Source organism: Ectopseudomonas guguanensis (assembly GCF_900104265.1).
In the GTDB taxonomy this organism is placed as follows: Bacteria; Pseudomonadota; Gammaproteobacteria; order Pseudomonadales; family Pseudomonadaceae; genus Aquipseudomonas; species Aquipseudomonas guguanensis.
In genome coordinates, this window is record NZ_FNJJ01000015.1 from 111939 (window position 1) to 166859 (window position 54921).

Consider the following 54921-nt stretch of genomic DNA (forward strand, 5'->3'; position numbering starts at 1 on the left):
CCCGGCATCAGGTCACCTCCGAATCCGAGGCACGGGTGCTCAAGCAGCCGCACGAGATCAACCTGCGCCTGGATAACGTGATCACCGCCGTCGAGGCCGCCCTGCTCGACCTACTTGGCCAGCATCTGGACGTTCCGGTGGCCGAACTGCTCGGCAGCGGCCAGCAGCGCGATCATGTGCCGATGCTCGCCTACCTCTTCTATATAGGTGATCGTCAGCGCACCGACCTGCCCTACCTCGCCGGCAATGGCGCGGCGGATGACTGGTATCACCTGCGCCATCAGGCCGCGCTGACGCCGCAGGCCATCGCCCGCCTGGCCGAAGCGGCCCATGCGCGCTACGGCTTCGCCGACTTCAAGCTCAAGGGCGGGGTGATGCGTGGCGCCGAGGAGATGGAGGCGATCCGCGCGATCAAGGCACGCTTCCCCGACGCGCGTGTCACTCTCGACCCCAATGGTGCCTGGTCCCTGGACGAAGCCATCGCCCTGTGCAAGGGCCAGGGTCACGTGCTGGCCTACGCCGAAGACCCTTGCGGCCCGGAAAACGGCTACTCTGGGCGCGAGGTGATGGCCGAGTTCAAACGCGCCACCGGCATTCCCACCGCCACCAACATGGTCGCCACCGACTGGCGGCAGATGGGCCACTCGCTGCGCCTCGAGGCAGTCGACATTCCGTTGGCCGACCCGCACTTCTGGACCATGCAGGGTGCCGTGCGTCTCGGTCAGGCATGCGAGGAGTTCGGCCTGACCTGGGGCTCGCATTCCAACAACCACTTCGACATTTCCCTGGCCATGTTCACCCATGCCGCGGCAGCCGTACCGGGCCGCATCACAGCCATCGACACGCACTGGATCTGGCAGGAGGGCGAGGAGCGCCTGACCCATGAACCGCTGCGCATCGTCGGCGGTCAGGTACAGGTAGCGGACAGGCCCGGCCTCGGCATCGAGCCGGACATGCAGCGGATCATGGCCGCTCACGAGCTGTACAAGAAGGTGGCCAGCGGCGCGCGCGACGACGCCATGGCCATGCAGTACCTGGTTCCGGGTTGGCAATACCACCCGAAACGTCCCAGCCTCGGCCGCGACTGACTCGCGCGGCTTCTATCCCACCCGGAGTATTCCAATGAAAAAAACATTCCGCGCCTCCCTCCTTTCTGCCCTGGTCGGCATGGGTGCCCTGGTCAGCCACGCCGCCACCTTCGCCGATGACGTGAAATGGCCGACGCGGCCCGTACAGGTGGTGGTGATCGCCAACCCCGGCGGCGACACCGACTTCAACGCGCGCATGATGGCCAAGTACTTCAACGAGATCACCGGCAAGACCATGGTGGTGACCAACGTCGCCGGCGGCGGGGGCACACTGGCCGCCGAGCAGGTCAAGGGCGCTGCGGCCGACGGCAACACCATCCTCTTCACCCACCCGGGTCAGCTGATCGTCAACGAAGTGGCCGGCCTGACCGAAGACAGCTTTGAAGTCTTCGATATCGCCTGCATCGCCGGCGTCGACAAGAGCACCGTGTTCGTAGCCTCCAAGCAGTCCGGCGTGACCAGCATGCAGGACCTGGTCGACAAGTCGAAAGCCAACCCCGGCAGCATCACCTACGGCACCGAGATGGGCAGCTTCTCGCACATCCAGGGCCTGATGCTGGAAAAACTCACCGGCGCCAAACTGAAGATGGTCGACGGCGGCACCGTATCCGACCGCGTGGTCGGCATGCTCGGCGGTCGCCTGGACATGGGCGCCATTACCTACGGCTCGGTGCAGGACTATGTGCAGGGTGGGCAGATGGTCGCGCTGGGCCAGCCCAACGAGGAACGCAACGCCATGCTAGGCGATGTGCCGACCCTCAAGGAGCAGGGCCTCGACATCACCATGGACAAGCCGTACGTGGTGGCTTTCCCGAAAGGCACCGACCCGGCGATCGTGAAGAAGATGTCCGACATCATGCAGCAGATCACCCAGAAGCCCGCCTACGCCGAAGACCTGAAGAAATTCAAGCAGCCGGTCGCGTTCTACGACACCGAAGAGGCCAAGCAGATCCTGGCCAAGACCCGCGACGACTTCATGCAGTTCAAGGATGAGCTGCGCAAGGCCAAGTAAGCCCTGACGCAGCGCCGCCGCCCGCGATGACTGGCGGCGCTGCACCTCAGAACATCGAGGTACGCGATGAACACCCCGAACAAGAAAGAACTGATCATCGGCATCGCCATGCTCGCTGCCAGCCTCGCCTACCTGGTGATGGCGCAACAGCTGCCCGGGCATGCCGGCATCGACGCGGCCACCGTGCCGAAACTGCTGGCCGGATTCCTCTCTCTGCTTGGCCTGATGCAAGTGATCAGCGCCTTTGCCAGACCCAAGGCCGCCGCCGAGCCCGCCAGCCCGGTGCCGACAGAGGCCGAAGAGCCGGCCACTGAAATCGTCGAACCGAAGACGGTGATCAAGACCCTCGGCCTGATCCTCGGCTACATGGCCCTGCTAGGCCCCGTGGGCTTCCCGATCATGACCGTGGTTTACCTGTATCTGCAGTTCCTGGTGCTGACCCCGGTGAACCAGAAGGCCAGACACCTGACCTACCTGCTGATCGCCGTCATCTGTTCTGCGCTCATCTTCCTGCTGTTCCGCGAGGCCTTCGACCTGTTGCTGCCCGCTGGCCTGCTGAACGACTACATCTGAGGATCGACCATGCTCGAATTACTGCAGCAAGGCTTCGGTGCCGTCTTCTCGCTCAACATCCTCATGCTGATGGCCGTCGGTGTCGCCCTGGGCATCGTCTTCGGTGCCGTGCCCGGCCTGTCAGCCACCATGGCCGTGGCGCTGTGCCTGCCGCTGACCTTCACCATGGGCCCGCAGGCCGGGCTGTCGCTGCTGGTGGCACTGTTCATCGGCGCCACGTCCGGAGGCCTGATCTCGGCGATCCTGCTGAAGATCCCGGGAACGCCTTCATCGATCGCCACGGTGTTCGATGGTGGCCCGCTGATGGAACAGGGCCAGGGGGTCAAGGCGCTGGGCGTCGGTATCGTGTTCTCCTTCCTCGGCACCATCTTCAGCATCGTCGCGCTGATGTTCATCGCCCCACAGCTGGCCAAGGTCGCCCTGAGTTTCGGTCCGCACGAATACTTCGCCATCGCCGTGTTTTCCCTGACGCTGATCGCCACCCTGTCGGCCGGCTCCATGGTCAAGGGGCTGTTCGCCGGTACCCTGGGCATCGCCGTGTCCACCGTCGGTATCGCGCCGGTGGAGGCGGTGCGCCGCTTCACCTTCGGTTTCAGCGAGCTCAATGGCGGCTTCTCCATGCTCACGGTGATGATCGGCATGTTCGCCGTGGCCGAGATCATCAAGCTGGCCGAAAGCGGCCGCCATGCCGTGCAGGGCAAGGCCAGGTCGGTGAGCATGAAGAACATCAGGGGCTTCGGGTTCTCGCTCAAGGAGTTTCGCGAGCAACTGCCAAATGCCGGGCGCTCCGGCATCATCGGCCTGGGCATCGGCATCCTGCCGGGCATCGGTGCCGGGACGTCCAACCTGGTCTCCTACATCATCGCCAAGAAGCGCGCGAAGGATGGCCATACCTACGGCAAGGGCAATATCGGCGGGGTGGTGGCCAGCGAGACGGCCAACAACGCCGGCGTCGGCGGCGCCATGATGCCGCTGATGACCTTGGGCATTCCCGGCGACACCGTCACCGCGATCATGCTCGGCGGCTTCCTGATTCATGGCATCCAGCCCGGCCCGCTGCTGTTCATCAGCCAGGGCCCGCTGGTGTACACCATCTTCGCCGCGCTGATCGTCGCCACCTGCATGATGCTGTTCATGGAGTTCTACGGCCTGCGCCTGTTCATCAAGCTGCTCGACGTGCCCAAGCACATTCTGCTGCCGATCATTCTGGTGCTCTGCGTGGTGGGCGCCTTCGGTCTGTCCAGCCGCCTGTTCGACGTTTGGTCGATCCTGCTGTTCGGCCTGCTTGGCTACGCCTTCGTCAAAGCCGGGATGCCGGCGGCGCCCTTCATCATCGGCTTCATCCTCGGGCCGATGGCGGAAACCAACCTGCGCCGCGGCCTGATGCTGTCGGACAATAGCTTCGCCGCCTTCTTCACCAACCCCATCGCCGGCACCTTCCTCGGCCTGGCGCTGGCGTTCGTGCTCTGGCAGGTGTTCAGCGCACTGCGTCCCAAACCCAGCGCGATCAACCAGATCCTGCGCACCTGAGACAGAGCACTTCAAAAGAGGCCGTCAACACGGCTAATGCTGTTCACTTAAGAAACGGTCGAGCTCGATCAGTCCCCTCGCCCCTCTGGGGAGAGGGTTAGGGCGGGCCGCGTTCGGAGAGGGGGAAATGGCAGTTTTGTGGTGTCTTCTGCCCTCTCCCCCAGCCCCTCTCCCATAAATGGGAGAGGGGAGCCAAACGTGTGCAACCTTAAGGGAACAGCATTACGTCAACACGGCCTCTTTTGGGTTCTTCGCATATTTTGGGGAAAGTGCGGGTGGACGCCGGACTGGCAATAACGTGTTAGCTGTCGATGACTTGGCACTATCCGTTAGCGTGTCGCCTTACCTGACGGATTTCGCCCCTTACGGGCGAATCAAGGTGTGGCGCCCGAAAGGGGCGAAGCTTAACGCCCTATCGGGGTGTCCAGAATCATTGAGCCACAACACTCTCGAGCACGTTCAACCAGGAGGAACGCATAAGCGTTGGCGTTCCTCCTGTCCCGCCATGATCAGCCGCGTTTGCCAACCTCCGCCTGCTGCACCGTCCAGCCGGCCACCTGCTCGCTCAGGCTCAGGCCAAGGCCCGGACGGGTCGGCACCAGCATGCGCCCGTCGCGAATCTCCAGGCGCTCGTTGAACAGCGGCTCCAGCCATTCGAAATGCTCGACCCAGGGCTCACGCGTATGGTTGGCGGCCAGGTGCACGTGCAGCTCCATGGCGAAGTGCGGCGCCAGGGTCATGCCGGCCTGCTCGGCCAGCGCCTGCACGCGCAGGTATGGGGTGATGCCGCCGACGCGCGGCGCATCGGGCATAAGGAAGTCGGCGCCGCGCTGGCGAATGAACTCCCAGTGCTCGGCCGGGCTGGTGAGCATCTCGCCGGTGGCGATCGGCGTATCGAACTGACGCACCAGCTCGGCATGGCCTTCGGCGTCGTAGCAGTCCAGCGGCTCCTCGATCCAGATCAGGTCGAAGGACTCCAGGCGCCGGCACATGCGCCGCGCGGTCGGGCGATCCCATTGCTGGTTGGCATCAACCATCAGCGGGAAGCTCTCGCCCAGATGCTCACGCACGGTGCTGACACGGTGGATATCCAGCGCCCAGTCGGGCTGGCCGACCTTGAGTTTGATGCCGCCGATGCCCTTCTCGCGGGACAGGTCGGTGTTCTTCAGCAACTGATCGAGCGGTGTATGCAGGAAGCCACCCGAAGTGTTGTAGCAACGCACCGAATCGCGGTGACTGCCGAGCAGGCGCGCCAGCGACAGACCGGCGCGGCGCGCCTTGAGGTCCCAAAGGGCGACGTCGAAGGCGCCGATGGCCTGGGTCGCCAGACCGCTGCGGCCGACCGAGGCGCTGGCCCAACACAGCTTGTCCCAGAGCCTGGCGATATCGCTGGGGTTCTCGCCGATCAGGTTCGGCGCGACTTCCAGGGCATGGGCGAACTGGCCGGCACCGCCGGCGCGCTTGGAGTAGCTGAAACCCAGGCCGCGGTGACCGTCCCGGGTCTCGATCTCGGCGATCAGGATGGCGATCTCGGTCATCGGCTTCTGCCGGCCAGTGAGCACCTTGGCATCGCTGATCGGATTGGCCAGCGGCAGCGCTACCGAGCGCAGGCTCAGCCAGGCAATGCGGTCGTCGTCGGCACATGGGGTGGCGTTATCGGTCATGGCGTCTTCCTCGAAGTGAAGTTCGGCGCCCCCGATGGGCTGCCGAACGCTGGACAACCCGAGCCAGACTATGATGATTGCGCAATCATTCAAGCCGCAGAATCTGTAAAGGCTGGTCTGGTGCTAGCCATATGGCACCACTCGTCTAGACATTTCACAAATCTGCAATATTCACCGTCTACGCTGAAGTGTGTCCCGCCACGCCTGGCTTTCGAGGCCTCCCATCATGTTCCTGCAAAAATCCCTGCGCGCGCAGATTCTCGCCCTGCTCGGCGGCAGTCTGGCGCTGATTCTGATCACCGCCCTGGCCTGTTTCAGCTTTCTTTCCAGCGGCATCCAGTCCTATCGTGGCCTGCTCGACGGGCCATTGGAGTCCTCACGGCTGATCGACGCAGCCAACGTCGAATTCAAGATTCAGGTGCAGGAATGGAAGAACGTCCTGCTGCGCGGCCAGGACAGCGCCAACCTGCAACGCTACTGGAGCCAGTTCGAGGCGCAGGAGCGCAAGGTACAGGACATCCTCGGTCAGCTGACTCAGGTGGCCGCAGCCGACCCGGCCCTTAGGACTCAGGTCGAGCGCCTGCGCAGCGAGCATCAGGCGCTTGGCGGCAACTACCGCAAGGGCCGCGATGCCTTCGTCGCTGCGGGCGCCGATGCCCAGGCTGGCGACGCTGCGGTCAAGGGCATCGACCGCGCCACCAGCGAGCAGATGAGCGCGCTGGTCGAACAGTTGCGCCAGAACAGCCTGAACCAGGCCGAAGAGATCAATGCCAGCGCCGCACGCACCATTCTTCTCGGCACCATCGTGATGCTGTCCGCGGCGCTGGTCATCGCCGTGTTCAGCCTGTGGCTGGTCAATCGCAACCTGATCATCCCCATCCGCCACCTTATCGGCCATGTCGATCAGCTCAGCCATGGTCGCTTCGGCCAGCGGGTGGAAAGCAACCGCCAGGATGAGCTGGGCCTGCTGGCACGTGCAGCGAACACCCTGCGCGACTTTCTTGCCAGTACCAGCGAGCGCCTGCACCAGAGCACGCAGAACCTCGACAGTGCCAGCAACGAGCTCAACGCCATCGCCTCGCGCATGACCGAGGGGGTCAGCGAGCAGTTCGAGCGCACCGACCAGGTCGCCACGGCGATGCACGAGATGTCCGCCACGGCGCAGGAGGTGGCGCGCCATGCCGCCGACGCCGCGCATGCGGCCAACGATGCCGACGACTCGGCTCGCCAGGGCAGCACGGTGATGCAGTCGACCATCGCCACCATCACCGACATCCGCGGCGAGATTGCCAACACGGCAGAAGTGATCCGTCGCCTGGAAAGCGACAGCGGGCGCATCGGCAAGGTGCTGGAGGTAATTCGCGGCATCGCCGAACAGACCAACCTGCTGGCGCTCAATGCTGCCATCGAGGCGGCGCGAGCCGGCGAGCAGGGCCGCGGCTTCGCCGTGGTGGCCGACGAGGTGCGCACCCTGGCGCAGCGCACTGCCGAGTCCACCGCCGAAATCAACCAGATCATCGACACCGTGCAGACCGGCGCGCTGAATGCCGTGCGCGCCATCGAGAGCGGCCAGCAGCGCAGCGAGCAGGGCGTCACCCAGGTCACCGAGGCCGGCGCCATGCTGCAGCGCATCACCGAGGCGGTGGAAGCCATACGCGATATGAACCAGCAGATCGCCACCGCCGCCGAGGAGCAGACCTCGGTGGCCGAGGACATATCGCGCAACCTCACCGAGCTGACCGCCATCGCCAGCGCCAACCAGGACAACGTTGAGCGCACGCAAAAGGCCAGCCGCAACCTGCACGACATGTCCGGGCAACTGGGCGAAGTGACCCGTCGCCTGGGCGCCTGACCCCGGCAGAACACCGGCACAGGGAAGTGCCATCACAGTGCGATCATCGATAAAACGGCGCTTTGACAGCAGCGAAAACTGGCACTAAGGTGCCTCTCTTGCCTATTCCCAGGCCCCTCCCCGCTTGCCAAGGAAACGGAATATGTTGCTCCGTCGCATGCTCATCATGCTCGGCGTGGTGCTCGTTGTGGTGCTCGCCCTCGCCGCCTACAAAGGCTTCTCCATTTACCAGCAGATCCAGATGTTCTCGGCGCCGCAGCCGGCCATCAGCGTGTCCGCCGCCCTGGCCGAAGAGCAGCCCTGGCAGGGCCGCCTGCCGGCCATCGGCACGCTCAAGGCCTATCAGGGCGTGGACCTGGCCGCCGAAGTGGACGGCATCGTCAGCGAGGTGCTGTTCGAATCCGGTCAGAAGGTGCGCCTCGGCCAGCCGCTGATCCAGCTCGACAGCGAGGTGGAACGCGCCAACCTGGCCACTGCCGAAGCCGTACTCAGCCTGGCGCGCGTCGAGTTCGAGCGTGGCCGCAGCCTGGTCAGCCGGCAGAATATTTCCAAGAGCGAGTTCGACCGCCTCAATGCCGAGCTGCTCAAGGCCCAGGCGACGGTATCGCAACTCAGGGCTCAACTCGGCAAGAAGCGCGTCCTCGCGCCGTTCTCCGGCACCATCGGCATTCGTCAGGTGGACACCGGCGACTACCTCTCGCCGGGCGCCGCCATCGCCACCCTGCAGGACCTGTCGCGCCTGCACGTCGACTTCTTCCTGCCCGAGCAGCGTTCACCGCAGCTGCAGGTCGGTCAGCCGGTACGGCTGAGCGTCGCCGCCTACCCGGGCGAGCAGTTCGCAGGTCGTATCGCCGCGATCAACCCCAAGGTGGAGAACGAAACCCGCAACCTGCAGGTGCGCGCCACCCTGGACAACCCGGACGAGAAGCTGCTGCCAGGCATGTTCGCCAATCTGGAAGTGCTGCTGCCGGGCGACGAGACGAAGATCGTGGTGCCGGAAACCGCCATTACCTACACCCTGTATGGCAACTCGGTGTACGTGGTGAAGGAGAAGCAGGATAACGACGGCAAGGCGCTCAAGGATGCAGACGGCAACACCCAGCTGACCGTCGAGCGGCGCTTCGTCGAGACCGGCGAGCGGCGTGCCGGCCGCGTGGTGATCGTCAAGGGCCTGCAGGCTGGCGAGCAGGTGGTCACCTCCGGCCAGCTCAAGCTGGATAACGGCGCCCACGTCGAGGTAGTCGAGGATCCGGCGCTGGCGATCCAGGCTGGCGCAACCGGGCAATAACGCCCGCGTCCAGTTGTAAAGGTTCAACCCAGCATCGGCCGAACGCGATCAGTCCCCTCTCCCCTCTGGGGAGAGGGTTAGGGAGAAGGGAAACGGGCAGTCAAACCGCCCTCTCCTCCAGCCCCACAAAGAAGTGGGGCGCAAAACGCGCACAACTGCTGATAGACAGGCCGCCGCAGGGCGGCCAAGGAAATTTCCATGGCATTTACCGATCCCTTCATCCGCCGCCCGGTGCTGGCCACCGTGGTCAGCCTACTGATCGTCCTGCTCGGTTTCCAGGCGTTCAGCAAGCTCAGCATCCGCCAGTATCCGCAGATGGAGAACGCCCTGATCACGGTGACCACCGCCTACCCCGGTGCCAACGCCGAAACCATTCAGGGCTATATCACCCAACCGCTGCAGCAGAGCCTGGCCAGCGCCGAAGGCATCGACTACATGACCTCGTCGAGCCAGCAGAACCTGTCGACCATCTCCATCTATGCACGCATCGGCGCCAACAGTGACCGCCTGTTCACCGAGCTGCTGGCCAAGGCCAACGAGGTGAAGAACCAGCTGCCGCAGGACGCCGAGGACCCGGTGCTGTCCAAGGAAGCGGCCGACGCCTCGGCGCTGATGTACGTCAGCTTCTACAGCGACGAGCTGTCCAACCCGCAGATTACCGACTATCTCTCCAGGGTGATCCAGCCCAAGCTGGCCACCCTGCCCGGCATGGCCGAGGCGCAGATTCTCGGCAACCAGGTGTTCGCCATGCGCCTGTGGCTGGACCCGGTGAAAATGGCTGCCTACGGCGTCACCGCCGGCGATCTCAACGAGGCAGTGCGCAAGTACAACTTCCTCTCCGCCGCTGGCGAGGTGAAGGGGCAGTACGTGGTCACCAGCATCAACGCCAGCACCGACCTGAAATCGGTCGAGGCCTTCGGCGCCATTCCGGTGAAGACGGTGGGTGACACCCGCGTGCTGGTGCGCGACATCGCCCGGGTGGAAATGGGCGCGGCCAACTACGACTCGATCAGCTCCTTCGATGGCATTCCGTCGGTGTACATCGCCATCAAGGGCACGCCGAGCGCCAACCCGCTGGACGTGATCAAGGAAGTGCGCGCGGCCATGCCCGAGCTGGAGGCGCAACTGCCGCCGAACCTCAAGGTGGCCATCGCCTACGACGCCACCCTGTTCATCCAGGCCTCCATCGACGAAGTGGTCAAGACCCTGGCCGAGGCGGTGCTGATCGTCATCGTCGTGGTGTTCCTGTTCCTCGGCGCGTTCCGCTCGGTGCTGATCCCGGTGATCACCATCCCGCTGTCGATGATCGGCGTCTTGTTCTTCATGCAGCTGATGGGCTACTCGATCAACCTGCTGACCCTGCTGGCGATGGTATTGGCCATCGGCCTGGTGGTGGACGACGCCATCGTCGTCGTAGAGAACATCCACCGCCATATCGAGGAGGGCAAGACGCCGTTCGATGCCGCCATCGAAGGCGCGCGCGAGATCGCCGTGCCGGTGGTGTCGATGACCATCACCCTGGCCGCGGTGTACGCCCCCATCGGCTTCCTCGAAGGCCTGACCGGCGCGCTGTTCAAGGAGTTCGCCCTGACCCTGGCCGGCGCGGTGATCATCTCCGGCATCGTTGCCCTGACCCTGTCGCCGATGATGTGCGCCAAGCTGCTGCGCCATGACGAGAATCCCTCGGGCCTGGCCCACCGCCTGGACATGATCTTCGACCGGCTCAAGCAGCGTTACCAGAAGATGCTCCACGGCACCCTCGATACCCGCCCGGTGGTGGTGGTGTTCGGTGTGATCGTCATGGCGCTGATTCCGCTGCTGCTGTCCTTCACCCAGAGCGAGCTGGCGCCCGAGGAAGACCAGGGCATCGTGTTCCTCTTCGCCAACGCGCCGCAGCCGACCAACCTCGACTACGTCAACGCCTACACCGACCAGTTCGTGGAGATATTCAAGAGCTTCCCCGAGTACTACTCCTCGTTCCAGATCAACGGCTTCGACGGTGTGCAGTCGGGTATCGGCGGCTTTCTGCTGACACCGTGGAACGAGCGCGAGCGCACGCAGATGGAGATACTTCCCGAGGTGCAGGCCAAGCTCAACCACATTCCCGGCCTGCAGATCTTCGGCTTCAACCTGCCCTCGCTGCCGGGCACCGGCGAGGGCCTGCCGTTCCAGTTCGTGATCAATACGCCGAACGACTACGAGTCGCTGCTGCAGGTGGCCGAACGGGTCAAGGCACGCGCGCAGGAGTCGGGCAAGTTCGCCTTCCTCAATATCGACCTGGCCTTCGACAAGCCGGAAATCGTGGTCGACATCGACCGCGAGAAAGCCGCGCAGATGGGCGTATCCATGGAAGACCTGGGCGTCACCCTGGCCAGCCTGCTCGGCGAAGGCGAGATCAACCGCTTCACCATCGACGGGCGCAGCTACAAGGTGATCGCCCAGGTCGAGCGCGCCTATCGCGACAATCCGGGCTGGCTGGACAACTACCACGTGCGCAGCGAAAGCGGTGCCATGGTGCCGCTGGGCACCCTGATCAGCCTCAGCGACCGCGCGCGGCCGACCAAGCTCAAGCAGTTCCAGCAGCTCAACTCGGCGATCATCGAGGGCGTGGCCATCGTCAGCCAGGGCGAGGCGATCGACACCATCACCGCCATCGCCCGCGAGGAAGCGCCGCGCGGCTACAGCTTCGACTACGCCGGCGCCTCGCGGCAGTACATCCAGGAAGGCAGCGCGCTGTTCGTCACCTTCGCCCTGGCCCTGGCGATCATCTTCCTGGTGCTGGCCGCGCAGTTCGAGAGCTTCCGCGACCCGCTGGTGATCCTGGTCACCGTGCCGCTGTCGATCTGCGGCGCGCTGGTGCCGATCTTCCTCGGTTTCTCCACCATGAACATCTACACCCAGGTGGGCCTGGTGACGCTGATCGGCCTGATCAGCAAGCACGGCATCCTCATCGTCGAATTCGCCAACCAGCTGCGCCACGAAAAGGGCCTGCCGCTGCGCGAGGCCATCGAGGAAGCGGCGGCCATTCGCCTGCGCCCGGTGCTGATGACCACCGCGGCGATGGTGTTCGGCATGGTGCCGCTGATCCTCGCCAGCGGCGCCGGTGCGGTGAGCCGCTTCGACATCGGCCTGGTGATCGCCACCGGCATGAGCGTCGGCACGCTGTTCACCCTGTTCGTCCTGCCCTGCGTCTACAGCCTGCTGGCCAAGCCGGATGCCGAACCGCGGGAACAAGCGCAGACCGTGCCCGCCCATTGAGCAGTGCTCGCTCGTAGGGTGCGCCGCGCGCACCGCCTCTCCGACATATCGGAAGCGGTGCGCACAACCCCGGCGCCTCCACGACATCCCGCGGCAAAACCTCCCCGGACAGGCAAACGACAGAAGGTCGCAATTAACCCTTGCTATTTATGTAATAGGAATTATTCTCAGTTACGTAACGACGGCCAAGGAGACCTGCCATGACCTACCTGATCGATGCCTGGCTGGACCGCCCGCATCCCTATCTGCGCATCCTCAACCGCGAAACCGGCGAGGTCTGCGCCATGCTCGAAGAAGAAGCCCTGGACGAGTTGCGTGACCAGGGCGACCTTGACCTGCACGAGCTCAGCTCCAGCGAACCCATCGTGCTCAAGGAGCTGGTGCGCAGCCTGTTCCTGTACTGCTACGCACGTGCCTTGCGGCCCTGAACAGAACCGCAGCAGACGGGTAGCCAGAGTATTGCCCGGTGCGCGCGGCGCACCCTACCCGTAACAACGCAAACGGGGCGCCCTGTCAAAAAGGGCGCCCCGTTTTCAAAGGCTATGCGTGGCATCGTAGGGTGCGCCGTGCGCACCGATACCGCGACCTCTTACAGGATGTCGAGCAGCTCGACATCGAACACCAGCACGCTGTGCGGCGGGATGCTGCCGACGCCCTGAGCGCCGTAGGCCAGCTCGCTCGGCACGTGCAGGCGCCACTTGCTGCCGGTACCCATCAGTTGCAGCGCCTCGACCCAGCCCGGAATCACGCCGCCGACCGGAAACTCAGCCGGCTGGCCACGCTCGTAGGAGCTGTCGAATACGGTGCCGTCGATCAGGGTGCCGTGGTAGTGGGTACGCACCTGGTCGTCGGCCGACGGCTTGGCGCCCTCGCCTGCCACCAGCACCTCGTACTGCAGGCCGGACGGCAACACGGTCACGCCTTCGCGCTTGGCGTTCTCGGCCAGGTAGGCACGGCCTTCGCCGGCAGCGGCTTCGGCCTTGGCAGCCGCTTCGGCCTGCATGATTTCGCGGATGACCTTGAAGCTGGCGCCCAGCTCGGCCTCGGATACGCGGCTGGCCTGGCCGGTGAAGGCGTCGGTCAGACCGGCGAGGATGGCGCTCAGGTCGACGCCGGGCGGCGGGTTGTCACGCAACTGACCACCGAGTTGACGACCGATGCCGTAGCTGACGCGGCCCTCATCGGAGGACAGATCGGGGCTGAAGTTGAATTCGGACATGAAAGGCTCCGCTGGGGGCTGTGAAAAAGGTCGGCCAGCCTAGCACAGAAGCCAGGCGCAGGGTCACGGCAACGTGCCAAGCCTGTCGCGGCTCAAGCCCCTCCCACAGCAGCAGGAAATGCGCATTCCGTGGGAGGCGCTTCAGCGGCGACAACCCGTATCTACAGGGTATTGCGCCCGCGCCGACAGCGCTCGGAGCAGTAGCGCACTTCGTCCCAGCAGCGCGCCCACTTCTTGCGCCAGGTGAACGGCAGGCCACAGACGGCGCAGGTCTTCACCGGCAAATCGCTCTTTTTCACAGCATCTCTCCGGCATCGAGCCTGGCCAGCAGACGCTCGCCCCAGTCCCATAGCGCCTGCTGCCTGGCCTCGTTCATCCGCGCCAGGTTGCGGTAGACCATGCCCATGCGCGGGTTTCGCTCGAGCGGCTCGCGGTGGCGCATGAGAAAGTGCCAGTACAGCGCGTTGAACGGGCAAGCCGACTCGCCGGTGCTCTCGCTCACCTTGTAGCTGCAGCCCTGGCAATGGTTGGACATGCGCTTGATGTACTGGCCACTGGCGCAATAGGGCTTGGAACCGAGATAGCCACCGTCGGCGTGCATCACCATGCCCAAGGTGTTGGGCAGCTCCACCCAGTCGAAGGCGTCCATGTACACGGCCAGGTACCAGTCGCAGGTGGCCTTGGGCGCAATGCCGGCCAGCAGGGCGAAGTTGCCGGTCACCATCAGCCGCTGGATATGGTGGGCGTAGGCATGCTCCAGAGTCTGGCCGATGGTCTGGCGCATGCAGTTCATGCGCGTCCGGCCGGTCCAGTAGAACTCGGGCAGCGCCCGTGAATTGCCGAAACGGTTGCCTTCGGCATATTCCGGCATGCGCAACCAGTAGATGCCACGCACGTACTCGCGCCAGCCGATCAACTGGCGGATGAAACCTTCGGCGGCGTTCAGCGGCACCTTGCCTGTGCGATAGGCCGCCTCGACCTCGGCGCAGATCCGCCGCAGATCGAGCAGGCCGATATTCAGCGCGGCGCTGATGCGTGAATGAAAGAGAAACGGCTCGTCATCGGCCATGGCGTCCTGGTAATCGCCAAAATCCGCCAGGCCGTTGGCGAGAAAATGCTGCCAAAGACGCTCGGCCTGCTCGGCTGTGACCGGGTAATCGAAACCGTCCAGGCTGCCGTAGTGATGGGCAAAACGCCGCGATACCAGCTCCAGCACCTCGGTCGTGATGGCATCCGGCTCGATACGCAGCGGCGCAGGCGGGTGCACGCCCTTGGGCAAGGCCTTGCGGTTGTCGGCGTCGAAGTTCCAGGCGCCGCCCTCGGGCGTGCCATCCGGGTTGAGCAGCAAGCCACTGGTGCGGCGCATCTCGCGGTAGAAGAACTCCATGCGCAGTTGCTTGCGCCCCTGCGCCCAGGCGGCGAAGGCCTCGCGCGTGCAGAGAAAACGGCTGTCCTGATGCCAGTGAATCGGCACGCCACAGTGACGCAGGGACTGCTCCAGACGCCAGTCGCCACACTCGGTCAGATGCACTTCGGCGGGGTTGAGCTGTTGCGTCCAGCGCTGCAGCTCACCGGGCAAGGATCCGCTGTTGTGCGGATCATCCAGCGTCACGTAGTGCACCTGCATGCCCTGAGCGCGCAAGATCTCGGCGAAATGGCGCATGGCGCTGAAGATCAGGGCGATCTTCTTCGGATGATGCGGCACATGACTGGCCTCCTCCATCACCTCGGCCAGCAGCGCATGATCCCGCTGCGGGTCGATATCCGCCAGTGCACCGAGGCCGGCAGTGAGCTGGTCGCCAAGAATCAGGATCAGGCGGCGCACGCCGCCCTCGATATCAAAGGTCATCTGCAGTGCTGTCACCAGCCGGAGCGAAACGCGATGGGCACGCGCAAACTGTTGTCGGCAGATGGCATACCGCACATCTCGTCATGTACCGAGCTGTGCACCAGGAAGAACGGCAGCGTTGGCATTTCCTGCAGCACGTCGCGCGCATGCTCTACAGACCGCAGGTTCAGGGTGCTGCCATGCTCGTTGAGAATTGGATGCGCACGGCCGTCCATGCGCGCTTCGAGCAGATAGATACCGCCCTCAAGCGAGATCAGATTGAGTTCGTCGATGCGACCGGCTTGGGCGTGATTGGATAGATCATGCAGATTCATCTGGGCTTTCCTCCTGCTTTAATTATACAAGAACCTATGCAAATACAATTCTTGTACAACAAAGAAAAAGCTCAAGCCCAGAAAGCAAAACGCCCGTCTGTTCGGACGGGCGGTCTTGAAGCCTCTTGGATCAATCGTGCTTGGTCAGTTTGTCCAAGTAGCCCATTGCGAACGCCGAGGCCACGAAGGTCATGTGGATGATCACGTACCACATGAGGTGGTCCGTTTCGTAGTTGCGAGCGTCCATGAATACCCGCAGCAGATGAATCGAGGAAATGGCCACGATCGAAGCGGCCACCTTCATCTTCAACGAGCTGGAGTCCATCTTGCCCAACCAGTTGAGCTTCTCCTTGCTCTCGTCGATATCCAGTTGCGAAACGAAGTTCTCGTAGCCGGAAATCATCACCATCACCAGCAAGCCGCCCACCAGAGCCATGTCGATCAGCGACAGCAGGACCAGAATCAGGTCGGACTCTGCCATGGCGAAGACATTCGGCAGGATATGGAAGACTTCCTGGAAGAATTTCAGCGCCAGCGCCAGCAAACCCAGAGAAAGACCAAAGTAGATCGGCGCCAGCAGCCAACGCGATGCGTACATGGCGTTTTCGATAAAGCGTTCCATGGAAGACTCACTGAAGGGAAGGGAAAAATCGCGGCGAGTATACCCATCGCCCTGCATCAGCAGAAGCGGCCCGCGTATTGTGGATAACCCTGCCCCTGCGAGTACGCCCGAATGCCACGAAGCGCTTTGTTTGGGGAGTTTCAGTTGTGCCCGTCAGTCTCGGGGCGGCGCTGGAGCAAGCCGAGCGGACTGCTGCGTTCGCCATTGACGCGGCGTAACTCGGCCTGCATGTGCAAACGCCAGATGGGGGGTTCGCTGCATTCGACATAGCCCTGCAAAGCCAGGCTTTCGGCAATCGACTCGAGAACCCCTTCCGCGACGCAAGGCCCATAGAACGGGCCTTGAGCCTTGATTGCAGAGGGTTGCGCGCCTGACATGCCAGCAGCGCAGAGCAGTATCCAGCGACCGCTGTTACCGGCCATCGGCCGGATCACGCATTCGATGCGGGTGACCAGGCCCAGGCATTGACGGGTGAGGCAGAGGCTGCGCGACATGGCGGCTACCCTCGCGGAATCCAGGCTCCAGCCTACACCCCGAGCGCCCAAGCTGTGAAGCCAAAGTTATCCACGCAATCTGTGGATAACTCTGTGCATGAGGCGTTAGCAATAAGGCCGATGCGCCTGTCCCGGGCAATCCGGGACAATCGCGCAAGATCTGATCAGCTCGCGGCGTCTCCCTCGCCTTTCTTGCGTCGCGGCGTCTTGGCTGGCTTGGCGGCTGCAGGCTCGGCCTCGGCTTTCGCCTTCTCCTCGGCCGGTTTGCCTTCCTCTTCCAGGCCGATCTCGGCGATATCGCGCAGGCGCTCGACCACCCGGGCGTTGACGCTGCCCTTGGGGAAACGTCCTTTCTCGTCCGGGTGTCCGGCCGCCTCGCCGACCAGCAGGCTCAGCGCCTCGTCGACATGGCGCACGGCATAGACGTTGAACTGCCCGTCGCGCACCGCCTGCAACACGCGCTCATCGAGCATCAGGTTGGCGACGTTGGAGTGCGGGATGATTACCCCCTGCTCGCCGGTCAGGCCACGCGCTTCGCACAGCCGGAAGAAGCCTTCGATCTTCTCGTTGACGCCACCGACCGCCTGCACCTCACCGAACTGGTTGATCGAGCCGGTGATGGCGAAGCACTGCTTGAGTGGGGTGCGCGACAGCGCCGAAATCAGTGTGCAGACCTCGCCGAGCGAGGCGCTGTCGCCGTCGACGTAACCGTAGGACTGCTCCAGGGCGATGCTCGCGGAAATCTCCAGCGGGAATTCCTGGGCGTAGCGGCTGCCGAGGAAGCCGGTGAGGATCATCACACCCTTGGAGTGGATCGGCTGACCGAGGCTGACCTCGCGCTCGATGTCGACGATGCCGCTGCCTCCCGGATACACCGTGGCGGAAATCCGCGCCGGCACACCGAAGGCCGAGTCGCCGACTTCCAGCACGGTCAGGCCGTTGCACTTGCCGACGGCGGCGCCGCTGGTATCGATAAGGATGATGCCGGCCAGCATGTCGTCGATGATCCGCGCCGACACACGCCCGGTGCGCGTGGCCTTGGCCTTGAGCGCGCGCTCGATATGACCGACGTCGGTGATCTTCTCGCCGGCCAGTTGGCGAATGAAATCGGCCTCGCTGACCAGCTGGAACAGGTCACCGATACGCGCCGACAGACGCCCCTGATGTTCGGCCAGGCGCGCGCTGTAGGTGGCCAGGCGCGCCACCGCAGCGCCGGTCATGGGCGCCATGCCCTCCTCCGAGGTACGCGTCTTCATCAACTGGGCGAACTGCTCCAGGCTGTCTTCGGCGAGCGGGATGTCCTCGTCGAAGTCGACCAGAACGCGGAACATCTCCTGGAAGTCCGGATCGTGATCCTGCAGCGCGTAATACAGCTGCCGCGAGCCGATGATGATGACCTTCAGCTGCAGCGGGATGACCTGCGGGTTGAGCGTGACGGTAGCGATGCGGCCGAGATCGCCCAGCGGCGACTCCATCTTCAGCTGGCGCGAATGCAGGGCGCGCTTGAGCGCCTCCCAGACGAAGGGCTCGCCGAGCAGCTTTTCCGCCTCGACCACCAGGTAACCGCCGTTGGCGCGGTGCAGCGCACCCGGGCGCAGCTGGCGGTAGCTGGTGTACAGCGCGCCCTGATCGGAGCTGTACTCGATGCGGCCGAACAGGTTGTCGTAGGTCGGGTGCGACTCGAACACCACCGGCGCACCGCCATGGGCATGGTGACCGACCACCAGGCTCGGGCAGTACATTTCTTCCAGCAGCTTGCGCAGCTGCGGATCAGCCTTGTCGACATCCACCAGCTGCTCGACGGCGGTTTTCAGCAGATTGATCTGCATCGCCTGCAAATAGGCGCAGACGCCAGCGTTCTCGGCGTACTTCTCCGACAGCGGCGCCAGCAGCGGCTGCAAGGCGACGGTGATGGTCTCTTCGTTGAGCTGACGCAGCAGGTTGCTCGACTCGCGCTTCCACTGCGGCAGGCTGGCCAGCTCCTCGTTGAGGCGCTCCTCCAGCGCGGCGATATCGGCATGGAAGCGCTCACGGTCGGCTTCCGGCAACTGGGCGAACTCGGCCTCGTCCAGCGCCTTGCCATCGGCCATCGGGGTGAAGGCGATGTTGGTGCTGTCGCGGTACAGGGCCACGCCCTTCTCCAGCGACAGACGCTCGATCACGTCCAGCGCCTGGTCGTAGCGCTTGTTGAAGCCGCGGTCGATGGCGCTCTTCTTCTGCTGGTAGGTCGGCGTTTCGAACACCGCCGGGAAGGTGGCCAGCAGGTTGTCGATCAACTGGTTGATGTCGGCTATGAAGTCGCTCGCCGTGCCGGCAGGCAGCTCCAGCGCACGCGGCTCGCGCGGTTCGTCGAAATGGTTGACGTAAACCCGGTCGGCCGGTGTCTCCATGCGCTTGGCTTCGGCCTTGAGGTAGCGCTGGACGAAGGAGAAGCGCCCGGTGCCGGGCTCGCCCATGACGAACACGTTGTAGCCGGGACGCGGCATGGCCACGCCGAACTGCAGCGCCTCCACGGCGCGGGCCTGGCCCAGCACGCCGCGGAAAGGTTCGAGATCATCGGTGCTGCTGAAGTTGAACTGCTCGGGGGCGAAGGGGCGGGTCAGAGATTCGGGGGCAAGGCGCAAAGCATCGAGGCTACGCTTGGACATTGGCAATCCTTTATAGCGGGCGGACGTTCCGCAAAAACATGGGGTGATTCTGGGCCTGTGGCGCAAGCAGGATCAAGGTTTGATTCAAGGCAATGCGCAAAATCGACGCTGGGATAATCTGTCTCGTAGCTATCAAGCCTGCGAACGACAGGCGCCCCGCCATCAGGAACCTTGCCTATGAGTGCTTTCCAGGAAATCGCCGCCCTGCTCAGCCTGTCTGCCTTGCTGGGCATGCTCGCCGTCAGGCTGCGCCAACCATTGATCATCGCTTATATCCTGGTCGGCATCATCGCCGGCCCGGCAGTGATGAATCTGGCCGGCGATCACAGCTCGATCAGTCTGTTATCGGAAATCGGCATCACAGTGCTGCTGTTCGTCGTCGGTCTGAAACTGGACATGCATCTGGTGCGCACGCTCGGCCCAGTGGCTCTGGCCACCGGTCTGGGGCAGTTGAGCTTCACCATCGTCGCCGGCCTGATCCTGTGTCGTCTGCTGGGCCTGGACTGGGCGAGTGCCGGCTACGTGGCCGTGGCGCTGACCTTTTCCAGCACCATCATCATCGTCAAACTGCTGTCGGACAAAGGCGAAATCGATTCACTGCACGGCCGCATCGCCATGGGCTTTCTCATCGTGCAGGACATCGCCGTGGTTCTGGCCATGCTGGTCATCAGCCTGTATCAGCCGAGCCACGGCACGCACGAGGGGTTATCCCCGCTGGCGCTGATCGGCGCCCTGCTGGCCAGCCTGGCGCTGCTCTATCTGCTGGTACGCTTTGCCCTGCCACGTTTGCTGGCGCCCATGGCCCGCTCGCCCGAACTGCTGATGCTGGTGGCTATCGCCTGGGGTACGTTGCTGGCCGGCGGCGCCGAAGCCCTGGGGCTGTCCAAGGAACTGGGCGCATTCATTGCGGGTTTCTGCCTGGCCTCGACGCCATTGCGTGAAGCCATCGCCAGCCGCCTGACCAGCCTGCGCGACTTTCTTCTGCTGTTCTTCTTCCTGCACCTGGGTATTCAGCTGGACTTCACCTATCTGCACCAACAGATCGGCAGCGCGTTGCTGCTGTCGCTGTTCGTGCTGATCGGCAACCCGCTGATCGTGATGGCCATCATGGGCGCGATGGGCTACCGCAAGCGCACCGGTTTCATGGCCGGGCTGACCGTGGCTCAGATCAGCGAGTTCTCCATCATCTTCGTCGCCATGGGCATCAGCCTCGGCCATGTGGGCGGGGCAGCGCTGGGCCTGACCACGCTGGTGGGCATCATCACCATTACCCTGTCCACCTACATGATTCTCTACTCGCAGCCGCTGTTCGAGCGCCTTTCCCCCTGGCTTGGCATATTCGAGCGGCGCGTCGCCCACCGCGAAAACGCTGAAGACAATGCTCCTGAGCAGGCCCAACCTGAGGTCATCGTCTACGGCCTGGGCCGCTACGGCCGCCAGCTGGCGCATCGCCTGCAGGATGGCGGCCTGCGCGTGCTGGGGGTGGACTTCGATCCGCAGGCCCTGGCCAGCGCCCGGCAGGCGGGGCTGGCGGTATGCTATGGCGATGCCGAAGACGCCGATTTCATCGCCCACCTGCCCTTGCAGCAGGCGCGTGCACTGGTCAGCACCATTCCGCAGCGCGAGGTCAATGCCATCCTCCTGCGCGCCGCACGCAGTGGCGGCTTCCGTGGCAACGTCACCCTCAGCGCATTCCGCGAGGGCGACCTGGAAGCCTTTACACGCGCTGGCGCCGCCAGCGTCCTGCAGCCTTACATCGATGCGGCCGACTCCGCTGCACGGCGCCTGCTGGAAGAGGTCAACCAGCCGCTCAGTTGAACTGCGCGCAGCTCAGGCAGTACTCGGCAGCCGGCAGAGCGGCCAGGCGCGCCGCCTCGATCGGCTCGCCGCAGCATAGACACTCGCCATAGCGCCCCTCGGCCAGGCGCTGTCGGGCCTGACGCACCCGCAACAACTCCTGTTCGGCCTCGGCCAGCAGCGCTTCGAGCACCTCATCGTTCTGCCGCTGCTGCGCCTGCTCGGCGAAATCCGCCGAGTGGCTGCGACTCAGGTCGCGGCGAATCGCCTCGACGCGGACGGTGTAGTCATGCAGCAAAGCATCCAGCACATCACGGTGAGCCATGGGGCAACCTCCTTGCGTATCAAGAACGCTCAGTGTGATGTGCAGCGCAACGCGCGTGACTGACGCCGATCAGCACTTGCGCGAAATGTCCTGTTCGACTGCCTTGACACCAGTCGGCAGGCTGGCCAAAGCTCGGCCATCGCCATGACCAGAAGAAGAACAGCGACCTTGAAACGGATATTCGCCGTCCTTGCCCTGAGCCTCAGCCTTCCCCTGCACGCCGCCACGCCTGAACAGCTCGCCAACGATCCCTACTGGATCGCCCTCGGCCACTACGAAACCGGCAAGCTCGGCGGTTGGCGCAGCTATGTCGACGACGACGACTTCTTCCTCGCCGAGGATGGTGCCAGCGACCCGGCCGCCGAACTGCAGGCGACCCTCAAGGCCCTGTATCAGCCTGCCGCACTGGGCGACCGCCATCCGCAATGCGTCTACCCCGCACGTACCCGCTGGCTCAAGGCACAACTGCAACTCGATGACCTGCCCAGCCCGGACTGCGCCGAATATCGCAACTGGTTAGCCGACATCAATCCGCACAGCACGGTGCTGGTGTTTCCGGCGGCCTATCTGAACAGCCCGTCGTCGATGTTCGGCCACACCCTGCTGCGCATCGACCAGCCCGATATCGACAGCCACAACACCGCACTGCTGAGTTACGCGCTGAACTTCGGCGCCTTCATCGAAGGTGACGACAACAGTGTTCTCTATACCTGGCGCGGGCTGATGGGCGGCTACCCCGGTCTGTTCGCCCTGGTGCCATATCGCGACAAGCTCAGCGAGTACAACCGCCTGGAAAACCGTGACCTGTGGGAATACCGGCTGAACCTGACGGCGCAAGAAACCGCACGCATGGTCGAGCACGTCTGGGAGCTCAAGCAGATCCGCTTCGATTACTTCTTCTTCGACGAGAACTGCTCCTACCGTCTGCTCGAACTGCTGGAGATCGCCCGTCCCGGCATCGAACTGACCGAGCACTTTCCGCTCACCGCCATCCCCACTGACACCGTGCGCGCCGTCAAGGACGCCGGGCTGGTGGAGCGCATCGACTATCGCCCCTCGCGCGAGCGCGAACTGCTGGCGCGCGCCGAACCTCTGGACGCCGACGAGCAGAACTGGGCGCTGCGCCTGAGCGCGGATCCGGCGCAAGCCAGTGATGCCGAGTTCCTCACGCTGCCCGCAGAACGTCGAGCACTGATCCAGGACGCCGCCTTCCGCCTGGTGCGTTACCACGCCAACGATGAAGAACGCAGCAGCAATGCCCAGCGCAGCTTCCAGCTGCTTGGCGCGATCAATCGCAACCCACCGCCGGCCTTGGAGATGAAGCGCCCGCCGCTGCCTGAGGAAGGCCACGAATCGCGCACCTGGCAACTGGCCGGTGGCAGCCGCGACGACCGCGCCTTCGCCGAGTATGGCCTGCGCATGGCCTACCATGACCTGAACGACAACCTCGCCGGTTTCCCGCTCGGTGCGCAGATCGAGATTTTCCAGCTCAAGCTGCGCCAGTACGAGAACAACCACTGGCAGCTGCAACGCCTGGACCTGGCCAACATCCGCTCGCTGACACCACGCAACGCCTTGCTGCAACCGCTGTCCTGGCAGGTCGGCGGTGGCCTGGAGCGGGTACTCGGTAAGGATGGCGATAGCCGCTTGGTCGGCCATATCAGCGGTGGCGCCGGTGCCACCTGGCAGTTGCACGACGACCTGCTCGGCTTCGCCCTTGGCACGGCTCGCCTGGAATACAACGAGGACTTCGCTGCCGCCATCTCCCCCGCTCTGGGCTTCAACGCCGGCCTGCTATGGCGCAACCCGCTGGGCAACCTGACGCTGGAGGCAGCAGGCGACTACTTCCATAACGGCGAAGTGCGTCGTCGCCTGTCGCTTAACCAGCAATGGGAAATGTCACGCAATCTCGGCCTGCGCCTAAGCGCCCAGCGCGAGTTCAGCCAGATCGCCAGCCCGGTCAACGAGGTGAAGCTGGAGCTGCGCTGGTATCACTACTGACGCACGGCCTGCCAGTCGAGGCCGAAACGCGCCAGATACTTGCGCAACCGGTCGGCATCGTTGGGCTGCGCCTTGCTCAGGCGCGACACCTGATACAGCCGGCGACCGGCATCGGACAAATTATCGGCCTGGCGACAGACCTCGAGCACCGCCCGTAACTGCAGGCGGTCGAAAAGATCCAGCGCGTCAGCCTCCTCGCCCAGCAAGGCCTCCAGCCCATCATCCTGACCCACCTGGCCCCAGGCTCTACGCAGGCGCTCGATCTCCTCGCGCACCTGTTCTTCATCGATACGCCCGCTGTCGGCCAGGGTTGCCATGCGCGTGATCGAGGCCGACAGTTCACGGAAGTTGCCCTGCCAAGCTGCCTCGCTGGAGCTGGCGAAGGCCAGATAGCGCCGCCGCGCCTCCAGGTTGAAGCGCACCATACGCCCCTGTTCGCGGGCGTGGCGCTCCAGCTCGAAGTCGATGTTCGGCTCGATATCCTCGCGGCGCCCGGCTAGGCCGGGCAGGTCGAAAGTCCAGAGATTGATCCGCGCGTACAAGTCTTCGCGAAACAGCCCCTCGGCCACCCGCGTGCGCAAGTCGCGGTGGGTGCCGGCGATCAGCAGGAAATCGCTGCTCACCTCCTTGTCTGAGCCCATGGGAAAGAAGCGTTTTTCCTCGATGGCTTTGAGCAGCATGGCCTGCTCGTCCAGGCCCAGCTCCCCTATCTCGTCAAGAAACAGCATGCCGCCATCCGCAGCGCGCAGCAGGCCGTCGCGGGCATTCTGCGCGCCGGTAAAGGCGCCCTTGATATGGCCGAACAGCGCCGACATGGCGCCATCGCCGCGCAGCGTAGCGCAGTTGACCTCGACGAAGCGGCCATCGACCAAGTGGCGGCTGCGCTTGAGTTCGTACACCCGCCGCGCCAGAAACGACTTACCCGCGCCGGTCGGGCCGATCAGCAGCATGGGCGCCGAGGAGCGCACGGCGACCCGCTCGATCTGCTCGATGGAGCGGTTGAAGGCGGCATTGCGCGTGGCAATGCCCGACTTGAGAAAAGCCAGCCCCTCCAGGCGAGTATTCTGAAAGCGTGAGGCGATACGGTCATAGCGCGACAGATCCAGGTCGATCAGCGTGTAGGTGCCTATGACCGGATCGACCTCGGAGCGCCTGCGTGTGGGTGAAGTTTGTATCAACCGTGCAGGCAGATAGCGCGCCTCGGTCAGCAGGAACCAGCAGATCTGCGCCACATGCGTGCCGGTGGTGATATGCACGAGATAGTCCTCGTGTTCGGTATCGAAGGCATAGGCGCTGGTGAAATCGTGCAGCGCGCCATACACCTCCTCGAAATCCCAGGGGTTGCGCAGTTGCATTTGCTGCAGGCGCACCTCGGTTTCCGGAGAGATCTGCTCGATGTCGGCGCGGATGCGCTCGGCAAGGCCGATATCGCGCGCGTCCGTGCCGTGGATCAGCTCCAGCCGGTCGATCAGAAGATCAGCCTGCTGGCACAGGCCTATACTCGGCCGCCATTTATTCCAGCGATTGGCGCCCTTGCCGACCCGATCCAGGGTGGCGCCGATAAAGCCGATGGCGACAGTACGCTTGCGAATCATGTTCAATCCTCATAGACCCTCAAGCATCTTATCCAAAAAGATAAATTACGATCCATAAAGATATGATGCAGCTGAAGCCGAACACCTCAAGACCCAGCAAAAATCATCCCGAACAAAAATAAAATACTTGTAAATCAATACCTTAAATAAAAATAAGAACTCGAAAGATAAACCTGGCACAGCCGCTGCAATAGTCCTGACAACAACGGACAACACAGCGAGACGCCAAGATGGCCAACTTCAACCTGTTCAACACCCGCCAAGCCCAACTGCCGGCCAGCGACACGCTGAACAAGCAGCAGGCGCCGGCTTATGCCTACAAGCCCAAGCACAAGCTGGCCCAGTTGGCGGTCACCGGTTGCCTGAACCAGACGTTCTACGCCGATGCGCAAACCCAGTTGGCCGAAGTGCTCAAGCTAGTCGGCGAGCTGGACGCCCGCTACGTGGCCAAGGCCGCGCTCTATGCCCGCAAGAAGGGCCACATGAAGGACATGCCGGCCCTGCTGCTGGCAGCCCTGGCCGCACAACGCTCGAGCCTGGTGCCAGCGCTGTTCGAGCAGGTGGTGGATAACGGCAAGATGCTGCGCACCTTCGTGCAGATCCTGCGTAGCGGCGTGACCGGACGCAAGTCGCTCGGTTCGCAGCCCAAGCGTCTGGTGCAGAACTGGCTGAACACCGCCAGCGAACGCCAACTGCTGCAGGCCGCAGTCGGCAACCAGCCGTCGCTGGCCGACGTGGTGAAGATGGTTCACCCCAAGCCGAGCGAAGCCTGGCGTGAAGCCTTCTTCGCCTGGCTGATCGGCAAGCCGGCCGATGCTGCTGCCCTGCCGCCGTTGACCCACGCCCTGCTGGCGTTTCGCAGCGGCGCGAGCAGCGAGTTGCCGGACGTGCCGTTCCAGCTGCTCGGCAACGAGACGCTGAGCGCGGCGCAATGGGCCGAGCAAGCCCGTCGCATGGGCTGGCAGGCGCTACGCATGAACCTCAATACGCTGGTGCGCCATGGCGCATTCGCGATCGAGGGCTGTGCCGAAATGGTGGCGCGGCGTCTGGCCGATGGCGAGGCAATCGGCAAGGCGCGGGTCTACCCGTACCAGTTGCTGGCGGCCTACCGCATGACCGGCGACGGCGTGCCAGCGACGGTGCGCGAGGCGCTGCAGGATGCACTGGAGCTGTCGCTGAGCAATGTACCGGCGCTGAGCGGCCAGGTGGTGGTATGCCCGGACGTGTCCGGCTCTATGGCGAGCCCGGTGACCGGCTACCGCCAGGGCGCGACCACGGCGGTGCGCTGCATCGACGTGGCAGCGCTGGTGGCCGCAGCGATCCTGCGCAAGCAGCCGCAGGCCCAGTTGCTGCCGTTCGAGAACAAGGTGGTGAAGATGACGCTGAACCCGCGTGACAGCGTGATGAGCAACGCTTCGAGGCTGGCGGCGATCTGCGGCGGCGGCACCAGTTGCTCCGCCCCGCTGAAGCAGTTGGCCGATGCCAAGGCGAAAGTGGATACGCTGATTCTGGTTTCCGACAACGAATCCTGGATCGACGCCCGCCGCCATGGCGCCACCGAGACGCTGCGGCAGTGGGAGCGAATCAAGCAGTTCAACCCGCAAGCGCGGCTGATCTGCATCGACCTGCAACCCCATGGCACCACCCAGGCGCCGGATCGTGCGGACATCCTGAATGTCGGCGGCTTCAGCGACGCGGTGTTCGACGTGGTGGCGCAGTTCGCCAGCGGCACCTTCGGCGCCGGCCACTGGGTCGACGCCATCGAGCAGATGGAGATATGAGAACGTGCCCGGCCAATTGGGGCCGGGCACACAGATCAACGATTCGAGCGTATTCGAATGCTGATGTGACTACATCCAAGACGTCTCATCACGAACTTGTCGACTACGAGCGAAGGCACGAATGCCAGTGGCTGTACATGGGTTATGCCGGTTTCGATACCGGCCCGTGGCAACACGGAACAGTCACTTATCTTGTCGTGCCACCTGATTCACGATTTTGCGACGAATGCCGGTGGAACTACATCCTTTTAAGATCGAGGTTGCGGGTTCGAATCCCGTCGGCTCCATCACTGGGGGGCCGTAGCTCAATGGGAGAGCGCGAGTTTCACCACTCTTTGTCGTCGCATCTTTTTCAGGCAGCGAATGCCTTGGGTACTACATTGTGTCGCGGGTTCGAGCCCCGCCAGCCGCAAGGCTGTAGCTCAGTCGGTAGAGCAAATGTGCCCATCACCTCGTCGCTGCACGGAGTTTCGGTGCGAGCCGAAGCACAACGAACACAAGGCCCGTAGGGTGCGCCGTGCGCACCAGTCATCAGGCGTATGCCCTGGTGCGCACAGCGCACCCTACAGATGACGGCCTAGCCAAGGCGCAAGACTATCCATGCGACTAGCGCATGGCCTTTTGATTGACCCGGCGAATGCCGGTGGAACTACAGGACGTGAAGGTTGCGGGTTCGAACCCCGCCCCGGCAACGGGTAGCTCAACTGGATAGAGCGACGCGCATGTTTCACCAACGATTGTCGCCGCACTGCAAACGCGCTGGCCCGGCCAGCCCGAATACGAGTGAATGATGATGCAGAACAAAACCTACAACCTGCTGGAAGTCGCCAACGGCAAGCCGATCAAACTGTGGACGCAAGGCGTGCCGGTGGAGGAAGACGCCAAGCAGCAGCTGATGAATACCGCGAAGATGCCCTTCATCTTCAAGCACCTGGCCGTGATGCCGGACGTGCATTTGGGTAAGGGCTCGACCATCGGCAGCGTGATCCCCACGGTCGGCGCCATAATCCCGGCTGCGGTCGGGGTGGATATCGGTTGCGGCATGATCGCTGCGCGCACCTCGCTGATGGCCCACGACCTGCCGGACAACCTGGCCGGCCTGCGCGCAGCCATCGAAAAAGCCGTGCCGCACGGGCGCAGCAACACGCGCGCCGGTCGCGACCGCGGCGCCTGGGAAAACGTGCCGGAGATGGCCGACCACGCCTGGTCGGCGCTGAGCGAGCGCTTCAAGGCGATCACCGACAAGTACCCGCGACTGGAGAAAACCAACAACCGCAAGCACCTGGGAACCCTGGGTACCGGCAACCACTTCATCGAGGTCTGCCTGGACGAGGCGGGCCGCGTCTGGTTCATGTTGCACAGCGGTTCGCGCGGTGTGGGTAACGCCATCGGCAACCTGTTCATCGAACTCGCCCAGGCCGATATGCGCCAGCACATCGCCAACCTGCCGGACCGCGACCTGGCCTACTTCGAGGAAGGCAGCCGGCACTTCGATGACTATGTGGAGGCCGTGGGCTGGGCGCAGGACTTCGCCAAGCAGAACCGCGCACTGATGATGCATGCAGTGATCGCGGCGGCCCGCGGGGTGATCGCCAAACCGTTCGAGGTCGCCCTGGAGGCGGTGAACTGCCATCACAACTACGTGCAGAAGGAGCGTCACTTCGGTGAAGAAGTGCTGGTAACCCGTAAAGGCGCGGTGTCGGCGAAGAAGGGCGAGCTGGGCATCATCCCCGGCTCCATGGGCGCCAAGAGCTACATCGTGCGCGGCCTGGGTAACGAGGAGGCATTCTGCTCCTGCAGCCACGGCGCCGGGCGCACCATGAGCCGGACCAAAGCGAAGAAGGTCTTCACCATCGAAGACCAGATCCGCGCCACGGCTCATGTGGAATGCCGCAAGGACGCCGATGTGATCGACGAAATCCCGATGGCCTACAAGGACATCGACCAGGTAATGGACGCCCAGCGTGAGCTGGTGGAAGTGGTGCACACCCTACGTCAGGTGGTGTGCGTGAAAGGATAGGAAGGCCGCTACCAGCGGCCTATGCAGGGAACGAAAGAAATGAACGTGATGGAAAGCCACCCGCTCAGCAGCGCCGTGCGCACACGGGTGCAGGAAGAACTCGAACGACTCGAGCGCGAGCGCAACGTCAAGGTGCTCTATGCCTGCGAATCGGGCAGCCGCGCCTGGGGCTTTGCCTCGCCGGACAGCGATTACGACGTGCGCTTCGTCTACGTGGAGAAGCCTGACTGGTTCGTCCAGGTCGATGCCCCGCGTGACGTGATCGAGCGCCCGCTGGATGACGCGCTGGACGTCAGCGGCTGGGAGCTGCGCAAGACCTTGGGCCTGCTGCGCAAGTCCAACCCGACGCTGCTGGAGTGGCTCGACTCGCCGCTGGTATACCGCCAGGAAGATCAGGCAACCGCACGCCTGCGCGAGCTGGCCGAGCATTTCTACAGCCCGCCGGCAGCGCGCAATCATTACCTGTCGATGGCGAAGAAGAACTTTCGCGGCTATCTGCAGGACGAGACGGTGCGCTTCAAGAAATACTTCTACGTGCTGCGCCCGCTGCTCGCCGTGCGCTGGATCGACCAGGGCCGTGGCCGGCCGCCGATGACCTTTGCCGAGCTGCTGCAGACGGTAGACGATCCCGCACTGCTGGCCGAGGTGGACGAACTACTGGCCCTCAAGCGCAGCGCCGATGAGTCCGCCTACGGCCCGCGCCGCCCTGCTTTGCATGCGTTCATCGAAACGCGACTGCAACAGCCGGTGCCGAGCCTGCCGAGTACCCGCGCGGACAGCAGCCTGCTCGACACCTATCTGCGCGAGACGGTGAAACGCTACGCCTGAACCAAGTACCGTTCGCAGCCGATCCGCTATCCACCGTACGGATAGCGTGGCAACGATCACCAAGGATTACAGATGAACAAGGATCTTATCGAACTGGACGGCGCCATTGGCGGCGGCCAGATACTGCGCAGCGCACTGAGCCTGTCGATGCTCACCGGCAAGCCGTTTCGCATTCACAACATCCGCGCCAAACGAAGTCGGCCGGGCTTGCTGCGCCAACATCTCACGGCGGTCGCGGCCGCCGCGCAGATCAGCTCGGCCCGGGTGGAAGGCGCGCAGCTCGGCTCGCAGAGCCTGAGTTTTGCGCCCGGCGCAATCCAGGGCGGCGACTATGACTTCGCCATCGGCACCGCTGGTAGCTGCAGCCTGGTGATGCAGACACTGCTACCCGCCCTGCTGCAAGCCGACCAGCCCAGCCGGGTGCACATCAGCGGTGGTACGCACAACCCGCTGGCGCCGCCCTTCGAGTTTCTCGAGCGGGCCTGGCTGCCGCTGCTCCGGCGCATGGGCGCGCAGGTGGAGATCGAACTGCTGCGCCATGGCTTCGCACCGGCTGGTGGCGGCGCAATCGCCCTGCAGGTCGCACCGTCGGTGCTAAGCCCGCTGCACTTGAAGGCGCCCGGCGCCGTTCACCACCAGCTGGCAACCGCGATGGTCGCGGACGTGCCAGGCCATGTGGCCGAGCGCGAACTGGCGCGTGTCGGCAAGCGGATGAAGTGGCCGGAACAGGCACTGAAAGGTATCTGGCTGGACAAGCAGATCGGTCCGGGCAACGTGTTGCTGCTGGAAATCGCCTGCGAGCAAGTTACCGAGGTATTCAGCAGCGTCGGCCAGAGCAGCGTGCGCGCCGAGCAGGTCGCCGACAGAGCCGTGGATCAAGCGCGGCATTGGCTGCACAGCGGCGCCGCCGTGGCCGAGCACCTGGCCGATCAGTTGCTGCTGCCACTGGCCATGGCCGGAGGCGGCAGCTTCAGCACAACGCACATGAGCGAACACCTGAGCAGCAACATCGAGGTGATCCGGCAGTTTCTGAACGTGGAGATTGTCTGCACCCAGGCCAACGAACGCGCCCTGCGGGTGGAGCTGCGGCGACGCTGAAGGCCGCCGACTGCTCAGGGCTCTCCTATACTGAGTTTCCCCAAGCCCGTTTCAGGAGAGTCATCATGCGTCGCACGCTCATGTTTCTCGCCGCCGCCCTGATCAGCCTGCCGCTATGGGCCATGCACTGCCCGCAGGACATGGCCAAGATCGATGCGTTGCTGCAAAGCGATCCGCCCGCCGATCCCGACTTGCTGGCCAGGGTCAAGGAACTGCGCGCCGAGGGCGAGGCGCTGCACAAGGCAGGGGATCACGCCGAGTCGGTCAAGGTACTTGGCGAAGCGCTGGATCTGCTGTCAGCCAGCGAGTGAATGGCCGCGTGCCAGCTCAGAAACCGCTGTAGAGCAGGCTCAGCGCCACCTGTCTGACCTCCTGCAGATCCACCGGCTTGCTCAGGCATGCGCTGGCGCCGCGCGCCTTGGCATCCTCGAACAGGCGCTCGTCAGCCACCGCACTGATCACCACCACCGGCACATCGCGCAAACGCGGCTCGGCGCGCATGGCATCGAGCACTTCCAGGCCGCTGCCGTCAGGCAGGTCGATGTCCAGCAGCACCAGCGCCGGCTCGCTGCCGTGCAACTCGGCCAACGCCCGTTGGCAGGAGCTCACGCCGCGAACCTCGGCGAATTCTCGCAGCGACGCCTGGAGGATCTTCATGCAGGCCGGGTGATCCTCCACGCACAGCACCTGCACCAGGCTGCGCACCTCCTGCATCGGCACGTCGGCAGATGCATCGCCGGTCCCTTCGGGACTGGCGGCGCTGGGTAAGTCGAGCCAGAAACGACTGCCCACACCAGGCTCGCTGCGTACGCCGATCTCGCCGTCCATCAGCGTGGCCAGCTCGCGACACAGCACCAGCCCGATACCGGTGCCGGGAATGTTCGAACTCTCGCGGCCGAGACGCTGGAATGGCTGGAACAGCTGCGCCAGTTGCTCGCTCGATAGCCCCGGCCCGGTATCGTCGACCCACAAGCGCACGCAATCGGCGCGCACCTCGTAGCCCAGGCGAATCATGCCGCGCGGGCTGTTGTACTTGATCGCGTTGGACAGCAGGTTGAGCAGTATCTGCCTGACCCGCCTTGGGTCGCCCTGCACGAACAACGGTGGATCGGCGGCCTCCATCACCTGCAACTGCAGCTGTTTGTGCTGCACTTCGGGCTGCACCAGCTCGGCGCAGCCACTGAGCAGGGCGCCGATTTCGATCGGCTGCAGCTGCAGCTGCTGGCGCCGGCTTTCGATGCTCGACAGATCGAGAATATCGTCCACCAGCGAGGTGAGGTGGCGGCTGGCGTTGACGATTTCGCGCGAGTAATCGGTCTCCAGTCTGGCGTCGGGCTTGTCCTGAGCCTCCATTTCGATCAACTGGGCGAAGCCATGGATGGCGTTGAGTGGCGTGCGCAGCTCGTGGCTCATGCTCGACAGGAAGCGGCTCTTGGCCTGGCTGGCGGCGAGCGCTTCGAGGCTGGCATGGCGCAGCTCCTCCTGCACTTGCTTGAGCCGGGTGATGTCGACGTGGGTGCCGGCGATGCGCAGCGGCCAGCCGCTGTCGTCACGCGCCAGGACCTTGCCTCGGCTGAGCAGCCAGAGGTACTCGCCGCGGCTATCGAGATAACGATACTCGGCATCGAAATAGTCCTCGCCACTGTCGGCGAACAGCTTGCGCAGGTGGCGCAGACGCTCCAGATCATCAGGGTGCACGCGCTGGTTGAATTCACTCAGCGTGAGGTGGCTGGCGCCCAGACCGAAACGCCGCACGAAGCGCTCGCTGAGATCGATGGTCAGTTCACGGGTGTCGATCTGCCAAAGGCTTTCGGTGGTGCTCTCCAGCACCAGTTGCAGGATGTTCTGCGCCTCCTGGCGCTCATGCTCGCTGGCCTTGAGCTGCCTCCCGGCCTGCTGCACCGCCTCGGCCAAACGGCTGACCTCGGCGATATGGCTGTCCGGCACGGTGGGCGAATACCTGCCCTGCCCCAGGCTGGCCGCCATGTCGACGATGCCATCGATGGGCTCGGCCAACTGGTTGCTCAGGTTGCGCGAGCGCAGCCACATCAGGGCGAAGAACAGCAGGTAGAAGGCCGCCAGGCCGGCGATCAGCAGATAGCCGATCTGCATGTAGCGCTCGGCGAGCTGGTTGGTGTCGTGGAAAATCTGCTCCTCGTCCACCACCAGCAGCAAGCGCCAGCCGGTCTGCGGAATCTCGCTCCAGGCCACCAGTTGCTTGCGCCCGCCAAGCTCCACTTCCTGCACGCTGCCGTTGCCTTCGTTCATTGCCTGCAGCAACGGCGCCATGCCCTCGCGCTTGGCCAGATTGAAGTCCTCGGGCTTGAGCACCTCACGGCGTACGGCTTCATCGTAGGAATACTGGGTCAGCTCGCGCAGGCCGAAATCCAGCTCCCCGGCCTTCGGCAGCGCCATGATGTTGTGGTCATGGCTGACCAGCATCGCGTAGCCCTGCCAGGGCACGTTGAGTTCGGCGATCTCGCCCAGCACCTGGCCGACGGTCACGTCCAGGCCGACCACGCCTTCGAGAAAATCATCGCGATACACCGGCGCGATGGCCGACAGCATCCAGCCCAGGCCAGCCGGATCGAGGTACACCTCGGTCCAGATCACCTTGCGCTGCGGGTTGTGCTGGGCGTCGGCCAGGTAATAGAAGTTGTAGTCGGGTATCACCATGTCGTGGGGATACTGCGCGGGCGTATCGAACCAGGGGTAGATGCGGTTGTAGCTGTCCCAGGTGTTGAAATACAGCGCGGCCACCAGCGGGTTGGCATGCTTGATCGAACGCATCAGCGGGTCGATCTGCGACAGGCGCATGACCTTGGCGTGATCCTGCTGTTCCAGAGGCGTGCTGTTGGCATAGAAGGAGGCCGCGCGCCCATCATCGCTGCGGGTATAGAAGACACCGCTGTCGGTCACCGCGTGGCGCTGATGTTCAAGCTCGTCCGCCTGGAAACGCGTATCGAGCAGCGCCTCGTGCGTCGCATCGCGATAGACCCGCACCAGCGACTCGATGGAGCGCAGGCGTCCGTCGATGATCTGCCCTTCACGCAGCGCGGCACTGGCCAGATCCTTCACGGCCGTCTCCTGCAGGTGCTCGATCTGCGCATCGCGGATCGCCTGGTTGCTCAGCAGGTAGACCGCAATCAATACCGACTCCACCAGGATCAGCGGGATCAGCGCGCTTTGCACGAACGCCCGCCAGATCCACTGACGCAGGGGGTAGCGGCTAGAACTCGGCATTACGGCTCCTTTCCAGAGGTCGCGGGCAGACGCGAAGGGCCATCATAGCTTCCCGCGACGGAATCCGCAGTCGACGCTGAGGAACCTTTGGCGTAGACTTCGCGTCCTAGCTGTAACCACGAAAGTTTTGGGGCCGATTAGGATTCGACGCCGGTAGCGAAACTTGAGGGGCATGCCGAGTAGGTGACAGTTCTCGTAAATCCGCTGCCACAACTTCATAGTTGCCAACGACGACAACTACGCTCTGGCCGCCTAAGGGCGCCAGCTGACCCTAGGGGATGCCTGTAAACCCGAAGATCTGGTCAGTCATATAGAACAGGATCGCCGCCAAGTTCGCTGCAGACGTAACGGCTAAAACTCATGCAGCTCGCTCCAAGCACCCTGCCACTCGGGCGGCGCGGAGTTAACTCAATAGAGATGGCTAAGCATGTAGAACCAATAGCGGAGAGCTGGCGGACGGGGGTTCAAATCCCCCCGGCTCCACCAAATAAACCCCTGATTTTCCTAGAGAAAGTCAGGGGTTTTTCTTTGGGTGTCGAAAAGGTGTCGAAATCAACCTGCGACGGTTAGATTCGCTGCGCGGTAACGCCTGATTACGATCTGGTAAAGAGCGCCACACCAAATGATCGGCTTAATGCCACGCTGACCGCTGAAAGCGCAACGACCTGACACCAGGACGTGGGCACCAGCGAGATCGTCGAGATCTTCAATGCCAAAGGCATCGAGGAACCTGTCGGCTATATCATCGAAAATGACAACACTCACCGACTGGTACTGAGGCGATGAGTTGAGCCAGATTTTCCCATCATCAGTACGACGAGCACTGGTTATAGGCCCCCAGAAGAATTTGGCGGCCCCATCATCCTCGTTTGTGATCTCGCTAAAGGCTTTCGTAACATCCCTGACCTGCCCATGGATAAGTTGACGGCCATCTGGACGGAAGAAGCTGATGGTGGACGCAGAGCGACGGAAGTCTGGGCTTTGCACCAAGCGATGAAGAACTCGCCTGAGAGAAAATTGCTGGTTAGAGAGAAAATCACGGCCGCGAACTTGATGAGTCCTTCCGCCCTGCCCCTCTGGCCCCACAGGAACCGGAGGCCTCTCGACAACATCGATGTCCCCGCCTTGGTCATCGGAAAGACGAACGACAATATCGCCACTGCTCTGAATCTGATCAACGACCTCGGTTCCGTCACCTTGGTCATTATCGACGGGCACATATTCGGCTTTTAACTGGCAGGTGGACTCATGGTGCGCACAAAAATGTGCAGGATGACCATGAGTACTTGCGCGCCGAAACCAAGCAAGGGCATTGCATTCGACACAGGTTAAGCTGTCTCGATACTGAGATAGCTGGGCACTCGGCAGCCTCGAAAAATCCGCAGCCTCCCAAACACGGTTATCGACCCCACACAACGCGTACTGCATACAACTCTCCTTGTAGACATCCGAGTTCAATAATGCACAGCACGCAGTGTGATAGCAATTCAATGGCCAGCAGTTGCTAAGGGTCCAAACCTAACAGCATCCTGCAGATGATCCGGAGCCAGGTGTGCATAGCGCATGGTCATGGTCAGGCTGGAGTGACCCAGGATTTTCTGTAGGGTGAGGATGTTCCCGCCGTTCTGGATGAAGTGACTGGCGAAGGTGTGCCGCAGGGCGTGGGCGGCCTGCCCTTTCGGTAGGCGGATGGTTGTCCTGGCCAGGGCGCGGCGGAACGAGGTGATGGCCGAGTTTGGCTGGCCGTGTTGCTTCCAGTGCCTGACGATCTTGGCTTCCAGCTCTGCAGTGATCGGCACCGAACGAACCTTGCCGTTCTTGGTTCCGCTGAAGGTGATCACGCCATTACGCAGGCCGGTCGGTTTCAGCTTTTCAGCCTCTGACCATCGAGCACCGGTGGCCAAGCAGATCAGGGCGATTATCTCGACGTGCGGGTTGGCGCAGCCGCGCCGGATCTCTTCCAGTAACTCGGTGATCTGTTCGGTGGTCAGCCAGGACAGCTCCCGTTCCTGCACCTTGAGCGGCTTCACCAGGGCGAGCGGGTTGGCGTAGTCGATCACCCCCAAACCACGCAGCTCGTTGTAGACGGCACGCAGATAGCCCAGCTCGTTGTTCAGCGTCTTGGGTGAGGCGCCCTCCCCTAGCCTGATTCGGCGATCCTGGGCGTAGGTTTGCGGGTCGAGCTTGGCGCCCTGGGGATTGCGCAGGCGCTTGGCCAGAGCATCGAGCTTGCTACGGCGGCGTTCACCATCGCGCAGGGAATGCCCGTGCAGATCGAACCAAAGGCCAACCAGCTCGGCGAGGGTGCGACGGTCTTTCGGCCTGGGCGACCAATCCGGATTCTCGACGACCTTGGCCCTGCAGGATGCTTCGAAGCGCTGGGCTTCGCCCTTGGTCTTGAACGTCTTGCGGAAGCGCTTGCCCTTGATGGGCTCCACGTCGACTTTCCATCGGCCATCCGGTAGCTGGTCGATAGCCATCAGACGGCACGCCCCCACCGAACGTAGCGTTCTTCCAGGATGCCTTTGATGTGTTTGTAGAGTGCGTCTTCATCCATGCCTTTGGCGGCATAGTGGTCGCGGATCACCGGCCAGCACTCCCAATCCTTGAGCCGGTGAAATGCCCTTCTAGCGCCCACTCGCTCCCGTGCCAGCAGGCTTACGAAGTTTCCCAGGAACAGTTCCACGTTCTTGCCCGAGAAGCCACGCGCCGTCTTGTGATAGCGCTTGTACTCTGTTTCATCGAGCAGGGAATCGACAGGTAGATCAACGCGCACATCGTCACGGATCAGCGTCCAGATCGGCTCGAAGTATCCAGGGCGGGCGATCAGCTTGAACTGGCTCAGGCCATAGCGCCACAGGCCGTCCAGATGCTGGGAGAAGGCTGCGAAGGTGCGCGTATCGATGGTCTGGCCGCTCTGCAGGTCTACCGAGCCGCTGGCGAACTGCTGGACGATGGAGTGGTGGTAACGCAGCTCCACGCGCCATACATCCTGGGCCGGGTTGTAGTTGTCCGGGTCAGTTTCGTCAAAGCTGTCACGGCGACGCCAGACGCTTTCCCAATAGTCGAGCTTGTCGGTAGCCTTGGCCTGCTCGGTCTTGTTGTAGATGCAGAGCTGCAGGCCGTTGGCCGAGCCAAACATCGAGGTTTCACCGCGGCCATACACGCTGGATTTCGTGGCCCAGTGCAGTTCGTTGATGCCGGACACGTCCCGGTGCGTTCGGGCTCTGCAATGCATCCTGGCGACCAGATCGGCCGGGGGCGTCCAGCCCTGCAGGTCAAGGGCGAGGTGCACCGCGCATTGGTTGACCTCGATGTTCGTCAGCACCTGGGCTGCGTAGTGATCCAGGCGGGCCTGCAGGCGCTCAGGCGACAGGCTGTCGATGGCATGGGGCGACACTTCGATTTTGAGGTGCGGGCCGACGTTCTCCACCTTGGCGTTGAAGTTCTTCACCAGCAGCACAAAGCCCAGGTCGGCGTTCTGCAGCTTGTACTGATAGCCCGAGTCACGGCTTACCCGACCGGCATGCCAGCGATCACCCGCGAAATCGACGATGGCGCCGGGCTTGTCGAACAGGCCCAGGATTTCAGGGCGGAGCAGTCCTTTGTAGAGCTGACGCACCGTATCGACGCCACAGCGCAGCAAGCGGACTTTCGACAGGTCGGTGATACGAGCCGTGTTGCGATCAACGAACAGCCGCCCGGTCGGACTTTCGTAGCCATTGTTGTCCAGCCGGATTTGATCTTTTGCCATGTTTCAAAACTCCAACAATGGCCACTACTGGCCGAAATCATTCGTCTCTATCTGACGTGTTACAGGGACGTCAGCGCGAAGGCGCGTGCTGAGCTCGCGCCTTCGTTCTGAACTGAACCACTACGGCGCTCGCTCATCCGCGCCACGCCGCTGTCGCGCGCACGCGCGCCTCGTGCCTCGGCGTGCGTTCGTGCGCTAGCGGCTTCGCACGCCTTTCTCTCTATCCAATGCTCGGGGTATTCAAATCGGTCTTGGCGGTCGATCAGGCAGGCCTGTTCCTGGGTGTAGGCAGGCACCTGGGGGCGATCAAAGGGTGGAAGGCTGGCGTACCAGAGGAAGGCGCTCAGCAGCGCCAGGAATACGAGGTGCAGGCAGTCAGCGAAGTGCAGCGGGCGCGGCCAGATGAACACCAAGGGCTTTGCCCTTGTCATCCCACTCTTGCCGCCGAGGGCTCGGGAGCGCGGGGCGGTGAAGCTGCCCCACTCTCCCGTGGTCAGGCTATTCATGATGGTGCGGGGTCAAGGGTGCGCTGCGCCCGTGCTTCCGTTCGCCGGAACGGTGAAGCTGTTCCGACGAGCCGGGAGCGCGGCCCTTGACCCGTCTGAATGGGTCAGGGTCATGCGGCCCAGTACGTTGCCGGAACCGTGCCGGTCGCGGTACCGCATCGCCCTGATGGAGCAAATGTCTTCAAAGTAGATTTCGTTGGCGTGGCGTGAGCTGGAAGCGATGCCCATGCCCAGGAAGTAGGCTTCGTCCTGCACACCTTCGACCGGCAGCACCACACCCACGATGTGCATGCACTGCCAGAAGGTTTCCTCATCCCCTTCCCACATCAGCTCCAGCAGAACGGTCTGGCCGATGTAGCTCAGGGCCTTGGCAGCATCCAGGGTGATTCCGCGCTTAGTCATGGTCGTAATCCCCTTCCTTGAATTCCTTCTTGCCGTTGAGCAGATCGGCGCGGAGCTTGCCCACATCCACCATGATGAAGTCGGCGAAACGAGCGCTGGGGATGGTGCCGTTCTCCACCCACTCCACGACCTCTTCAACCGGAATGCCGCTGGACGAGGCGAAGGTGACGATGCTGCTCAGGTCTTCGATGGCGGCACCGAGCACAACCACGTTGCCCTGTTTCGAGTTCGGGTTAGTCATAGCGTCCATTCCTGTTCGAGTAGTTGGCTGGTCAGCAGCGCGACGTTGACGACGACGTGTTTGCCGACCTTGTGGGAGGGGATGTAGCCGTGGCGAATCCAGCCCCAAACGATGTCGTGGCTTTGGCTCATCCGTATCCAGTCGGCGAACTCGCGCCATGGCATTACGGGCGGAGCCGGCTGGACCGGCAGGTCTTTCAGCGTGAGGTTGGTTCCTTCCATCGTGATGGCCTTTGTTGCACTATGTTGGTCTTTGTTGGGCTATGCCAAAAACTATGTATTTAGACTATGTGCAAACACTATCATGCACAAAGTCTAAAGACATAGTGCAAAATCAATTTATTTATTGGATTGAAATGTCTATTACCGATAGAGCTTTGCTATTGATAGGCCTAACAAGCCTCACTGACCTATCAAAGGCGGGGGACACCAATTACCCACGCTGGGTCAGCATCAAGAGAGGAAGAGCAAGGGTTGGCGCGGAAGAAATCGAGATACTGGGCGCGATCTTTCCCCAGTACCGCTGGTGGCTAACCACCGGAGAGGTAATGCCAGAAATTGGGCAGACAAGCCCCGAGTACGACGAAGCCAATCGAAACTTGACCAGTCCGAACGCGGGATAGCGATTACCCAGGAAGTAGCTAGGCGCTGGTATGCCCGAAAAGACAGGGATGTATCGAATTGAAGAAAATTTTAATAGCCACCGCAATTACAGCGTTAGTAATAGCACTCTCAATTGCAACCCTCCTCCTACTCCCCTGCTCACTAGGCGCTAGACCCAATATTGCTGAGATAGTATCTGCTTGGGCCGCATTATTAGCTGTAATTGGAGCCGCACTTGCCTATCAAAATTGGCTATCGAGCAAGCTACAAGATGATGCGTACTCACTAGTTAAAAAATACTTGGAGCATCAGAGTCAAATCGAGTACGAGGTAATACAAGTATTTACAAGGCTAGACGGCCTGTGCCCTGCACCAGGAATGATGGTAGTACGTGCGGAGGAAGCGCTGCCTGAATTAGAGCAAATAGCCAACAAGACAGGCGAAATAGATAGAGCCATCAGGCTATTTCATACAGCAAAGCAAGAATTTGAATTCTGGGGAATAGAACTCACTGACAAGGGCCACGAACTCCATAAAAGGGTAATGGAAGAAACATGGAGCTTTGCGGTAGTAATGCGATCCTCAATAGACACAACAGCAGGTTATTATACAAATAACGCTCCTTTAGAAGACATCACAAGAGTAAACGAAATATTAAGAAAGCGAGCAGTTAGTTTAAACACGACATTTGAAGAGCGAAGAAACACAGGATTCAATAAACTATTCGAGCTAAAACACTAGCCACGACTACTGTCGAAAAAGTGTCGAAAGCACAGCCCATGGATGGCTGACACTGACCAGAACGGTCGAAGCGAGGAGCCTGGCACAGCCAGCTTTGACCAACGAAGGTCATCAACGAACAGTGCTAAAACCGGGTTCAAATCCCCCCGGCCCACCAAATAAGCCCTTGAAAATCTTGGATTTTCAGGGGCTTTTTCTTTTGAGTGTCGATAATATGTCGAAAACGTAAAGGGTGGCTTTACGACATCACATTCATGGATGAGCAATGAATTACAGGCAAGCTAAGCGAAAAGCAGCAAATCAAGCAGTCATCGGCTTCGTTGTTATGGTGTCAGGCATCATCGCTAGCCTCGTTTCCGCCATGAAAATGATCTATTTCAGGCTCGACGATGGAACAGCTCTAAGCGGAATGCTCACAGCTCCGTTAAAAAATTTGATCTCGTTTCTGTACTACCAGCCATGGTTCCCAAAATGGCTGTGGCAGACCTGCCCGACCCCCAACCCATACGCCCTCAACGATCCAGAAAATTTTAAATTCCTCGTTGTTTACGGAGCCATATTCGTGGGCGCGGCAATCTCCGCAAGCGCTAACAAGTCGAGAAGACGCCTAGCGAAGATCAACGAAGAGATCGAAAACGAGATGCTGCGACAGTCTCTCAGAGGTGAAAGCGCGGCAAGAAGCAGAGCGACAATGGAGGAAAACGCTTTAATTCCTCAGCAAAGCATTTTCAGCCAAGTGCATCAGCTGTATTTGGCGCCCATCGTAGTAACAATCATCGGAGCACTTCTGCTCAAATTTGGCTTTGGTATTTGACCGAAGGCCCCAACCTCACCGCATCCTGCAGATGATCCGGCGCCAGGTGCGCATAGCGCATGGTCATGGCCAAGCTGGAGTGACCCAGGATTTTCTGCAGGGTGAGGATGTTCCCGCCGTTCTGAATGAAGTGGCTAGCGAAGGTGTGTCGCAGGGCGTGGGCGGCCTGGCCTTTTGGTAGGCGGATAGTCGTCCTGGCCAGGGCGCCCGGTGGCCAGACAGATCAACGATTATCTAGACGTGCGGGTTATCGCAGCCGCGCCGGATTTCTTCCAGCAGCCCGGCGATCTATTCGGTGGTCAGCCAGGACAGCTCCCGTTCCTGCACCTTGAGCGGCTTTACCAGAGCGCGCGGATTGGCATAAGCGTGCCCGGCAATGCGCCACTCAGGTGCGTTGAGCCAGCGCCTCGTGCAGCCTCTCGGAAGTCATCCGTGACGAACTGGCCGCCGCATACCTTCGAAACCCAGACAAGGCACAGCTGCGAAAGTACCTGCGCGATCAGCTGAAAGAGGATCCCCACACCTTGCCGTGCAGGATTTAGCGCCCATTTGAGCGCGGCACCTTCGGCACGATGCCAACCTGCATACCAAAGGGGTTGAAAACGCTGTTCAGCGTCTGAAGAGTCGGATTGCCCTCATCAAGCTCCAACTGCCGCAAAGCGCGCACTGACAGCTTGCACATCTGCGCGAATCTGGCCTGCTGCAGGCCAGTCACTTCCTTGCGCAGACGCCGAACGGCCGCCCCCATAGTGATCTCACCAGAAGCCAATTGCTGCTGCAGCTCATTCAGAACTCGATTGCGTTCCAGAATGTTCATTTAGATCAGCCCCCAGCGAATCAAGCGCTGCCGGAGGTTTCTCAGCGCGATACGAGGGTGATTCATGGTTGAGGCGGGAAGCCCTTCTGCACTCAGCAAATCAGGTAGCACCTGGAACTCCTGCGCCGCGGCTCTCAATCGCTGGAACAGTTCATCAGGATCCATCCACTCTGCCGCCTCGGCACAGGCGGCTCTCCAGTTGACCTCTCCTGCCAGTTCGATGTGCTTTGGCCATTTCGTCGTGCGCGTGACCCCTTCCTCATCCATGACCATGGGAGCCAGGTCATAGATCGGTGCCAGCCGCACGCCTCGCTCAGTACGAAGAATGGAGGTGTTGCGTCCGTGGTTATCTGAGTTACCAAGAATCTGGTTCAGCAGATCGCGCCGCATGTATTCGAACACCAGATCCTCAACCTGCTGTCCCTGCCCAACGGCCCGCCATAGCTCGACCAGGTTTCGCAGCACCTGGGAGTGCAGCATGAAGCTCCCCGCCTCGGTAACGCCGGATAGCGAGTACATGGATTCCACTGCAGTTCGTCCAACACCTGCAGAGCTGATCTCCCGATCAAAGCGGTGCATCCAGAGACTGGGCTTATTGCCCTCCTCCAACGCCAGCCCGTCAGCCGCAACGGTATCCATCCCCAACTGCTGGATCGCGCGATAAAAACAGTACTCGCTGCGAAGGATGTCCTGATCCGTCTGCGCGGCTCTGTTGCGCGCAAACTTCACAAACCAGTGCTGAGCAGCCTCTTGGTCAGGTAACACTGCATCCGGGTGCAAAGCACCATGGCGATCCTCCGTCAGCAGCAACTTGGGAGCCTCACCACCAGCCCCAGTCGCACCGCCAATAGCGGCACCCTCCTCATAAGCGTATTCAAGGAAGCGAGCGTCCCGACGAATAACCTCATCGCGCGTGAAGCCCAACATAGGGCTGCCCGCAATCGCCTCGACAGATTCCTTGATACGCAGATTGCCAATCGGTGCGGGCGTGCAATGCCCCAAGAGGTAGAGATCCAGGTTGAGGCCCTCAGGTCGCTCGCCGCCCAAGCGCTGCAGTAGAAAACGTCTGGCAGCGCCTGAGGGAAGGATGTCGAAGAGAAACGCTGGAGCCTTATGATCTCGCCAGGAATCCCAGCCGAGAGGGTAAGCTGCGCTGACAGCCACGTTCAGCCGACTGCCGACAGACTCCAAGGAGTCAACCAGATAGCCCTGCTGGTAGCCATAAGCACAAGCACCCTCCAGCCCTTTCTCGGGCTGCTCGAAGCGGAGCTCCATGGCATTGCGCCACTGGCCATTCGCAAAAACCTGGAGAGTGAGATTGTGCATATCGACATCCGGCATAGCGGCATCTTAATGCCGAAAATCTAGACGAGAGCCCTGAAAAAGGCAATTTAATGCCTTATCAAGAGGTAATGACCTGAAAATAGGCACTTACCTCTCTCGATCAGATGAACCCTAGTCATGATTTACTCGACAGCTGCCAGCGTGCCCAGTCGATCACCACAGGCACTCTTCAATGAGATCCTTCTCGAAGGTTCTCTCCAACACAGGCACGACCTCTACGCCCCCGGACAACTCCCGCTCTTGGATCTCGTAGCGCTTCGGCGCTGCCGCGTTACGGATTAGGGTCAGCCGAGTACAAGCGCGCCATGCGAACGGATGAGTTGCGGGGCCTGGAAGTGATGGAACGCCTGCCAATTAACGAATTAAATTCATCAAGCAAATGAATTAATACCGAAAAAAGGAGAAAAAATAATCAATAGACTCGCAGCCATTTTTATCGGAGCTGCGCCCATGTCTGTATATGAATCAGCCTCTCAATCCGTTGCCTCGCAACGAGGCGCAGGCCTTAGCGTCGCCATCCTGGCATTCTCTGCCTTCCTCATCGTCACCACGGAATTTCTGATCGTCGGCCTCCTGCCTGCGTTGGCCCGAGACCTGAACATTTCCGTGTCCATGGCAGGCCAACTGGTGACGCTGTTTGCGTTCACGGTGATGCTTTTCGGGCCGCCGTTGACTGCAATGCTTTCTCACCTTGATCGAAAGAAGCTGTTCGTGGCCATTCTGCTGATCTTCGCCGCCTCGAATGCGCTTGCAGCCATATCGGACAGCTTCTGGCTTCTCGCTGTCGCACGCCTGATACCTGCGCTGGCGCTGCCGGTGTTCTGGGGTACAGCCAGTGAAACCGCGGGGCAACTGGCCGGTCCTGCGAAAGCCGGTCAGGCGATCGCCAACGTCTATCTGGGTATCTCTGCCGCGATGCTGCTCGGCATTCCGCTGGGCACCCTGGTGTCGAATGCGCTTGGCTGGAGGGGCGCATTCTGGTTGCTCGCCGGCTTGTCGATGCTCATGGCGCTGGCCATCCTGGCGTTCATGCCTGGTGTATCCCGCACCGCCAGGGTGGACTTTCTGCAGCAGGCGAAGATTTTCAAGGAGCCCTATTTCCTTTCGAATGTACTGCTTTCCATCGTCGTGTTCAGCGCCATGTTTACCGCCTACACCTACCTTGCCGACATCCTGGAGCGCGTGGCTGGCGTACATCCCGAACATATCGGATGGTGGCTGATGGCATTCGGCGCGGTCGGCCTGATCGGTAACTGGGTTGGCGGCAAGGCGATCGATAAATCGCCGATCAAGGCCAGCGTGCTCTTTCTGATTCTGTTGGCCGTTGGCATGACTGCGATTGTTCCGTTCGCGCATGCTGGTCTGATTTTCTGCGCTGCGCTGGGCCTGTGGGGCATTGCAAATACCGCTCTTTACCCGGTCAGCCAGGTGCGCGTCATGAGTTCGGTATCCCATTCCAAGGCACTGGCGGGCACCACCAACGTATCGGCGGCAAATGCAGGCATCGGTATTGGCGCCATGGTCGGCGGCATGACCATTGCCAAACTGGGGACCGAGTATCTTGGCTATGCGGCTGCGACCATCGCCGTCATGGCTCTGATGCTGGTGCCGCTGGTCCATAAGCTGGCGCCACGGCAGCAGCATTGAGTCTGACGGCGCAAGCGGTGGTCGATGCGCATCATGGTTCGGCGTGATCAGCGCGCCGAACCATCTGCGTCGACTCGCGCACCGTGGGGCGTAAGCCGCGGGCGCAGGTAATCCAGCAGGGCTCTGACCTTGGCTACGTTCTCGCGACTTTTCAGCCAGATCAAATGCATGGGCAAGCCATCCGTAGCCAGGTCCGGCAACACTTCGACGAGCGTTCCCTGTTCGATGTGGCGCTGTGTGAGCCAGGTCGGTAGCTGCCCGATACCGTGCCCTGCAAGCACCGCCGCCACCTCCCCCTCGCCGTCCCCCACGGCAATTCGCGTTTGTACCGCTCGGCGCTCCATCTCTCCCGGCCGCGCGCCCCGGAAAAACCAGGGGCCGACCAAACCGTCGCTCTGCACGTAACCGATGCACTGGTGGTTATCCAGATCATGCTGGTTTTCTGGATAGCCATGGCGCTGCAGGTAGTCCGGTGAGGCGCAGAAGATCAGGCGCTGCGCACCAAAGTACTCATGACCCAGATTGGCCGGCCAGGTATCCGGGCCGCCGATGCGAACGACGATATCGACGTTCTCGTAAGCAGGATCGATGAAGCGATCAGTGAACGAGATATGCGGCTGGAGCATGGGGTGCAGATGGATAAAATCCATGATCAACGGCAGTACATGGAGGCGACCGTAGGAGGCTGGCAGGTCTATACGAACCTTGCCATGGAGTTCGTGCTCCTGGCTGAGAAGCGCATGCTCGACCTCTTCGAGCTCCGACAGAACCGTTGTGCAGGTCCTGTAGAACAAGGCGCCGGCATCGGTGAGCGCCAGCGTGCGAGTGGTACGGTTGAACAGCCGCGTGCCCAACCGTTCCTCCAGGCGAGCCACGCTTTTGCTGACGGCAGAGCCGGTGAGATTGAGGCGCTCGGCCGCAGCGGTGAAGCTGCCAAAATCAGCGACGGCAACAAAGACATCGATCCCCTTCAGCCGCTCGGATGAGTGCATCCCTATCTCCCGTTTCTGAACCCGGGAGCGATCCTACCGAAATACCTGGCAGAGGCCTGCATCCATCTTGGTGATTCGCGCAAACGACGCGAAGTCGCGCAGCGGATAGATGAATCAGCGCATGCCAATGGCCGCGCCTTGCCCAAGTCGCCTCGGCCCATGCGGCTCAGCTGCCCATATCCGATCAACCGATACAGCAGACCCACCCGAAAACCCGGATAATGGCCGCCATTTTGTTTCGCTCGCTGGTATTGCCTCATGGAAATCAAGGTCAACTTTCTCGACAACCTTCGCCTCGAAGCCAAGTTCGATGACTTCACGGTGATCGCCGATCAGCCGATCCGCTACAAGGGCGACGGTTCGGCGCCGGGGCCGTTCGACTATTTCCTGGCCTCCTCGGCGCTGTGCGCGGCGTACTTCGTCAAGCTGTACTGCCAGACGCGCGACATTCCCACCGAGAACATCCGCCTGTCGCAGAACAACATCGTCGACCCGGAAAACCGCTACGCGCAGATCTTCAAGATCCAGGTCGAACTGCCGGCGGACATTTCCGAGAAGGACCGCCAGGGCATCCTGCGTTCCATCGACCGCTGCACGGTTAAGAAGGTGGTGCAGCAGGGCCCCGAATTCATCATTGAGGAAGTCGACAACCTAGACGCCGACGCCCAGGCGCTGCTGATGCCGGTGAGTGACACCGCCACCTACATCCCGGGCAAGGACCTGCCGCTGGAGCAGACCATCGCCAACATGTCGGGCATCCTCGCCGAGCTGGGGATGAAGATCGAGATCGCCTCCTGGCGCAACATCGTGCCCAACGTCTGGTCGCTGCATATCCGCGACGCGCAGTCGAACCTGTGCTTCACCAACGGCAAGGGCGCGACCAAGGAGGCCGCGCTGGCCTCGGCCCTGGGCGAGTTCATCGAGCGGCTGAACTGCAACTTCTTCTACAACGACCAGTTCTGGGGCGAGGACATCGCGAGCGCCGAGTTCGTCCATTACCCCAACGAGCGCTGGTTCAAGCCGGGGCCGAAGGATGCGCTGCCCGAGGAGATCCTCGACGAGCACTGCCGGGCCATCTTCGATCCGGACGGCGAGCTGCGCGCCTCGCACCTGTTCGACACCAACTCGGGCAATACCGCGCGCGGCATCTGCTCGCTGCCCTTCGTGCGCCAGAGCGATGGCCAGACGGTGTACTTCCCCAGCAACCTGATCGAGAACCTGTACCTGTCCAACGGCATGAGCGCCGGCAACACCCTGGCCGAGGCGCAGGTGCAGTGCCTGTCGGAGATCTTCGAGCGGGCGGTCAAGCGCGAGATTCTGGAGAACGAGCTGTGCCTGCCGGACGTGCCGCAGGACGTACTGGCCAAGTACCCGGGCATCGTCGCCGGCATCCAGGGCCTGGAGGAACAGGGCTTCCCGGTGCTGGTGAAGGATGCCTCGCTCGGCGGCGAATTCCCGGTGATGTGCGTGACCCTGATGAACCCGCGCACCGGCGGCGTGTTCGCCTCCTTCGGTGCCCACCCGAGCCTGGAAGTGGCGCTGGAGCGCAGCCTCACCGAACTGCTGCAGGGCCGCAGCTTCGAGGGCCTCAACGACCTGCCGCAGCCCACCTTCGACAGCCTGGCGCTGACCGAACCGAACAACTTCGTCGAGCACTTCATCGACTCCAGCGGCGTGGTGTCCTGGCGCTTCTTCAGTGCCAAGGCCGACTTCGAATTCGTCGAGTGGGACTTCTCCGGCGAAGGGGCAGACTCCAACGAGCAGGAAGCCGCGACCCTGTTCGGCATACTCGAGGACATGGGCAAGGAGGTCTACGTCGCTACCTATGACGACCTCGGCGCCAACGCCTGCCGCATCCTGGTGCCGGGCTACTCGGAGATCTACCCGGTCGAGGATCTGATCTGGGACAACACCAACAAGGCGCTGCTGTTTCGCAAGGACATCCTCAACCTGCACGCCCTCAGCGACCGCGAACTCAAGTCGCTGCTGCGCAACCTGAACAACACCGAGGTCGACGACTACACCGACATCACCACGCTGATCGGTATCGAGTTCGACGACAACACGGTGTGGGGCCAGCTGACCATTCTCGAGCTGAAGCTCTTGATCAACCTGGCGCTGAAGAAATACGACGACGCCAAGGAGCTGGTCGAGGCCTTCCTGCAGTACAACGACAACACCGTCGAGCGCGGCCTGTTCTACCAGGCGGTCAACGCGGTGCTGGAGATCCAGCTGGACGACGAGCTGGAGCTGGCCGACTACGAGCACAACCTGCGGCGCATGTTCGGCAACGAGCGCATGGACGCGGTGATCGGCTCGGTGGATGGCAGCGTGCGCTTCCATGGCCTGACCCCGACCAGCATGAAGCTCGAAGGCCTGGACAAGCACCTGCGCCTGATCGACAGCTACAAGAAACTGCACGCCGCCCGCGCCAGGGCGGCGGGCCTGGCCGGCTGAGCAATCGCCCGAACCGAATCGCGGGCCTTCGTTCTAGTCCGCCGCCTGCGCGACTGCCTGCACCTGGCGGCGGAACCAGCTGCGCAACGGGTCGGCGTGGGTGCGCTCGTGCCAGATCTGCATCACCTCGACACGCGGCAACTCCAGCGGTAGCGGATGCATGCGCAGCTCGGGGTCCCGGGCGACCGCCTCCTGCGCCAGCGAGCGCAGGCAGGTGAGCAACAGGTCGCTGCCGCGCAGCAGGCGCGGCGGGGCAACGAAGCTGGACAGCCCGGCAGCGATCCGCCGCTGCAGCCCTCGTTGCTGCAACGCCCTGTCCACCAGTCCCTCGAGATCCCCCGTCAGAGTGGTGATCAGATGCTCGCAGGCGACGAAACTCTGCAGATCCAGGCCGCGCGCGAGGCGTGGGTTGTCATGCGCGGCGAGCACGACGAAGTCCTCGCTGAGCAGACGCTGCTGATGGAAGGTGCCCGGCAGGTCCTTGTAGAAGCCGGCGATGGCCAGATCGCAGGTGCCCTTCTCCAGCTCCTCACGCGGTAGCTGGCCGCGGGTGTTGTGGGTGACCAGCACCAGGTTCGGTGCCTGCTGGCGCAGAATCGGCAGCAGCCTGGGCAGCAGGGTCTGCTCGATGTAATCGGTGCTGTACAGATGCAAGCGCTCGACGCGCCCGAGAAAGCCCTGCCCATCGCAGCGCTCGTAGAACCCCTCCAGTTCCCCCACCAGGCGCTGAACCTGCGGCGCCAGCTCATGGGCCCGCGGCGTCGGCGTCAACCCTCGCGGCGCGCGCACGAACAGCGGGTCACCGAACTGATGCCGCAGCTTGTTCAGCTTGTGGCTCAGGGCTGGCTGACTCAGCGCCATGCGTTCGGCCGCCAGCGAGGCGTTGCGCTCCTGATAGAGCACATGGAAGACCAGCAGCAGATTCAGATCCTTCTTGGCGATATTCATTTTTTGAATTCCTGAAATAAGCGCTTTCGAATTTTCGAATCATATCGCCTTGCCTAGGATGGGGCCTGAAAACCTGTTGCCTCATGGAGATCAGCATGACCATCGGCATCTTCGCCACCATCACGCCCCAACCCCAGCACCGTGAAGCGGTGGAGCAAGAGCTGCGCCTGATGGTGCAGCACTCGAGGGCCGAGGCCGGCAACCTGCGTTACGACCTGTTCCTGCGCGACGACGGCCAGGCCTTCGACCTGTTCGAACTCTACGTCGACCAGGCCGCCGTCGATGCCCATCGCCAGAGCGCCCACTACCAGCACTATCGCGCCGCCACAGCCGACTGGCTGAGCGCCGCCACCCAGGTGCGCGTGGTTCACGCCCTGGACCTGGCCCCCTTTTCCCAATCAGGAGAACGATCATGAGCAAGAAGACCACCCTCGCCGTCGCCGTTGCCGGCTCCCTGCTGGCAGGCAGCGCCCTGGCTGCCGGCAAGGGCGAAGTACTGGTGCTGTTGTCGAGCGAAACGCAACTGCCACTCAAGGATGGCAAGCAGTACACCACCGGGTTCTACCTCAATGAGTTCGGCGTCCCCGCCGACCATCTGCTCAAGGCGGGCTACGAACTGGTGCTGGTCACGCCCAAGGGCAATGCCCCGCGTGTCGATGAGAACTCGGTAACCCCGCAGTACTTCGGCGGCGACGAGCAGGAGATGCAGCGCATCCGCAGCCTGGTGGAAAACCTGCCGGGCATCGGCGACACGCTGTCGCTCAAGGAAGTGCTCGAGGGCGATCTGCAGCGCTATGCCGGCCTGCTGATTCCCGGCGGTCATGCGCCGCTGATCGACCTGGCCAACAACCCCGAGGTCGGCGCCCTGCTGCGTCACTTCCACCAGGCCGGCAAGCCCACTGCCGCCATCTGCCACGGCCCGATCGCCCTGCTCTCGGCGCAGCGCGACCCGGCGGCCTACCAGGCGGCCTTGGCCAATGGCGAAACACCGGCAGCGGCCGACTGGATCTATCAGGGCTACCGCATGACCATCTTCTCCACCCCGGAGGAGCAGGTTTTCGAACAGTCGCTGCAAGGTGAACGCATCCTGTTCTACCCGGCCACCGCGATGGAAAGCGCGGGTGGCGAGCTGAGCTACGCCGAGGCCTGGGCGCCCAACGTGGTCGTGGATCGCGAGCTGATCACCGGGCAGAACCCCTTCTCCGACCATGCGCTGGGGAAGAAGCTGGTGCAGATGCTCGACGCCAAAGGCCAGCAGGCGCAGTGAAGTCCGAACCGCCAGGACGGCGCCGCCGTGCGTCGTCCTGGCGGTTCGCAGATCGCCTCACCGCAAACCGAATTAGTCCTTACAATCGGCGGCATTCACATCCTTCACAGGCGTGACATGCAACCGAACCAGCCGTCCCACCCCATCGCCGCGCTGATGCTCGCCGCGGGTTACAGCCGCCGCTTCGGTGCCGACAAGCGCCGGCTCGTGCTCGCCGACGGCCGCTCGCTGCTGGCCGCCAGCCTGGCACTGCCCTGTTCGATGCTCGAAGACGTCTGGCTGGTGCTGCGTCCGGACGAAGCGCTGACAGAGCTTGAGCTGCCACAGGGCGTGCATATCGTGCAGAACCCGGCCACCGCCCAGGGCATGGGCCATAGCCTGGCCGCAGGGGCCGAGCGCCTGCTGGCCGAATCGCGCGCTGACGCCGTGGCGATCTTTCTTGCCGATATGCCGTCGATTCGTCGCCACAGCCTCGAGGCGCTGATGGCCTGCGCCGCCCCGGACCGCATCGTGCTGCCCAGCCATCAGGGCAAACGCGGTCACCCGGTACTGTTCGGCCGCCGCTTCTGGGCGCAGCTCGCCGAGCTGAGCGGCGACACGGGCGCCAGGCCGGTGATCCAGCGCAACCCCGACGCCGTGCAAATCCTCGAACTGGACGACCCCGGCCTGCTGCTGGACGTCGATACCGCCGAGGACTGGCAGCGGCTCTAGTGTGCCGCCTCGGATCGATACTCGTAGGGTGTCGCGGGGCCGCCTAGGCCGTGCGCACCACGCATCCACCTTGCCAGCGGTGCGCACGGCGCACCCTACACAGGCCAGATGCAGCCGCTTGAAGTTCCTCGTAGAGCGGGTGCTACCCGCCTCCACGCCAGCGGTGGGTTTCACCCGCCCTACGCCTGATAACGCTCTGCCTGACGTAACAGCGTGTCGCTCAACGCCTGCGCCGCGCTGGACAGCTGGCGCCCGGCCTGGTGCAGCAGGCCGACACGCCGCGTGACCTGCGGCTCGCCCAGCGGCAGGCAGCGCGCGCCCAACTCCTCCATCTGCTGCCGACACAGCTGCGGCACCGCGCTGACGCCGAGGCCTTCGGCGACCATGCGCCCCACCGTCACCAGTTGATGACTCTCGAACGCCACCGGCAGCCTGCCGTGGCTGGCGATCACGCTGTCTTCCAGCAGCAGGCGCACCGCCGAAGGCCGCTGCAGGGTAATGAAGGGCCGGTCGAGCAGATCCACCCAGCTCAAGGCCTCGCGCTCGGCCAGCTCGCTATCCGCCGGCACCACGGCGACGAAACGATCCTCGTACAGCGGGGTGAACTGCAGACCATCGAGGGTTGCCGGCTCGAAGGCGATGCCCAACTCGACGCGGCCGTCGCGCACCATTTCCATCACCTGTTCGTTGATCACGTCGTGCACCGCCACGTTGACCCGCGGGTAGGCGTCGCGAAAGGCACGCAGCGCCGCCGGCAGTCGGTTGCCGGCGAACGACGGCATGGCTGCTACCGCCACCTTGCCCATCTGCAGGGTGAAGTGCTGGCGCAGCAGGTCCTCGGCGTTGTCCCAGTCGGCGAGCAGACGCATGGCGATCGGCAACAGCGTCTCGCCTTCCGGCGTCAGCGCCACGCTGCGGGTGGTGCGCACCAGCAGCTGGCCACCGAGGGATTGCTCCAGGTTCTTGATCGCCAGGCTCAATGCCGGCTGCGACAGATGCAGGCGCTCGCAGGCCTGGGCGAAGCTCAGGCTCTGCGCCACGGCGAGAAAGGCGCGTAGCTGCTTGACGGTCATTAATTTATTTATCTGATCAATCGAGAGGAAAAACAAACTTAACAAATAAGCTCGCAGCGCAGAAGCTTGGCCTCACCCCAGATAACAACAAGAGGCAGCCTCGAATGAGCGGACTCGACAAACGCGTCGGCAGCTATGCAGAAGCCCTGGACGGCCTGCAGGACGGTATGACCGTACTGGCCGGTGGTTTCGGCCTGTGCGGCATCCCCGAGAACCTGATCAAGGAGATCCGCCGCCGTGGCGTGCGCGATCTGACCGTGGTGTCCAACAACTGCGGCGTCGATGGCTTCGGCCTCGGCGTGCTGCTGGAAGACCGGCAGATCCGCAAGATGATCGCCTCCTACGTCGGCGAGAACGCCCTGTTCGAACAACAACTGCTGTCCGGCGAGCTGGAAGTCGAACTCACCCCGCAAGGTACCCTGGCCGAGAAGCTGCGCGCGGGCGGCGCCGGTATTCCCGCCTTTTTCACCGCCACCGGTTACGGCACCCCGGTCGCCGAGGGCAAGGAGGCGCGCGAGATCAACGGCCGCCACTACATTCTCGAACCCGCCATCACCGGCGACTTCGCCATCGTCAAGGGCTGGAAGGCCGACCACTTCGGCAACGTGGTCTACCGCCACACCGCGCAGAACTTCAACCCGGTGGTGGCCACCGCCGGGCGCATCACCGTGGTCGAGGTCGAGGAGATCGTCGAGCCCGGTGAACTCGACCCGACGCAGATTCACACCCCCGGCATCTATGTCGACCGGCTGATCTGCGGCAGCTTCGAGAAACGCATCGAAAAACGCACGCTGCGCGCCTGAGGAGAAAGACCATGGCTCTTACCCGTGAACAAATGGCCCAGCGCGTCGCCCGCGAGCTGCAGGACGGCTTCTACGTCAACCTCGGGATCGGCATTCCCACGCTGGTGGCCAACTACGTACCCGAAGGCATGCAGGTGATGCTGCAGTCGGAGAACGGCCTGCTCGGTATGGGCGCCTTCCCCACAGAAGACGAAGTGGACGCCGACATGATCAACGCCGGCAAGCAGACCGTCACAGCAATCAAGGGCGCAGCGATCTTCGACTCGTCGCAGTCCTTCGCCATGATCCGTGGCGGCCATGTCGACCTCACCGTGCTCGGCGCCTTCGAGGTGGACGTGCGCGGCAACATCGCCTCGTGGATGATCCCCGGCAAGCTGGTCAAGGGCATGGGCGGCGCCATGGACCTGGTGGCCGGTGCCGACAACATCATCGTCACCATGACCCACGCCTCCAAGGACGGCGAGTCCAAGCTGCTGGAGCATTGCAGCCTGCCGCTGACCGGCTGTGGCTGCATACGCAAGGTGCTGACCGACCTGGCCTACCTGGTGATCGAGAACAACGCCTTCATCCTGCGCGAACGGGCGCCGGGGGTGAGCGTCGAGGAAATCGTGGCCAAGACCGCCGGCAAGCTGATCGTCCCCGAACACGTGCCGGAAATGAGCTTCTAAGAGTTGTCTACCGCCCCGCAGCGCGCCACCACGCATGGCGTCTGCGGGGTGTTTTTAGTTCGGCCTGATGGGGCTTGTGGGAGGGGCTTTAGCCGCGACTGGACACTCGCCGCTAACGCGCCTCCCACGGCTCTGGTATCGCACTGCAGCGTGGAGCGATTCGCGCTCGCCTAGGAGTCAAGCATGCAAGACGTCGTCATCGTCGCCGCCACCCGCACCGCCATCGGCAGCTTCCAGGGCAGCCTGGCGGAGATTCCCGCGCCCGAACTTGGCGCCATCGTCATCAAGCGCCTGCTGGAGCAGACCGGCCTCGACGCCGCTCAGGTCGATGAAGTCATCCTCGGCCAGGTGCTCACTGCTGGCTCCGGGCAGAACCCTGCACGCCAGGCCGCCATCCGCGCCGGCCTGCCCCATGCCGTGCCGGCCATGACCCTGAACAAGGTCTGCGGCTCGGGTTTGAAAGCCCTGCACCTGGCTACCCAGGCCATTCGTTGCGGCGATGCCGAGGTAGTCATCGCCGGCGGCATGGAAAATATGAGCCTGGCGCCCTATGTACTGCCCAAGGCGCGCACCGGCCTGCGCATGGGCCACGCTCAGCTACAGGACAGCATGATCCTCGACGGCCTGTGGGATGCCTTCAACGACTACCACATGGGCATCACCGCCGAGAACCTGGTGGAGAAATACGGCATCAGCCGTGAAGCCCAGGACGCCTTTGCCGCCGCTTCGCAGCAAAAGGCCGTGGCCGCCATCGAGGCCGGGCGCTTCGACGCCGAAATCACGCCTGTTTTGATCCCACAGCGCAAGGGCGACCCCGTCGCCTTCGCCCGTGACGAGCAGCCGCGTGCCGGCACCACCGCCGAATCCCTGGCCAAGCTCAAGCCGGCGTTCAAGAAGGACGGCAGCGTCACCGCGGGCAACGCCTCCAGCCTCAACGACGGCGCCGCTGCCGTGCTGCTGATGAGCGCGAGCAAGGCGCAATCGCTCGGCCTGCCGGTGCTGGCGAAGATTGCTGGCTACGCCAATGCCGGCGTC

48 protein-coding genes, 1 tRNA gene, 1 other RNA gene and 1 pseudogene (1 of these 51 cut by a window edge) are annotated in these 54921 nt (G+C 62.6%); 27 read left to right on the forward strand and 24 right to left on the reverse strand.

The features are described from left to right. The 4 genes from BLS61_RS20320 to BLS61_RS20335 form a co-directional block, all read left to right on the forward strand. Nucleotides 1–1088 carry the 3' portion of an enolase C-terminal domain-like protein gene (locus BLS61_RS20320; RefSeq protein ID WP_090433938.1) on the forward strand. The gene continues 307 nt to the left of window position 1, outside the view, so 1088 of the gene's 1395 nt are visible here — the last part of the coding sequence; its start codon lies off the left edge, out of view; the stop codon is at nucleotides 1086–1088. 34 nt (nucleotides 1089–1122) lie between these two features. Beyond that, a complete protein-coding gene (locus tag BLS61_RS20325) occupies nucleotides 1123–2100 on the forward strand; it encodes a tripartite tricarboxylate transporter substrate binding protein (protein WP_090433940.1) in 978 nt (325 codons plus the stop codon). A gap of 66 nt (nucleotides 2101–2166) precedes the next feature. Then, on the forward strand, nucleotides 2167–2673 hold the full coding sequence (locus BLS61_RS20330) for a tripartite tricarboxylate transporter TctB family protein (RefSeq protein WP_090433942.1): 507 nt from the start codon (nucleotides 2167–2169) through the stop codon (nucleotides 2671–2673). Between the two features lie 9 nt (nucleotides 2674–2682). Beyond that, complete coding sequence (locus BLS61_RS20335) at nucleotides 2683–4203, forward strand: tripartite tricarboxylate transporter permease (RefSeq protein WP_090433944.1); 1521 nt, start codon at nucleotides 2683–2685, stop codon at nucleotides 4201–4203. 509 nt (nucleotides 4204–4712) lie between these two features. Here BLS61_RS20335 and BLS61_RS20340 read toward each other — a convergent pair. After that, on the reverse strand, nucleotides 4713–5867 hold the full coding sequence (locus tag BLS61_RS20340; RefSeq protein ID WP_090433946.1) for an L-talarate/galactarate dehydratase: 1155 nt from the start codon (nucleotides 5865–5867) through the stop codon (nucleotides 4713–4715). Between the two features lie 226 nt (nucleotides 5868–6093). Between BLS61_RS20340 and BLS61_RS20345 the strand changes: the two genes are divergently transcribed. From BLS61_RS20345 to BLS61_RS20360, 4 genes are all read left to right on the forward strand, one after another. Beyond that, entirely contained in the window at nucleotides 6094–7719 is a 1626-nt protein-coding gene (locus BLS61_RS20345; RefSeq protein WP_090433948.1) for a methyl-accepting chemotaxis protein, read from the forward strand. Nucleotides 7720–7861: 142 nt separating this feature from the next. Next, nucleotides 7862–9007, forward strand: a complete 1146-nt coding sequence (locus tag BLS61_RS20350) for an efflux RND transporter periplasmic adaptor subunit (protein ID WP_090433950.1) — start codon at nucleotides 7862–7864, stop codon at nucleotides 9005–9007. A gap of 198 nt (nucleotides 9008–9205) precedes the next feature. Beyond that, a complete protein-coding gene (locus tag BLS61_RS20355; protein ID WP_090433953.1) occupies nucleotides 9206–12265 on the forward strand; it encodes a multidrug efflux RND transporter permease subunit in 3060 nt (1019 codons plus the stop codon). Nucleotides 12266–12465: 200 nt separating this feature from the next. Further along, nucleotides 12466–12693, forward strand: a complete 228-nt coding sequence (locus BLS61_RS20360) for a PA4570 family protein (RefSeq protein WP_074675630.1) — start codon at nucleotides 12466–12468, stop codon at nucleotides 12691–12693. Between the two features lie 161 nt (nucleotides 12694–12854). Here the strand turns inward: BLS61_RS20360 and bamJ are convergent, their stop codons facing one another. The 7 genes from bamJ to BLS61_RS20395 all read right to left on the reverse strand — a co-directional run bounded on the left by bamJ (nucleotide 12855) and on the right by BLS61_RS20395 (nucleotide 19411). Beyond that, nucleotides 12855–13484: a BamJ family beta-barrel-assembly machinery protein gene (gene bamJ / locus BLS61_RS20365; RefSeq protein WP_024307206.1), complete on the reverse strand. Its 630-nt coding sequence runs from the start codon at nucleotides 13482–13484 to the stop codon at nucleotides 12855–12857. A 161-nt stretch (nucleotides 13485–13645) separates the two neighbouring features. Further along, the gene (locus BLS61_RS20370; protein ID WP_090433954.1) at nucleotides 13646–13783 is read right to left on the reverse strand and encodes a DUF2256 domain-containing protein; all 138 of its coding nucleotides are present in this window, start codon (nucleotides 13781–13783) and stop codon (nucleotides 13646–13648) included. Beyond that, entirely contained in the window at nucleotides 13780–15333 is a 1554-nt protein-coding gene (locus BLS61_RS20375; protein WP_090433957.1) for a cryptochrome/photolyase family protein, read from the reverse strand. Before BLS61_RS20375 ends, BLS61_RS20370 begins: the two co-directional genes overlap by 4 nt. A gap of 11 nt (nucleotides 15334–15344) precedes the next feature. Further along, entirely contained in the window at nucleotides 15345–15647 is a 303-nt protein-coding gene (locus tag BLS61_RS20380; protein WP_024307204.1) for a DUF6482 family protein, read from the reverse strand. A gap of 130 nt (nucleotides 15648–15777) precedes the next feature. After that, nucleotides 15778–16269 (reverse strand): TIGR00645 family protein, encoded by a 492-nt coding sequence (locus tag BLS61_RS20385; RefSeq protein WP_024307203.1) that lies wholly within the window; start codon nucleotides 16267–16269, stop codon nucleotides 15778–15780. 140 nt (nucleotides 16270–16409) lie between these two features. Continuing rightward, the gene (locus tag BLS61_RS20390) at nucleotides 16410–16763 is read right to left on the reverse strand and encodes a PA4575 family protein (protein WP_090433959.1); all 354 of its coding nucleotides are present in this window, start codon (nucleotides 16761–16763) and stop codon (nucleotides 16410–16412) included. Between the two features lie 164 nt (nucleotides 16764–16927). Then, nucleotides 16928–19411, reverse strand: coding sequence for a Lon protease family protein (locus BLS61_RS20395; RefSeq protein WP_090433962.1), 2484 nt, complete (start codon nucleotides 19409–19411; stop codon nucleotides 16928–16930). A gap of 177 nt (nucleotides 19412–19588) precedes the next feature. Between BLS61_RS20395 and BLS61_RS20400 the strand changes: the two genes are divergently transcribed. Next, on the forward strand, nucleotides 19589–21229 hold the full coding sequence (locus BLS61_RS20400; RefSeq protein ID WP_090433964.1) for a cation:proton antiporter: 1641 nt from the start codon (nucleotides 19589–19591) through the stop codon (nucleotides 21227–21229). On the opposite strand, the gene BLS61_RS20405 is transcribed toward BLS61_RS20400, so the two are convergent. After that, nucleotides 21222–21533 (reverse strand): TraR/DksA C4-type zinc finger protein, encoded by a 312-nt coding sequence (locus tag BLS61_RS20405; protein ID WP_090433966.1) that lies wholly within the window; start codon nucleotides 21531–21533, stop codon nucleotides 21222–21224. The genes BLS61_RS20400 and BLS61_RS20405 overlap by 8 nt on opposite strands. A gap of 168 nt (nucleotides 21534–21701) precedes the next feature. Here BLS61_RS20405 and BLS61_RS20410 point away from each other — a divergent pair, with 168 nt between their 5' ends. Beyond that, a complete protein-coding gene (locus BLS61_RS20410; protein ID WP_090433968.1) occupies nucleotides 21702–23534 on the forward strand; it encodes an Lnb N-terminal periplasmic domain-containing protein in 1833 nt (610 codons plus the stop codon). On the opposite strand, the gene rtcR is transcribed toward BLS61_RS20410, so the two are convergent. Then, nucleotides 23528–25129 (reverse strand): RNA repair transcriptional activator RtcR, encoded by a 1602-nt coding sequence (gene rtcR, locus BLS61_RS20415; protein WP_090433970.1) that lies wholly within the window; start codon nucleotides 25127–25129, stop codon nucleotides 23528–23530. The two genes, BLS61_RS20410 and rtcR, sit on opposite strands and share 7 nt — an antisense overlap. A 230-nt stretch (nucleotides 25130–25359) precedes the next feature. Here rtcR and BLS61_RS20420 point away from each other — a divergent pair, with 230 nt between their 5' ends. From BLS61_RS20420 to BLS61_RS20440, 6 genes are all read left to right on the forward strand, one after another. Continuing rightward, entirely contained in the window at nucleotides 25360–26910 is a 1551-nt protein-coding gene (locus BLS61_RS20420) for a vWA domain-containing protein (protein ID WP_090433972.1), read from the forward strand. Between the two features lie 228 nt (nucleotides 26911–27138). Further along, a tRNA-OTHER gene (locus BLS61_RS23710) sits at nucleotides 27139–27197 on the forward strand. Nucleotides 27198–27703: 506 nt separating this feature from the next. Further along, nucleotides 27704–28930, forward strand: coding sequence for an RtcB family protein (locus BLS61_RS20425; RefSeq protein WP_090434032.1), 1227 nt, complete (start codon nucleotides 27704–27706; stop codon nucleotides 28928–28930). A 39-nt stretch (nucleotides 28931–28969) separates the two neighbouring features. Beyond that, the gene (locus BLS61_RS20430) at nucleotides 28970–29758 is read left to right on the forward strand and encodes a nucleotidyltransferase domain-containing protein (RefSeq protein ID WP_090433974.1); all 789 of its coding nucleotides are present in this window, start codon (nucleotides 28970–28972) and stop codon (nucleotides 29756–29758) included. Nucleotides 29759–29830: 72 nt separating this feature from the next. Then, nucleotides 29831–30856: an RNA 3'-terminal phosphate cyclase gene (rtcA, locus tag BLS61_RS20435; RefSeq protein WP_090433976.1), complete on the forward strand. Its 1026-nt coding sequence runs from the start codon at nucleotides 29831–29833 to the stop codon at nucleotides 30854–30856. 65 nt (nucleotides 30857–30921) lie between these two features. Beyond that, nucleotides 30922–31167: a hypothetical protein gene (locus BLS61_RS20440; protein WP_090433979.1), complete on the forward strand. Its 246-nt coding sequence runs from the start codon at nucleotides 30922–30924 to the stop codon at nucleotides 31165–31167. A 16-nt stretch (nucleotides 31168–31183) separates the two neighbouring features. Here BLS61_RS20440 and BLS61_RS20445 read toward each other — a convergent pair whose 3' ends face one another. Next, nucleotides 31184–34099, reverse strand: coding sequence for a hybrid sensor histidine kinase/response regulator (locus BLS61_RS20445; RefSeq protein WP_090433981.1), 2916 nt, complete (start codon nucleotides 34097–34099; stop codon nucleotides 31184–31186). A gap of 129 nt (nucleotides 34100–34228) precedes the next feature. On the opposite strand from BLS61_RS20445, the gene ssrA reads away from it, so the two are divergent. Further along, nucleotides 34229–34585: a transfer-messenger RNA gene (gene ssrA, locus BLS61_RS20450) on the forward strand. Nucleotides 34586–34651: 66 nt separating this feature from the next. Here ssrA and BLS61_RS23565 read toward each other — a convergent pair. The 7 genes from BLS61_RS23565 to BLS61_RS20490 are packed head-to-tail and all read right to left on the reverse strand — an operon-like array spanning nucleotide 34652 to nucleotide 39223. Then, nucleotides 34652–35527 carry a hypothetical protein gene (locus BLS61_RS23565; protein ID WP_139205578.1) on the reverse strand — a complete coding sequence of 292 codons (876 nt, stop codon included), beginning with the start codon at nucleotides 35525–35527 and terminating at the stop codon, nucleotides 34652–34654. Between the two features lie 59 nt (nucleotides 35528–35586). Then, nucleotides 35587–36579, reverse strand: coding sequence for a phage integrase (locus tag BLS61_RS20460; protein ID WP_090433986.1), 993 nt, complete (start codon nucleotides 36577–36579; stop codon nucleotides 35587–35589). Beyond that, nucleotides 36579–37853 carry a hypothetical protein gene (locus tag BLS61_RS20465; protein ID WP_090433988.1) on the reverse strand — a complete coding sequence of 425 codons (1275 nt, stop codon included), beginning with the start codon at nucleotides 37851–37853 and terminating at the stop codon, nucleotides 36579–36581. The genes BLS61_RS20460 and BLS61_RS20465 overlap by 1 nt, the downstream gene beginning before the upstream one ends. A 59-nt stretch (nucleotides 37854–37912) precedes the next feature. After that, nucleotides 37913–38359, reverse strand: coding sequence for a hypothetical protein (locus tag BLS61_RS23770; protein ID WP_208598831.1), 447 nt, complete (start codon nucleotides 38357–38359; stop codon nucleotides 37913–37915). Nucleotides 38360–38371: 12 nt separating this feature from the next. Continuing rightward, nucleotides 38372–38761 (reverse strand): hypothetical protein, encoded by a 390-nt coding sequence (locus BLS61_RS20480; protein WP_090433992.1) that lies wholly within the window; start codon nucleotides 38759–38761, stop codon nucleotides 38372–38374. After that, on the reverse strand, nucleotides 38754–39002 hold the full coding sequence (locus BLS61_RS20485) for a hypothetical protein (protein ID WP_090433994.1): 249 nt from the start codon (nucleotides 39000–39002) through the stop codon (nucleotides 38754–38756). Before BLS61_RS20485 ends, BLS61_RS20480 begins: the two co-directional genes overlap by 8 nt. Then, nucleotides 38999–39223, reverse strand: coding sequence for a hypothetical protein (locus BLS61_RS20490; protein ID WP_045734302.1), 225 nt, complete (start codon nucleotides 39221–39223; stop codon nucleotides 38999–39001). The genes BLS61_RS20485 and BLS61_RS20490 overlap by 4 nt, the downstream gene beginning before the upstream one ends. A 459-nt stretch (nucleotides 39224–39682) precedes the next feature. On the opposite strand from BLS61_RS20490, the gene BLS61_RS23570 reads away from it, so the two are divergent. Both BLS61_RS23570 and BLS61_RS20500 read left to right on the forward strand, forming a co-directional pair. Then, entirely contained in the window at nucleotides 39683–40345 is a 663-nt protein-coding gene (locus tag BLS61_RS23570; RefSeq protein ID WP_139205579.1) for a hypothetical protein, read from the forward strand. Nucleotides 40346–40610: 265 nt separating this feature from the next. Continuing rightward, nucleotides 40611–41159: a YniB family protein gene (locus tag BLS61_RS20500; protein ID WP_090433999.1), complete on the forward strand. Its 549-nt coding sequence runs from the start codon at nucleotides 40611–40613 to the stop codon at nucleotides 41157–41159. Here BLS61_RS20500 and BLS61_RS24070 read toward each other — a convergent pair. From BLS61_RS24070 to BLS61_RS20515, 3 genes and pseudogenes are all read right to left on the reverse strand, one after another. Further along, nucleotides 41137–41355 (reverse strand): annotated as a pseudogene (locus BLS61_RS24070) (tyrosine-type recombinase/integrase); the annotation flags it as partial. The gene BLS61_RS20500 and the pseudogene BLS61_RS24070 overlap by 23 nt on opposite strands. Nucleotides 41356–41697: 342 nt before the next feature. Then, nucleotides 41698–41976 carry a helix-turn-helix domain-containing protein gene (locus tag BLS61_RS20510; RefSeq protein ID WP_090434001.1) on the reverse strand — a complete coding sequence of 93 codons (279 nt, stop codon included), beginning with the start codon at nucleotides 41974–41976 and terminating at the stop codon, nucleotides 41698–41700. Further along, nucleotides 41977–43302, reverse strand: coding sequence for a type II toxin-antitoxin system HipA family toxin (locus BLS61_RS20515; RefSeq protein ID WP_090434034.1), 1326 nt, complete (start codon nucleotides 43300–43302; stop codon nucleotides 41977–41979). It lies immediately after the preceding gene. 468 nt (nucleotides 43303–43770) lie between these two features. Between BLS61_RS20515 and BLS61_RS20520 the strand changes: the two genes are divergently transcribed. Next, nucleotides 43771–44967 carry an MFS transporter gene (locus BLS61_RS20520; RefSeq protein ID WP_090434003.1) on the forward strand — a complete coding sequence of 399 codons (1197 nt, stop codon included), beginning with the start codon at nucleotides 43771–43773 and terminating at the stop codon, nucleotides 44965–44967. A 47-nt stretch (nucleotides 44968–45014) separates the two neighbouring features. On the opposite strand, the gene BLS61_RS20525 is transcribed toward BLS61_RS20520, so the two are convergent. Beyond that, nucleotides 45015–45959 carry a LysR family transcriptional regulator gene (locus tag BLS61_RS20525; protein ID WP_090434005.1) on the reverse strand — a complete coding sequence of 315 codons (945 nt, stop codon included), beginning with the start codon at nucleotides 45957–45959 and terminating at the stop codon, nucleotides 45015–45017. A 258-nt stretch (nucleotides 45960–46217) separates the two neighbouring features. On the opposite strand from BLS61_RS20525, the gene BLS61_RS20530 reads away from it, so the two are divergent. Next, entirely contained in the window at nucleotides 46218–48416 is a 2199-nt protein-coding gene (locus BLS61_RS20530) for an OsmC domain/YcaO domain-containing protein (RefSeq protein ID WP_090434007.1), read from the forward strand. 33 nt (nucleotides 48417–48449) lie between these two features. Here BLS61_RS20530 and BLS61_RS20535 read toward each other — a convergent pair whose 3' ends face one another. Beyond that, nucleotides 48450–49364 (reverse strand): LysR family transcriptional regulator, encoded by a 915-nt coding sequence (locus BLS61_RS20535; RefSeq protein WP_090434009.1) that lies wholly within the window; start codon nucleotides 49362–49364, stop codon nucleotides 48450–48452. Nucleotides 49365–49459: 95 nt separating this feature from the next. On the opposite strand from BLS61_RS20535, the gene BLS61_RS20540 reads away from it, so the two are divergent. From BLS61_RS20540 to BLS61_RS20550, 3 genes are all read left to right on the forward strand, one after another. Then, nucleotides 49460–49780: a putative quinol monooxygenase gene (locus BLS61_RS20540; protein WP_090434036.1), complete on the forward strand. Its 321-nt coding sequence runs from the start codon at nucleotides 49460–49462 to the stop codon at nucleotides 49778–49780. Beyond that, nucleotides 49777–50631, forward strand: coding sequence for a type 1 glutamine amidotransferase domain-containing protein (locus tag BLS61_RS20545; protein ID WP_090434011.1), 855 nt, complete (start codon nucleotides 49777–49779; stop codon nucleotides 50629–50631). The genes BLS61_RS20540 and BLS61_RS20545 overlap by 4 nt, the downstream gene beginning before the upstream one ends. 117 nt (nucleotides 50632–50748) lie before the next feature. Next, a complete protein-coding gene (locus tag BLS61_RS20550; RefSeq protein ID WP_003241433.1) occupies nucleotides 50749–51342 on the forward strand; it encodes a nucleotidyltransferase family protein in 594 nt (197 codons plus the stop codon). A gap of 179 nt (nucleotides 51343–51521) precedes the next feature. On the opposite strand, the gene BLS61_RS20555 is transcribed toward BLS61_RS20550, so the two are convergent. After that, the gene (locus tag BLS61_RS20555) at nucleotides 51522–52415 is read right to left on the reverse strand and encodes a LysR family transcriptional regulator (protein WP_090434013.1); all 894 of its coding nucleotides are present in this window, start codon (nucleotides 52413–52415) and stop codon (nucleotides 51522–51524) included. Nucleotides 52416–52519: 104 nt separating this feature from the next. On the opposite strand from BLS61_RS20555, the gene BLS61_RS20560 reads away from it, so the two are divergent. From BLS61_RS20560 to BLS61_RS20570, 3 genes are all read left to right on the forward strand, one after another. Further along, nucleotides 52520–53218: a CoA transferase subunit A gene (locus BLS61_RS20560; protein WP_090434015.1), complete on the forward strand. Its 699-nt coding sequence runs from the start codon at nucleotides 52520–52522 to the stop codon at nucleotides 53216–53218. Between the two features lie 11 nt (nucleotides 53219–53229). Further along, nucleotides 53230–53886: a CoA transferase subunit B gene (locus BLS61_RS20565; RefSeq protein ID WP_090434017.1), complete on the forward strand. Its 657-nt coding sequence runs from the start codon at nucleotides 53230–53232 to the stop codon at nucleotides 53884–53886. Nucleotides 53887–54069: 183 nt separating this feature from the next. Further along, the coding region (locus BLS61_RS20570) for an acetyl-CoA C-acyltransferase (protein WP_090434019.1) at nucleotides 54070–54921 on the forward strand (852 nt) is incomplete at its 3' end.

Coding starts and splice junctions, on each gene's coding strand:
- BLS61_RS20325 (WP_090433940.1), top strand. CDS start 1,123: ATGAAAAAAACATTCCGCGCCTCCCTCCTTTCTGCCCTGGTCGGCATG.
- BLS61_RS20330 (WP_090433942.1), top strand. CDS start 2,167: ATGAACACCCCGAACAAGAAAGAACTGATCATCGGCATCGCCATGCTC.
- BLS61_RS20335 (WP_090433944.1), top strand. CDS start 2,683: ATGCTCGAATTACTGCAGCAAGGCTTCGGTGCCGTCTTCTCGCTCAAC.
- BLS61_RS20340 (WP_090433946.1), bottom strand. CDS start 5,867: ATGACCGATAACGCCACCCCATGTGCCGACGACGACCGCATTGCCTGG.
- BLS61_RS20345 (WP_090433948.1), top strand. CDS start 6,094: ATGTTCCTGCAAAAATCCCTGCGCGCGCAGATTCTCGCCCTGCTCGGC.
- BLS61_RS20350 (WP_090433950.1), top strand. CDS start 7,862: ATGTTGCTCCGTCGCATGCTCATCATGCTCGGCGTGGTGCTCGTTGTG.
- BLS61_RS20355 (WP_090433953.1), top strand. CDS start 9,206: ATGGCATTTACCGATCCCTTCATCCGCCGCCCGGTGCTGGCCACCGTG.
- BLS61_RS20360 (WP_074675630.1), top strand. CDS start 12,466: ATGACCTACCTGATCGATGCCTGGCTGGACCGCCCGCATCCCTATCTG.
- bamJ (WP_024307206.1), bottom strand. CDS start 13,484: ATGTCCGAATTCAACTTCAGCCCCGATCTGTCCTCCGATGAGGGCCGC.
- BLS61_RS20375 (WP_090433957.1), bottom strand. CDS start 15,333: ATGACCTTTGATATCGAGGGCGGCGTGCGCCGCCTGATCCTGATTCTT.
- BLS61_RS20380 (WP_024307204.1), bottom strand. CDS start 15,647: ATGAATCTGCATGATCTATCCAATCACGCCCAAGCCGGTCGCATCGAC.
- BLS61_RS20385 (WP_024307203.1), bottom strand. CDS start 16,269: ATGGAACGCTTTATCGAAAACGCCATGTACGCATCGCGTTGGCTGCTG.
- BLS61_RS20390 (WP_090433959.1), bottom strand. CDS start 16,763: ATGTCGCGCAGCCTCTGCCTCACCCGTCAATGCCTGGGCCTGGTCACC.
- BLS61_RS20395 (WP_090433962.1), bottom strand. CDS start 19,411: ATGTCCAAGCGTAGCCTCGATGCTTTGCGCCTTGCCCCCGAATCTCTG.
- BLS61_RS20400 (WP_090433964.1), top strand. CDS start 19,589: ATGAGTGCTTTCCAGGAAATCGCCGCCCTGCTCAGCCTGTCTGCCTTG.
- BLS61_RS20405 (WP_090433966.1), bottom strand. CDS start 21,533: ATGGCTCACCGTGATGTGCTGGATGCTTTGCTGCATGACTACACCGTC.
- rtcR (WP_090433970.1), bottom strand. CDS start 25,129: ATGATTCGCAAGCGTACTGTCGCCATCGGCTTTATCGGCGCCACCCTG.
- BLS61_RS20420 (WP_090433972.1), top strand. CDS start 25,360: ATGGCCAACTTCAACCTGTTCAACACCCGCCAAGCCCAACTGCCGGCC.
- BLS61_RS20425 (WP_090434032.1), top strand. CDS start 27,704: ATGCAGAACAAAACCTACAACCTGCTGGAAGTCGCCAACGGCAAGCCG.
- BLS61_RS20430 (WP_090433974.1), top strand. CDS start 28,970: ATGAACGTGATGGAAAGCCACCCGCTCAGCAGCGCCGTGCGCACACGG.
- rtcA (WP_090433976.1), top strand. CDS start 29,831: ATGAACAAGGATCTTATCGAACTGGACGGCGCCATTGGCGGCGGCCAG.
- BLS61_RS20440 (WP_090433979.1), top strand. CDS start 30,922: ATGCGTCGCACGCTCATGTTTCTCGCCGCCGCCCTGATCAGCCTGCCG.
- BLS61_RS20445 (WP_090433981.1), bottom strand. CDS start 34,099: ATGCCGAGTTCTAGCCGCTACCCCCTGCGTCAGTGGATCTGGCGGGCG.
- BLS61_RS23565 (WP_139205578.1), bottom strand. CDS start 35,527: ATGCAGTACGCGTTGTGTGGGGTCGATAACCGTGTTTGGGAGGCTGCG.
- BLS61_RS20460 (WP_090433986.1), bottom strand. CDS start 36,579: ATGGCTATCGACCAGCTACCGGATGGCCGATGGAAAGTCGACGTGGAG.
- BLS61_RS20465 (WP_090433988.1), bottom strand. CDS start 37,853: ATGGCAAAAGATCAAATCCGGCTGGACAACAATGGCTACGAAAGTCCG.
- BLS61_RS23770 (WP_208598831.1), bottom strand. CDS start 38,359: ATGAATAGCCTGACCACGGGAGAGTGGGGCAGCTTCACCGCCCCGCGC.
- BLS61_RS20480 (WP_090433992.1), bottom strand. CDS start 38,761: ATGACTAAGCGCGGAATCACCCTGGATGCTGCCAAGGCCCTGAGCTAC.
- BLS61_RS20485 (WP_090433994.1), bottom strand. CDS start 39,002: ATGACTAACCCGAACTCGAAACAGGGCAACGTGGTTGTGCTCGGTGCC.
- BLS61_RS20490 (WP_045734302.1), bottom strand. CDS start 39,223: ATGGAAGGAACCAACCTCACGCTGAAAGACCTGCCGGTCCAGCCGGCT.
- BLS61_RS20500 (WP_090433999.1), top strand. CDS start 40,611: ATGAATTACAGGCAAGCTAAGCGAAAAGCAGCAAATCAAGCAGTCATC.
- BLS61_RS20510 (WP_090434001.1), bottom strand. CDS start 41,976: ATGAACATTCTGGAACGCAATCGAGTTCTGAATGAGCTGCAGCAGCAA.
- BLS61_RS20515 (WP_090434034.1), bottom strand. CDS start 43,302: ATGCACAATCTCACTCTCCAGGTTTTTGCGAATGGCCAGTGGCGCAAT.
- BLS61_RS20520 (WP_090434003.1), top strand. CDS start 43,771: ATGTCTGTATATGAATCAGCCTCTCAATCCGTTGCCTCGCAACGAGGC.
- BLS61_RS20525 (WP_090434005.1), bottom strand. CDS start 45,959: ATGCACTCATCCGAGCGGCTGAAGGGGATCGATGTCTTTGTTGCCGTC.
- BLS61_RS20530 (WP_090434007.1), top strand. CDS start 46,218: ATGGAAATCAAGGTCAACTTTCTCGACAACCTTCGCCTCGAAGCCAAG.
- BLS61_RS20535 (WP_090434009.1), bottom strand. CDS start 49,364: ATGAATATCGCCAAGAAGGATCTGAATCTGCTGCTGGTCTTCCATGTG.
- BLS61_RS20540 (WP_090434036.1), top strand. CDS start 49,460: ATGACCATCGGCATCTTCGCCACCATCACGCCCCAACCCCAGCACCGT.
- BLS61_RS20545 (WP_090434011.1), top strand. CDS start 49,777: ATGAGCAAGAAGACCACCCTCGCCGTCGCCGTTGCCGGCTCCCTGCTG.
- BLS61_RS20550 (WP_003241433.1), top strand. CDS start 50,749: ATGCAACCGAACCAGCCGTCCCACCCCATCGCCGCGCTGATGCTCGCC.
- BLS61_RS20555 (WP_090434013.1), bottom strand. CDS start 52,415: ATGACCGTCAAGCAGCTACGCGCCTTTCTCGCCGTGGCGCAGAGCCTG.
- BLS61_RS20560 (WP_090434015.1), top strand. CDS start 52,520: ATGAGCGGACTCGACAAACGCGTCGGCAGCTATGCAGAAGCCCTGGAC.
- BLS61_RS20565 (WP_090434017.1), top strand. CDS start 53,230: ATGGCTCTTACCCGTGAACAAATGGCCCAGCGCGTCGCCCGCGAGCTG.